Source organism: Polaribacter sp. Z014, assembly GCF_023555435.1.
Lineage (GTDB): Bacteria > Bacteroidota > Bacteroidia > Flavobacteriales > Flavobacteriaceae > Polaribacter.
Genome location: NZ_JALCZP010000004.1, coordinates 115,343 through 173,013, shown reverse-complemented (window position 1 = coordinate 173,013; position 57,671 = coordinate 115,343). Strand labels below are relative to the sequence as shown.

The following is a 57,671-nucleotide window of genomic DNA, read 5'->3' as shown; positions in this document are numbered from 1 at the left end:
GCACTTTTAGTAAACTTAGCAAGAGGTTTTGTTGTAGATATTCCTGCATTGGTGGCTGCTTTAAAAAGCGGAAAATTAGCCGGAGCTGCAGTAGATGTATATCCTTCTGAACCTAGAAAAAACGGAGAATTCTATTCTGAATTACAAGGTTTACCAAACGTAATTTTAACACCACATGTTGGTGGTAGTACAGAAGAAGCGCAAAGAGATATTGCAGATTTTGTGCCAAGTAAAATTATGGCGTATATCAATTCAGGGAATACAGTAGATGCTGTAAACTTCCCAAATATTCGTTTGCCAAGACAAACAAATATACACCGTTTTTTACATATTCATAAGAATGTGCCGGGTGTAATGGCTAAAATCAATAAAGTTTTAGCAGAATATGATTTGAACATTAATGGTCAATTTTTATCTACAGATTCAAAAGTAGGATATGTAATTACAGATTTAGACAAAGAATACAACAAAGAAGTTTTAGATGCCTTAAGAGAAATTGAAGGGACGATTAAATTTAGAGTGCTGTATTAGTAATATAGCCAATGAATAAATATCTATTTATTTTCATTTTATTAATTTCTTATAATTCATTCTCTCAACTTAATTTTAAAACCTATTTTAAAAAAGCAGAGAATGGATTTGAGTTTTTAGCAGACAACAATGAGTATTGTCCGGTTTCGGTTGAAGTAGATTTAGAGTTAGTGAATTTGTCTACATCTAACGGGAATTTTAAAACGTACCTAATTCCTGCAAGAACAAAAGACTTTGTAATTACTACATTAAAAGCAATAAAAGCAGGTAAGTACAAGTACAACTCCAAAACAAGGTATAATTACGGAGATTTTGCAACGAAGGTGAAAGATACGGTTGCAGTAAAAGATAAAGACACTATTTCTGTAAAAAAGAAAGATACTGTTTCAAATCAAGAATACATTTACAACCTCCCTTATAAAAAAGGAAAAAAGTTTAAAGTGTCTCAAGGCTATAATGGGGCAGAAACACATCAAAAGAAAAATGCGCTAGATTTTCTCATGCCAATTGGTACAGATATTTATGCAGCAAGAGAAGGCGTTGTAATTAAGGTGGTAGATTATAATACCAAAACCTGTATAACAAAAGGCTGCTTAGAGTATAATAATTTTATTTTAATCTACCATTCAGATGGTACATTTTCAGAATATTCTCATATTAACACTAATTCGGCTAAAGTAAAACCAGGATATAAGGTAACAAAAGGTCAGTTAATAGCAAAAAGCGGAAACATTGGTTGGTCTACAAATCCACATTTACACTTTGAGGTTTTTAAGCAAGAAATTATCAAGCGAGAAACCCTTAAAACCAAGTTTAAAATTAACGACGGAACAGAAGCTTCGGTTTACTTAGAAGAAAACGTAAAGTATCAAAGAAAGTATTAACTCACTTTATAAAGCTTAAAACACCCTTCAGATATTGTAATTTGAAGGGTGTTTTTTTTGAAGCTATTTCCTGCTTTCCACTATATCTTTTTGCAGAAAAAGCAAAAAGGATGAAAGCCTGTCTTGAGCGAAGTCGAAAGGTTTCAATCAGGGCTAGACTTGTTTGTTAACATGCTGTCATTCCGAGAAACGAAGTAATCTGTTTATTAAAAGAACAAATGCTGTTTTTATTAAATTTAGGTAAGAAATACAAAATAGAATATTAAATAATTTTGTACGCTATTGTCAACTGTAATTTATATAAAATAACTTTATCATTTATTCATTCTCATAATCATGTACAAATTTAATACGAGGGCTGCTAGCCATCAAATTTGGGTTTGTACCTTCAATGCCCTCAGGAATAGGTTGGTTTCGAGTTTTGTAATAAGCTTTCCAACTAGGCATTGGGTTTCCTGAGCTGTCGTTAAACGTCATTGAGTGTGTAAGAAAAGGAATAGATTCTGTTGGTAAATCTTGAGAAGAAAACATTTTATAAACTAATTCTGAGCAATAATAAGAGTTGTCATCCCATAAAAAAATCTCATCATAAGGCGTATTTATTCTTTCTACTCCATATGCTATTGCTTTAGATATATAAGGTTGGTAATAATTATCTAGTCTTGCAACCGTGGTTGCAGATTTGTTGAACTTATTTTTATTTCTGTTCAAAAACTTTATTAAAGGAGTTTGGCAAATTCCTTCTTTAGGAATCGCCTCTATTACAAACCATTTTCCGTCTTTTTTCATTGCCATTCCAACATGAGAATAGTTTTTAGCTAATGAAGTTGCTGTTACATCTTTAATGGCATTATCAATTTCGCCCGTTCCTGTATTCTGAAACAGTAAATCACCTTGTTTTAATTCAAAACTACTTTTGTTTTTATTGTTATGGCAACTTAAGAAAACAAAGGAGAACATAATGAGGATGCAAGTTCGTTTTGGTGTTTTATTCATGATTGTTTTGTAATTGATTTTTAAGGCATTTTTAAATTAGGACCAATATTGTTGTGTTATAAAAAGTTGCTTTTTGGGTAAAACATTATTCTATTTATTTTTTATAAATGGTGTTTGCTTTAGTATTTACTTGATTAGTTTTTGAATTTTGTATTCATTTTTCTTTTCATTGTAAAAATTTATGTCAATTAAATTATTATTCAATAACCAATTTATTTGTTCGATAAAAGTTTCTTCTGGAATATCAAAATCTACTCTAGAATATTTTTCAACTAAACTCTTTTTCGATTTTTTAATTAAAACGGAAGCAAATTCTTCAACCTCATCTCTTGATGGAGAATCTAAGTAAAAAATTAGATTTCCATGAGTTGTATTAATCGTTAAAGTATTATTCATAGGAGCTTTTAAAGCAATAATACCTAAAAAGAGCATGAAAATTCCACCCCAAATAATTACGTCTTTTTCTCCATTAGAATTTCCCTCAATAAATAATCCAACCCAAGATAAAATTGCAATTAAAATAAATACGATTCCAATAATATTAACTCCTTTTTTAGAATGTGTTTCAATAGTTTTGTAATGAGCAATATTCTCAATATCAACAGACCATTCTTTTGTACTTAAAAGACTTTTTTCTTTGACAAATAGTTCATTAGCTATTAATTCAAATTCTTTAGTTTTTTCTCCTCGTTTTTGTATTAATTTCATTTTTAAGTAAATTAAAGCTAACGTGATTTAAACACTAAAGTTAGTAAAATAATCAGATATGGAAAGCCTGAGAATATTTTATTAATATTCTTGCAATTAGGTAATTAATTGTTGTGATACGTTATTTTTTATTATTCAGCGGAAATGTAATTCCAACAGCAAAAGCTCCAGCGAATTGTTGGACTGATGGTTGAAAATAATAAGTAAATCCTAAATCAACATTATTATTCTTTCCTAACTCTAGTCCAATTGAAAAAGGGATGTGATATATAATTCCACTTTTATCAATATTATCGAAAGCTGTAAATGTTTCAAATTTTCCAATTGAAGTACCTATTCCAATTTCAACGTATGGTGCAACCCAAGGAATTGGTGCCCGAACTCTTGCTTTTCCTCCAAGTAAAAAAGCTTTTGATTCGGCTTTTTCATTTGTCGGATTGTCATTTAAATCTTTTCCGTTTGAATTTGTCAAAATAAAACCTGCGTATGGTCTTAATTCAAACCAAGAAGCCACTTTTAATACTAGTTCTCCTTGTATAAAAAAACCATTATCAGCAATCTCGTCAATGCTATTGTAAGGAGCGCTAATACCATATCCGATCTGAGCATTTATTGATTTTTCTTTTATAAACTGAGCTTCAACTAAATTTGAAGTCAGAACAATCATTAATAATATCAGCGTTTTATTCATAATGTTTTACAATACGTAACAACTAAAGCTTTATTTTTTCTTTCAAGTCTACAATCATTTCATCTTTGACACCTAAATAACGTTGACTTCCTAAATATCTATTCTTATTAAATTCATCATAGTTAGCTTCATCAGCGTTCATAGAACTCAAATGCACGTTTCCAGAAGAATGGATAAATTCCATTTTGTTATTACCTAACCAAATACCAACATGCGTAACACGTTGTTTTTTATTTGGGGTCGCTTTTGTACCAAAGAAAAGTAAATCACCTTTCTCTAAACCTTCAAGTTTTAAGTTTTTATCTACGGTTTTACCAGCATTTATTTGTTGCGAAGCATCTCTAGGAATGATAAAACCATTCATTAAATACACCATTTTAGTAAAACCACTACAATCAATTCCCTTACTAGAAGTTCCGCCCCATAAATAAGGAAAACCATTCATGGTTTTAGCTACAGTTTCAATATTTTCTTTTGATGCAACTATATTTTTTAGCCAAGAACTATAAATAACAGCTTCATTCTTTTTAATAAATCCAATTCTGTTGTCAGGATATTTTACTTTATAGAAATCATTGTCTTCAGAAATATATTGAAGCAATCCTCCTAAAGTAATGTCAGAAACAATTTCAGAATTTGCTGATTTATCAACGTAAGCATACCCGAAAATCTCAGTAAAAAGTACCTTTATAGAGTTATTCCAAGCATCAAACTCACTTTTAGTCATCAATTGAATTCCGCCTTTATCAACCCAAGAAATATAATTGTCTGGAGTTTGAATTCTATAGAAATCACCTTTTTTATCCAATACTTTTAAAGACATTCCAAGCAAACCCTGTGTGCCCAATTCTGCAGAATGTTTTGGTTGAGACCGAATATTGATGACCGAATTTCTAGCAATTGCATATTGTAGTTTTCCTACAGCAGAATCAGGTAAAATACGTACATGATTGGTAAATGCTAATTTTCTATTTTTTAAGCTGTCTAAAAGTATCGAAAAAGCTTTTTTAGAAGTAGTTTCTCCTTCTAAAATAAGATGATTGTCTACTGATTCAAATTTGATATCAAACAATTCCACACGCTTGTCTGGAGCAAATTCTGCTTTTAAACTCGATTGAATATTTTCTAATTCAGTTATTGTTTTTGTGTCGTTTTTACAAGACATAAAAACAATTAGCATTAAAAAAGAAACGTTTTTTATAATTTTCATTAAAAATGTTTTTGCTAAAATACAAAACTATATTCTTTATAATTTGTGAATTCGTGGTAAAAAAGTTTGAAATTCACATCTAAAAATTGAAATCTAATTAGGATTGTTTTATATTTGGAAACACTCATTTTTTAACGCTGATGAAATATCAAAATAATTTAGAATTTGCCAAACAGCAAGATAAAGAAGATCCACTTTCTTATTTGCGAAACCGATTCCATATTCCGAAAGACAAAAACGGAAAAGATTGGTTGTATTTTACAGGGAATTCTTTAGGCTTACAGCCAAAATCTACCAAAGGATATATCAATCAGGAATTAGAAGATTGGGCTAATTTAGGAGTAGAAGGTCATTTTGAAGCAAAAAATCCATGGCTAAATTATCATGAATTATTAACTGATAAAATGGCGAAAATTGTTGGCGCAAAACCGATAGAAGTTGTGATTATGAATACCTTAACAACTAATTTACATTTGTTAATGGTGTCGTTTTACAGGCCAACAAAAACAAAATATAAAATTGTTATAGAAAGTGATGCTTTTCCTTCGGATAGATATGCAGTGCAATCTCAATTAGAATTTCACGGATTTTCTAAAGACGATATTATTGAGTGGAAACCAAGAGTAGGAGAAGAGTTACTTAATATAGAAGATTTAGAAACGATTGTAGAAGAACAAGGAAACGAAATTGCATTGTTATTAATTGGAGGTGTAAATTATTACACTGGTCAGTTTTTAGATTTAGAGCGAATCGCTCAGATTGGTCATGCTAAAGATTGTGTTGTAGGAATTGATTTAGCACACGGAGCAGGAAACATTCAACCAAATTTGCATGAATCAGGAGTCGATTTTGCTGCGTGGTGTACGTACAAATACTTAAACTCAGGACCAGGGAGTTTAGCCGGATTATTTGTCCATGAAAAACACTCAAAAAATAAAGAGTTACCACGTTTTTCTGGATGGTGGAATCACAATAAAGCCACCCGTTTTAATATGAGAATGCCTTTTGATGTAATGGAAGGAGCAGAAGGTTGGCAATTATCCAATCCTCCAATATTATCTATGGCGGCCATAAAAGCTTCTTTAGATCTATTTGATGAAGTTGGTATGGATGCTTTGAGAGAAAAATCAGAAAAATTAACTGGCTATTTCGAGTTTTTAATCAATGAAATTGGTTCTGAAGATATTAAGATAATTACACCAACAAATTCGAAAGAACGTGGTTGTCAATTGTCCATTCAGGTTAAAAATGCGGACAAAAGTTTACATAAAAAACTAACCGAAAACAATATTATTACAGATTGGCGAGAGCCAGATGTTATCCGTTGTGCGCCAACTCCATTATATAATACTTTTGAAGATGTGTACAGCATGGTTTCAATATTAAAAGAGTTATTGTAGATACAAGAAACCTCAAAGGTTTTAAAAACCTGTGAGGTTTAATTTTTGAAAAAATGAACAGAAAAGATACTATACTAATAATAGGTGCTGGTTTATGTGGAAGCTTACTTGCTTTACGCTTAGCGCAAAGAGGTTATAAAATAGAATTGTATGAAAGCAGACCAGATTTAAGAAAAGTAGATATTTCTGCCGGAAGATCTATCAATCTAGCTTTATCGGACAGAGGTTTTAAAGCATTGCGTTTATGCGGAGTAGAAGAGAAGGCTAGAGAAATTTGTATTCCTATGTTCGGACGATTAATCCATGACAAAAAAGGAAATACCTTTGCTTCTAATTATTCTGGTCGAGAAAATGAATATATCAATTCTATTTCTCGTGGCGATTTAAATGCTCTCTTATTAAACGAGGCAGAAAAGCACGAAAATGTAAACATTCATTTTAATAAAAAATGTAAAAATGTTGATATAGAAAATAATACCGCACATTTTAAAGATTACGAAACCAAGCAAGAATTTTCTATAAAAGCAGATGTAATTTTTGGTACAGATGGCTCAGGTTCTTCTCTAAGAAAAAGCTATTATTTAGAACGTAAATTTTTGTTTAGCTATTCTCAGAATTATCTAAATCACGGATATAAAGAATTAGAAATTCCTGCGGATAAAAACGGGAAACATCAAATTAGCAATCAGCATTTACACATTTGGCCTCGTGGTGATTTCATGTTAATAGCCTTACCCAATTTAGATGGTAGTTTTACCGTTACGCTATTTTTAAGTTATACTGAAGGCGAATTTAATTTCGAAAATTTAACATCCGAAGAAAAAATAACACAGTTTTTTGAGCAAGAGTTCCCCGATGCTTTGGCAATCATTCCGAATATAAAAGACGAATTTATAAACAATCCAACAGGTGCTTTAGGAACCGTAAAATGTTCGCCTTGGTCTTATCAAAATAAAACCGTTTTATTGGGTGATTCTGCGCATGCAATTGTACCATTTTACGGACAAGGTATGAATGCCTCGTTTGAAGATGTTACTGTTTTTGATGAAATTTTAAATCAAAATTTAGATTCTTGGGAAACTGTTTTTAAAACCTATCAAAAAGCAAGAAAACAAGATACGGATGCCATTGCAGATTTAGCAATTGATAACTTTTATGAAATGCGAGATCATGTGGCAAATCCTATTTTTAAAGAGAAAAGAAAAATAGAAATGGATTTAGAAAAGACGTTTCCAACCCAGTATTTTTCCAAATATTCCTTAGTCACTTTTAATGCCAATATTGGGTACAATGAAGCCATGAAACGCGGTAGAGCACAAGACAAAGCGTTGTTGAGTTTAATTGCAGGAGATGAAGTCCACACGCATTTAAACATGACAAAAGACGAGTTAAAAGTTATTTTAGAGAAAGTGATAATAGAGACCAATATTATTTTAGAAGAGTATGATCTAACAAGATTATAATATGAGGTAAGTAATGAAAAATAAACTTCCAATAAATATATTTGATAAAAATATTAAAAATGATGCAGAGGCTAAAAAAAATGTAAACTCGTATTTAGGTAAAAAAAAGAGAGGAAGTGTTTCTAATAATAAGATTTTTAAAACTATTCTAAAATTTGTTATAAGTATTATTGGTGTTTTCTTAGTAGCTCTTGTATTAAATTTTATTATTTCTGAAGTTAAAAAAGCAAATGAAGACCCTATTGTAAGTGCTACGAATAAATCTATAAAAAGGTTGAATTTAGCAAACAAAACATTAAATATTGATTGGGAAAAAAAAGAAAATAGTATTTCTGATCTTTTAATTTACACAAATGATACTGCAGCAAACTTAACTGTTAAATTATACCCTAATTTTAAAAGAGATAATTATAGAGGGATGTTTACATATATTACTTACGATGCGGAAGCTAGAAGTATAGAACGGTTTTTAAATAAAAAAGATACTTTAGGGTATCGTGCTTATCTAGAAAAAGATTCTTTAAAAGTAAGATTAAGTATTTTTACTAATGTTGAAAATGAAATTAATTACAATGTCTGTAATACTTTTTTTCATACAGAAAAAGAGAAAAAGATGCTTTTAAAATTAATGGATAAAAAGAAAAAGCTTTCTAAGTTTCAAAAAAGAATGTTAAGAATTGATAGAATAAATGAAAGACAAGTCAGTTTTATTGATTTTAGCGAAGAGGAATTAAAAAAGGAAAAACTAGAGGGTAGTATTAAAAATCTTTTTTATCATAAAATTGATTTAAAAAACCCTAAACATTTGTTTTATTTTACAAGTAATAATTCAGAAATGAAGCAAGAAGAATTTAAGTTAAAAACAGCATCTTTTAAAAGGTTTTTACTTAAAAAAGAAGATACTGCAAATTGCTGTTTTATAAGAAAAGTAAAAATAACATTACAAAAACCAACCAATTAGTTCATATTATGAAGAGTTTTATTGTTTTATTAAGAGGAATAAATGTGTCGGGAAAAAATAAACTCCCAATGGCAGAACTACGTGATTTATTAAACGATTTAGGTTTTAAAAACGTACAAACATACATTCAGAGTGGAAACATTATTTTAGAATCAGATGATGGTAAATCTGTGATTTGTAAGAAAATTAATGAAGGAATTCAGAATAAATTTGGGTACGACGTTCCTGTAATTGCAAGAACAATTCCTCAATTTAAAAAAGCAATTGCTAGTTACCCTTTTCCAACAGACAACACCAAAATAGTTGCCTTTGTTTTTTTAAATAAAAAAGTATATGAAACAAAAGTTGAGGTAAAAGATATTGAGAACGATAAATATTTAATAGATAATGATATGGTATATATTTATTGCGAAACTGGTTTTGCTAAAACTAAACTTTCTAATAATTTATTTGAGAGAAGCTTGTATGTAAGCGCAACAACTAGAAATTATAATACCACATTAAAGTTATTAGAGTTGGCAGAAAGCAATTAAAATTGGTATGAAATATACAATCATTGGCGCAGGAATTGGTGGATTGACGACAGCATTGGCTTTTGAACAAAAAGGAATCGAATACCAAATTTTTGAAAAAGCACCTGTTTTAAATGAAGTCGGCGCCGGAATTTGGTTAGCGCCAAATGCATTGCAAGTTTTAGAAAGTTTAGGTGTTTTAGAAGACGTAATTGCTAACGGCAATTTTATTGATAGAATTACCATTGGCAAACAAGATTTATCACCAATTTCAGATAGTAATCAAGATTTTATAAAAGATATTTTTGGCTATACAACCGTTGCAATTCATAGAGCAGCGCTTCAAAAATTGTTATTTGATAAAATTCCGAAAGAGAAAATATTTTTAAACAAAGGTTTTGAATCTTTTAAAGAAATAGCAGCTAATAAAATAGAAGTTACATTTAATGATGCTTCTAAAACAACAACAGATTTTTTAATTGCTGCAGATGGTATCAACTCTAAAGTCAGACAACAGTTATTTCCAGAAAGTAGCAAAAGATATTCTGGGCAAACTTGTTGGCGAGGAATTACAAATAGGGTGTTAGAAGACGATTTATTACACAGAGGATTTGAACTTTGGGGAAATAAAATTAGATTCGGAATATCGAAAGTTTCAAAAGATAAAACCTATTGGTTTGCAGTTGTTTTGGCAAAAGAAAATGAGGAAGTAGAGGTTAATTTGGTAAAAGAGAAGTTGCTAAAAATGTTTTCTGATTTTGATCCTTTAATAACTGACTTAATTGCTGCAACAGAAATCTATCAAATTATAAAAAGTGATATTCACGATTTAAACCCACTTAAAAAATGGCATAAAAATAATATTTGTTTAATTGGAGATGCTGGTCATGCTACAACTCCAAATATGGGACAAGGAGGAGCACAAGCTATTGAAGATGCCTATTATTTAAGTAATTTAATAGCTGAAAATAAAGACAAAAATGTTTTTGAGTTGTTTCAACAGAAAAGACAAAAGAAAGTGAATTTGGTTGTTAATCAATCTTGGATGACCGGTAAAATGGCACATTGGAAATATGGTCAAAGTTTTCGGAATTTTATCTTAAAAAATGTTCCTAAAAGTATTATAAATAAGAAAATGATAGCATTATATCAATTAGAAAAATAAAATATGAATAAAGAAATAAAAGAAAAAATAATTGAAGTTTGTGATGAAAAAATAGCTAAAAAAGGAACTAGTGTTGGTTTGTCTTTTTACGCATTTTTCAAAAATAAAAATGACAATCCGGTTTTGTTAATGGAAGTCGCAAAATGGTGGATTGAAACTCATAAATTAGATCATTTTGAAAAAGCCGTGAAGATTAAACAAATGGTTTTAGATCATAAATAAGAATCAAGAACAAAGAATCAAGGAGAAAGAGACAAGAGACAAATTGCATAGATTGTAAAATGATATAATTTTCGACTGCGCTCGACTAGACATAAACATAAAATATGAATTTAGGATTACAAAACAAAAACGCTTTAGTTTGTGGAAGCACACAAGGAATAGGAAAAGCAACTGCGTTTTTATTAGCGGAGGAAGGAGTAAATGTGACGTTAATTGCTAGAAATGAAGAAAAGTTAAAAGTGGTTTTAGCAGAATTACCCAATAATAATCAGTGTCATAGTTATTTAGTGGCAGATTTTTCTAAGCCACAAGAGTTACAGAAAGTTATAGAAACTACAGATTTAAAATTTCATATTCTAGTAAATAATACTGGTGGACCAAAAAGTGGCGCTTTAATTTCTGCAACTTCATCAGATTTAATAAATGCGTTTCAAATGCATGTTATTTGTAATCAGATATTGGTACAAGCTTTGGTTCCGTTTATGAAAAAAGAAAAATTTGGTAGAATTATTAATGTCATTTCTACGTCTGTAAAAGAGCCAATTCCTGGTTTAGGAGTTTCTAATACGATTAGAAATGCGGTTGGTAATTGGGCAAAAACATTGTCTACAGAATTAGCAGCGTTTCAAATAACAGTAAATAACGTGTTGCCTGGTTTTACAGATACGGCTCGTTTAGATTTAATTATTAAGATCAAAGCAAAAATTGAGCATACTACAGAAACTGAAATGGAGCAAATTATGAAGAGTTACGTGCCAGTAAAACGCTTTGCAAAACCAGAAGAAACTGCTGCTGCAATTGCTTTTTTAGCTAGTGAACAAGCAAGTTATATTAATGGAATTAACCTTCCGGTTGATGGAGGAAGAACGAAAAGTTTATAAAGCCCACCTCAATCCTCCCAAAGGGAGGAAGTTTAGTGCGGGAAAAGAATTATATTAGTAGAGTAAAATATATTATTAACAGCAAATTTCAAATTTCACCCAGTTTGGAGTTCCTTCCCTTTGGGAAGGTTAGGATGGGCTTCTTCATATGAGAAATTTAGTACAGCCTTTAAATTTTAAAAAGTGGATTGATGAACATCGTCATTTACTAAAACCACCCGTTGGTAACAAGCAAGTTTGGGATAATGGTGAGTATATTGTTATGGTTGTTGGTGGGCCAAATAATAGAAAAGATTATCATTATAATGAAACTCCGGAGTTTTTCTATCAGGTTGAAGGTGATATGATTTTAAAAATCATTGATGACAAAGGCGAACAAATTGATGTAGAAATTAATGAAGGTGATATTTATTTGTTGCCCGCAAAAGTACCACATTCGCCGCAAAGAAAAGAAAATACGGTTGGTTTGGTAATTGAATATCCGCGAAGCAAAAAGATGATAGATGCTTTGCAATGGTATTGTGAAAACTGTGGAAACTTGTTGTATAGAAAGAAATTTAAGCTAAAAAATATAGAAGTTGACTTGCCAATAATTTTTGATAAATTTTATTCTGACATAAATAAATGTACGTGTGATAATTGTGGAACGGTAATGGAAGCTCCGAAAAAAGTTGGCAGTTAATCAGTTGTGGTAAGCAGTAAAAACAAATAGGTCGTCATTGCGAGGAACGAAGCAATCTCATTCTCAAAAATGAGATTGCCACAGAAAGTAAAAAAACTTTCTTCGCAATGACACCGTAACACTGAAATTAATTCAGAAAGATGGAAAAAAGAAAACTTCGCATAAACGGACATTCGCATTTATTACCTTATCCAGAAGAAATTCCTGATTTTATGAAGGAAAAAGAAATTTTTTGGGTAGATGATGAGCGTAAACACATGTTGCAGAAAGGATGGAAACGTCCTGTAACAGATTCTAGTTTTTTTTTAGATGAGAAATTATTATGGATGGAGAAAAACAAGTTAGATCATGCGGTTGTTCTAAATCTTTCTCAATTATACGGTAATGGTTTGCGCTTAGAGGAAATGAAGAAAGCATTGCGTTTTCAGAATGATTTTAATGCAAAAGTGCAGCGCGAACATCTATCTAAATTTACCTGTGGCTTTGTGGTGCATCCTGGTTTTATTTATGGTGCTTTAGATGAAATAAAACGCTGTGTAGAAGAATTAGGTTTAAAAGTTTTGTGTTTACCAACCCATTTTATGGATTCTATTGGGCAATGGCGTTGTGTGTTTGATGAAGAAAATGATCGAATTTTTGAATTGGCAGATAAATATAAGTTGGCCATAGAAATTCATCCGTATGACGGAGATAAAATGATAAAATTAGAGAATATCAATTGGCGTTTTCACTTAATTTGGATGTTGGCACAATGCGGAGATGCCTATCATTTTTATACCTTAAACGGAATGCAAGAACGTTTTAAAAATATTAGAACGTGTTTTGCACATGGTGGTCAATTAGCACAAATGAATTTAGGTAGAAGGATTCAGGGTTTTGATGGTAGACCCGATTTGTTTGAAGGTAAAACGCATCCTAGAAAGGCCGTAGGACATAAAAATATCTTTTTTGATACGTTGGTGCACGATACGGATTCTTTAAAACTAATGTTTAAAAGGCAAGGCACAAGTCAGGTTTTAATGGGTTTAGACGATCCGTATCCGTTAGGAGAAATGGAAAGTGATGCACAGTCTTCTTATCCGGGTAAAATTTTAGATTTAGCAATACGTGAGAATATTATTACAGAAACAGAAAAAGGACAAATTTGGGAAGATAATGTGTTGCAATGGTTGTTTGGTGATGATGAGGTTGCGAAGCAAGAATTAGTAAGAAAGATACTCTCTTAATAAGTTGGCAGTTAACAGTTGCAGTATTCAGTCCATGATTAACTGAAAACTGCGACTGAAAACTTAATACTATTTTTCACATTGTTTTAAAACATTTTCAGCTCTCTCTAACATAAACTTTGGGTAGAATTCAATATCAATTTCCTCTTTTTTGCCAAGCTCAATGGCACGTTTAATTTCTGCACAATATGGTTTTGTAGATTTTCCGAAGAAACGAGCAGACCCCATATTCCATTCTGCATTACCTAAAATAACTCTTGGGTTGTTGGGTGCAATTAGTAATGCTTTTGCATATAATTGATTCGTTTCTCCAGATAGCGTCATTCCGTATTTTTGTCCATCAAAAGCAATATAACCTAGGTTTAATAGTGCTTGGGTAATTATAATTTCTGGATTATTTTCTGAATTTGATTTGGCGACATCTAAAAATTCTTGAGCCTTTGTTAATTTCGCTTTTAAAACAGTTTCATCTTTTAAACCAAAGCTACTTAAAATCTCTACCGTTGCGGCATAATACGCGGGCATCCATTTTTTTGGTTCAGCCTTAGAGATTCTTTCAAATAAATGAGAAGCTTCCGTCATGTTTCCTTTTTGCCAGAATCCGAATGCTTTTTGCATTCCTTTTTGATATTTTGTTTGCGCAGAAATCCCTGTCGCAATGAAAATTGCGATGATTAAAATAGATTTTTTCATCTTAAAAAGTTTTAGGTAATTGGGTTATATTTTAATTTCAATTGTTTTGTTTGCTGTTAATTGAAATTTAGCATCATCGTATTTTGGAGGTCCCATAAAGCCTCTCGCGTTGTTTGAGCAACCATAGTCTTCTTTAGGAATTTTAAACATGTTCGTGTCCATTTTTTTGTTATCATTTTCATCATGAACAAAGGAAACGGCATATTCACCTTTTGGTAAATCTTTAAAAATGACTATAGATTTTTTATCTTTAATATTTGCAGTATCTGCTTTAAATTGTTTTTTTAAGAAATGGTCTTTCTTGTTGTATAGACCAACTAATAAAGTGCCTTTATCAGAATTTAAACCAGAAATATTGATTGTTAAATCAGCCGTTTTTTCTTGTGCGTTTGTAGTTGAAATGCCACTAAAAACGATGGCTAATATTAAAAGTAATTTTTTCATGATTGTTTTTCTTTTTTATTGATGATTCAAATATCTGATGTTTCTACTTGAAATACACAAGAATAATACCGAATTGTTGTTTTTTGTTTCTGAAATGTAAAAAATACTTGTTTTTTTATAAATAACAAAAAAAAAGGCTGTCTAAAAAGAAATAAATCTTGTCATGCTGAACTTGTTTCAGTATCTTAATTTACTGAATATCAAATTTCAAAAGAATCTGAAATAAATTCAAATTGACAAAAATTCACTTTTTAGACAACCTTTTTTAGAAGATGTATTTAAAGTTAATGACTCATTGCAAAAGAAGCAGCTTTCCCTATTTCTTTTAATTCTTTTAATATTAATTTACCTATTTTTTTTAGATCGATTTTTTTAGTAGTAGCAGTAGTAGTTTTCATTTTAGTTGTTTTTATAAAAGGTTATATTATCTATTGCAGTTTGTGCGTTGGTGTTTCTAATTACAAGTTTATAAGTGCCTTTTGCTAAGCTTATATTTTCATTATATAAACTCCAACCTTTTGGGTTTGTAGTAGGAGTAAAAGTCATAATTGGTTCTGATGTATAGTTTAAATCATTTTCAAAAATGAGAATTTCTAAATTATAATCTCCCCATTTAGAAAAATCTCCAGGTTTATAATATTGAAATTGAATTCCTAATTTACCATTAGAGAAATCTTCTGTAAAGGTTATTTCTTTTTGAATAGCAGAAGTAAAATAACCTAGACAAGTACCCATATTTGTTGCTACAAAGTTAGAGTTGTTGCCTTCATAAGAATAAGTAAGCCAATCTGTAAAATCTTCTTTTTTACCCATGTATACGGTACCACAGTGGTTTGTTTCTTCGGTAACGTTTCTTAATTCTTTTCCAGCAGTGTAATTTCCAAAAATACTTGTTGTAAAGCCTTCGTTAGAATTTTCAAAATCTAAATTGTAAAGTACTTTAGCATCACTTACACTAAAAGAGATAGATTCTTCGGATGATTGGTTGTTATTATTACTTACAGTTAAAGTGAAGCTATAGTTACCTACTTCTAAGTTTGTAATCGTAATGTCTTTTTTATCGCTTTCAAAATCTGCAGAACCACCAGCAGTTTTTTCCCATAGAATAGTTTGTGTCTGATTACCAGTATCTGAAATTGTAGCATTTATTTCTACGCTATTCTTTGGTAAGAAAACCGTTTCTACAACATCAATGGCAATAATAGGAGCGTTAAGAGATCCGTTTTCTTCTTCTGTATTTGTGCAGGAATAGGTTAAGAATACACAGAGTGCTAATAATGTTAGTTTTTTCATGATAATAAATAATTTTAGAATTGTTATTTGTAACTACTTTTGTTGACTTTAGTATTAAACGTTTTACTTTCAAAAAACCCTCCTTTTTATTTTTTGTAGGGTTTTATCAAGTTGAAACGTTTTATAAATAAGAATATATACTATGAAAGAATTGAAGTCTGTTTGTGATTCTAAAATTTTTGAAATACTCTATAACAAATATGCAGATGATGTTTATGGGTTTATGTTTTATAAATGTGGCAATAAAAATTTGGCAGAAGATTTTGTACAAGAATCTTTTGTAACTATGTGGTCTAACTGTAAAAAGGTACTTTTTGATAAAGCAAAAGCCTATTTATTTATGGTGGCTAATAATTTATTTATAAGTGATTATAGACATCAAAAAGTAGTTTTAGAACATCAGAAAATAGTACCGAATGCTGTTACTGCAGAAACGCCTGAGTATGTGTTAGAAGAGCAAGAGTTTTTAAAAAAATTACAAACGGTTATTGGTAATTTATCAGAAAAACAAAGAGAAGTATTTTTGATGAATAGAATCGATAAAAAGAAATACAAAGAAATTGCTGAGGAATTAGACATTTCTGTAAAAACAGTAGAAAAAAGAATGAGTGCAGCTTTAAAAGAAATAAGAACGTATATAAAAGGAATTTAATATGGAAGCTATAGAAAAGTCTGAAACATTATTAGCCAAATGGGTTTCTGGAGAAATGACAGAGGAAGAACTTAGTGCGTTTAAAAAATCTGAAGATTATCAATTATTCGTTAAAATTACAGAAGAAGCCGCATTGTTTAAAAAACCAAAATTTAATAAAGAAGAAGTTTTCTCAAAAATAGTCAGTGAAATTACAGAAAACAAAAAAGCGGTTTCTGTAGATAAACCTAAAAAAGTAAAAATCTTTACCTTAAAAAAAATAATGAGTGTTGCAGCTACTTTGTTATTGCTGATTAGTACTTTCTATTTTTTAAATTTTAATACAGATGTAAATACAGGTTTCGGAGAAAGAAGAACCATTATTTTACCAGATAATTCTACCGTTATTTTAAATGCAAAATCTAGTTTATCTTATAATAAGAAGAATTGGAAACAAGATAGAACGCTAGAGTTAGAAGGGGAAGCTTATTTTAAAGTAGCAAAAGGAAGCAAGTTTCAGGTAAAAACTACCGAAGGAATTATTAGTGTTTTAGGGACTCAATTTACCGTTTTTGAAGAAGAAGATTTCTTAAGTGTTACATGTTTTGAAGGAAAAGTAAAAGTAGAAAGAAAGGATGTTGTAATTATATTGACTAAGGGAAAAACGTTTTCACAATATAAAGATGCTGTTCCGTTAAAACTGGGTACTAAGAAAGTGAATCCAGATTGGTTAAAACAAGAAAGTTCTTTTGTGAGTGCGCCATTGTTGGTTGTTTTAAAATCGATAGAAAAACAGTATAATATTAAAATGATAAATTTAGAATTAAAAAAGGACCAACTTTATACAGGTAGCTTTGTGCATACTAATTTAGAACAAGCTTTAGAAGCTGTTTTATTACCGATGAATATAAGTTATACCGTTTCTGATGATAAAAAAATCGTTACTTTAAAATAGAAATTTTGCAAAAACGAACCTTACTTTTCTTTTTAATTTTATCCTTAAATATTTTTTCTCAAGAGGATAAACAAAAAGAGATTTCTTTAAAAAACATATTAACAACTATTGAAACAAAGTTTGATATAAAGTTTGCCTATGCAAATCATTTAATAAAAGGGAAGAGTATTGTATTTAATTTTGATCATAAGAAGTTAGCAGAAATAATAGTAGAATTAAAAAAAACGATTCATTTAGATATTAAGGAACTAAGTAAAAATAGATTTCTAATTGTGTTACCTCCAAAGAAGATTACTATTTGTGGAGAATTACAAAATGAGAACAACATTGCAGAGAAACTAAGAGGAGCTTCTATAAAAATAAAAGGAACTAATATTGGGGTACTTTCAAATAACGAAGGGGAATTTAGTTTTAAAAATATAGAAACTTCTTCTGTTTTAGAAGTCTCTTTTATTGGTTTTAAAACGAAATATATTAGTGCTCGTAATTTTCTTTTTGAAGACTGCATATTAATACCCATGCTTGAAGAGTCTACTTCTCTAGACGAGGTAATTATTACAAACTATTTAACAAATTCAATTTCTAAAACAATCGATGGAGCAATTGTATTTAGACCTAAAAACCAAAATGTACTTCCAGGGCTTACAGAACCAGATATTTTACAAAGTGTACAACAATTACCGGGTATTTTAAATGTTGATGAAACTGCTTCTGGTTTGCATGTTCGTGGCGGAACACCAGATCAAAATTTAATACTTTTCGATGGAATTAAATTGTTTAATACCGGTCATTTCTTCGGTGCTATTTCTGCATTAAATCCATATATAATCGATAAAGTTACAGTGTACAGAACAGCTTCTAATAGTAAATACGGTAATCATATTGCAGGAGTTGTAGATGTAGAAACATCGTCGGACATTGCAACTAAAATGTCTGGTTCTGCTGGTTTTAATTTTACGCATGTAGACGCAAATATTAAAGTGCCGATTAATGAAAAGGTAAGTGCAATTGTTTCTGTAAGAAGGTCTATTTCAGATATTGTGAGAACGCCTACAATAGATAAATTGTCTAACAAAGCTTTTCAACATTCTTCAGTAACAGAAGACGCTAAAGATGCCAAAGACTTTAATGTTATTAGCGATAATAATTTTAAGTTTATAGATTACAATTTAAAAATAAATTACAAACCAACAGCAAATGATTTTTTATCTATAAGTCAAATAGGTATTTTAAATAATTTCGATTATAATTTTTTAAACTTAGATTTAAAAGAAGATAGATCGGATGATTTAAGATTAAACAACCTTGGTTATAGTGCAACCTGGAAAAGAAAATGGACAGATAAACTTTCTCAAAATTTTAATGTAAATTACTCTCAATACAATTTAAACTATAATAATCAAAAAGTTTCTAATGATGAAGAATATGCTAAAATAGAAAAGAGAAATGATGTTGCTAATTTTGAAGTGAAACTAGATTTTTTACAAACAATAGGTAAGTTTCAACAAATGAAATATGGATATCAATACGGATATCAGGATATTTCTTACTTTTTGGAAAGAGAAAATAGCAACCAGTTTTATGGAACTAAATTAACATTAGATACCAATAGTAATAATATTCACACCCTGTTTAGTGAGTATTCGTATAGTTTTAAGAAAAAGTATGTATTAAAAGCAGGTGTTCGTGGTAACTATTTTAGTTCTATTGATAGATATACTATAGAGCCTAGAATTTTTATGCAAATAAAAGTTTTACCTAAATTTTGGATGAATAGTTCTTTTGAAGTTAAACAACAAAATACTAGTAAATTATTAGAATTTGATACCATAGATTTTGGTTTAGAAAACCAACTTTGGGCTTTGTCTAACAATAAAGAAATCCCTTTGTTAGAGAGTAATCAGTTTACTTTTGGTGCTTTGTATTCTGCAAATAATTTTACAGTTGATGTAGATTTATATAGACGAAAAATAAAAGGATTAACAACTTTAACAACGGGTTTTGATAGTTTTATTCAAGAAATTTATACAGGAGAAGCTATTACTCTTGGTTTAGATTTACTGATAAAAAAAACATGGCATAACTTTGATACTTGGGTAAGTTATAATACTGGTAGTTCTAACTTTACTTTTAGTGATCTTAATGGAGGAAAAGAGTTTAGTGGTAATTTTGATGTTTCTCAGTCTTTTTATTGGTCGAATAATTTTAAATATAAAAGCTTTACTTTCTCTACAGGCTTTAGTTACAGGGTTGGTATTCCTTTTTCTTCTGTAGAAGGACGAAATGATAATTTTGAAATTCTTAGAAAAGGAATTAATGATGATCGATTACCAAATTACCATCGATTAGATTTTTCTAGTACGTATGATTTTAAGTTGAATAAAAAGGTGAAAGCTAAAGTTGGTTTATCGCTATTAAATATTTACAATCAGGAGAATATTCTTAAAAGAGAATACGAAAATAAAATAACACCAGATAATAATGCTGTTTTAGTAAAAAATGATACAAAATCTCAAGGTTTTACTCCGAATTTCTTTTTTAGAGTTTCATTTTAAAAACCTTTTGTTTACAAATTATCTAACTGATTTGTCTTTTTATTATCGCTAATTGTCCAGAAGAAACCTACAAAAAAGAAGCTATCTGCATTTGGTATAACTGCTTGTCTCTCGAAATTTCCATTCGGTTCTGCGGTGTTTTTATAGTTGTAACCAAATACATTCTGAGTACCTAAAACATTGTTTACAGAGAAATATAAAATCTTTTGTTGATCTATTAAATATGCCCAATTTAAACTTAATGAATTGTAGTTTTTAGTCTGATTTTTTAAAAAACCAGTTTCATTTGGGTTGGTATAATTTCTGCCAGAAGCAAAATTATAGCTAAAACCAATTTGACTTTTCCAATCAGCTATCCAATGTTTTGCAACTAAAGATAAATTATGTTCAGAAGCAAAACTAGGTCTTGCAGCTGTTGGGTAATTTCTATAATCTCTTTCGGTGTCTAAATAAGAATAAGAAACCCAATAATCGGTATTTTTTATTTTACCATCTTGTCTCCAGAAAATATCAAATCCTTTTGCATAACCATTTCCGTTATTGTTAAAGTTACTTGTAAATATTGGTCGGTTGTCATCATATTTTACCAGATCTTTGTACTCTTTTAAATAGGCTTCAATTCTAAAAATTTGCCCTTGTTTTGTATGTTGATAATTGGCAATTAGATGAGAGGTGTTTTCGGCTTTAAAATCTTGACTAAATTTTAAATATTCGTTTTTGGGATTCTGATAAAACTGACCGTAAGCCAAGGAAAATTGCGCGTTTTTATTCACTTTATAGGCAATAGAGGTTCTTGGAGAAATGGTAGATTCATTTAATAACTCAGAATGTTCTGCACGGACTCCTATTTTTGTAGCCAAATTTTTAGAGAAGAAAATATCAGTTTCTACAAACGAAGCAAAGATGTTATTTTGAAATCCATATTCTATTTCATTGCTATTATTAGCGGTGTAAGCTTCTTTGAAATCGGTCATAAAATATTCTGATCCAAAACTTACTTTAAATCGGTTAGAAAACTGTTTTTTAAGCTTCACTTTAAAGTGCATGGAGTTTTCATTGTCTGTTACTAAATCGTCAATAATTTTAAGGTTAGAATGATCGTTGGTGAAACTAAACCCCGTTTCTATTCTCCAATTATCGCCAAATTTGTTCTTGTAGGAAGTATTAAAGTAGAGGTTTCTATTTTTCAGTCCGAAACGAAATCCATCCACAAAATTAATATCATCTTGTATAACATCAAAATCAGTATAACTAAATGCGCTGTACAGTTTTAATAAAGATTCATTCTTAAATTTATGTCGGTATACCATTTCTCCACTTAAAGATTGTACCGGTTTTTTCCATGCATTTCTATCCGGAAAAGCTTCTTGATAAGGTGCTAAATTAATGTAAGAAGTATTTACACTAAATGAATTATTTCCCCAAATTTGAGTATTTCCAACACCTAAACCTAACGTCATAAAAGACAAATCTGTTTTTTCTTCCACAGGTTCATCAATGGTATTTAATTGTAAAACACTTGATAAAGCTTGTCCGTATTCTGCCGAATAACCACCCGTAGAAAAAGAGATTCCTTTAAATAAGAAAGGAGAAAAGCGTCCACGAGTTGGAATGTTATTTGCACTTGGTGCATAAGGCGTAAAAACACGAATTCCATCAACAAAAATCTGAGTTTCTTCTGCTTCACCACCACGCACAAATAATCGTCCATCTTCATCTACGGTAGAAGTTCCAGGAAGTGTCTGGAAAGCGCCCATAACGTCACCCAAAGCACTTGCTGTGGTAACAATATCTAAGGGTTTAAGAACTGTAATTTTTGCTTTTTCTCCTGCTTCAAATGTACCTGCATTGATAACAACTGCGTCTAAAGAATTTACATCATCTCTTAATTTAATTTTTAAATTTTTGAGTGATGAAACATCCGCCGTTTTTATAAAAGGTTCAAAAGAAATAAAAGAGATGATTAGCGTTTGTGTTCCTTTTTCATCGGTTTTGAAAGAGAATTCTCCCTTTTCGTTGGTTGAAGTTCCGTCATACGTTCCATCTAAATAGACATTCGCTCCATTGATAGGATTGTTTTTAGAGTCCGTTACTTTTCCGGAGATGGTGGTTTGTGCAATGATTGAAAATTGACAGCTTAATAATATTAAAAGTAGAATATGTTTCATCTTGGTTGGTTTGGTGCTACAAAGATGTGGTGTTGTTCATGTTGAAAATAAAAACAAATACCGAGTTGTAATTTTTAAATGATGAATTGTAAAGTTTTTATAAAATAAGGCCAACTATTTTTAATTTTCGAAATAAATGCTTTTTAAATGTGATAAATACCTTTTTTCAGAAATTTTAGAAAGCCTTTTAATCTTGTCAGATCTATGTTGTTTTAGTTTGTTGAAAATGAACATTCCATCTTAGGATGGCTTTGTTCTGAAACGATGAACGTCTAGCTTTTCTTTATGTTTACTTAATGTGATAGCTTCAATTTCACCTATCCGTTAATATTTAATTAACGTTTTTAACACTAAAGTTACTCAAGATTAAGGGAACAGTAATGCTTAGTTAATATTTGTAAAGGCTTCTAAGGATACTTTTGTAACCGATTAATTAACCTTTATAAATTAAATGATGAACAAGTACTTTAAATTATTTTTATTTCTTTTTGTAGTAACTTCTGTAAGTGCAGTTTTTACGAGTTGTAATCCCGAAGATGGTGTGGATGGTATTGACGGTGTTGATGGCATTAATGGATCTGACGGTGCAGATGGTGAAGATTTTACACCTTCTCCAGAAATGTTTTCTAACAAATCTTCTTTAGCTCCTTTAGTAACAATAAAGTCAGACTTTAGTTCAGTGGAAGCTTTTTCTTTAATAAGTTCTACAGATGTACTTTCTAACGGTTTCCGTTTAGTTGGTGCACAAGACGGTGCAGGATTTTTAAAAGATGGAGATGAGTATATCTATGTTGTGAATGCAGAAGATGATCATGCTGTTTCTAGAATTCGTTTTGATAAAGACCTGAATCCTATTAAAGGAGATTGGTTATTAAATAATGGTGTGTCGGATTATGCTAGACAATGTTCTGGAACCATGTGGGAAGCGGCAATTCACGGTGGTGATAAAGACATCTTTTTATCGGCTTCAGAGAGTCTTTCTTACGATGTAAAAGGTATCGACCCTTGGGTTGAAACACCTACACCTACGGCAGATTTTGGTTTAGATGCTTTAGGAGAATTTTCTTGGGAAAATGCAGTGCCTTTGCCACAAGGAGCATATGCTGGTAAAACAGTAATTGTTGGTGGTGATGATGATTCTAGTGGTTCTGAAGGACAGGTTGTTATGTATGTTTCTGAAAACGGTGATGCCGATTTAGAAAACGGAAAAATATATGTTTTAAGATTTAAGCAAGTGTCTGATGGTGCTGGTGGAGCAATGGATGTTACAGCGAATACAGTTTACAACGAAGGAAGTTTAGATTTCTCTAAATCGTATGATATCGAGTTTGTTGAAATTGTTGATGGAGCTAGTTTAACTAAAAACGAAATGGAAACAGCTTGTACAAATGTATTTGCTTCTCAGTTTATGCGTGTAGAAGATGTAGATTACAGAAAAGGTAGCGATGCGGATGCAAGAGAGGTGTTTTTTGCTGTAACTGGTAGAGGACCTGGCAAAGGAACTTATAATGATTGGGGTACTGTTTATAAAATGGAATTAGATGCAACCAACCCATTAGAAGGTAAGTTAACTCAAATTATTAGTGGTAATACAGATACTAATAATAAAGATGGTAATGTATCAGAATTACAAAGTCCAGATAATATTTGTGTAACAGAGAACTTTATTTATACGCAAGAAGATCCAAACTCTTTTTCTAGAAATCATGCAGCTCAAATTTATCAAAGTGATTTAAGTGGAAACAATACTAAAGTTGTTTTAGCTTTAAAAATTGAAAATAACTTAGATCCAACAGGTTCAACTGGTTTTTCTGGTGAGTTTGGTGCATTAACAGATATTTCTGATAAAGTTGGAGTCCCAGATACTTTTATATTAAATCTACAACCACATTATTGGGAAAGCGATGATTTCGTTTCAAGCAGTTTACCACATAACCAAGGTGGACAAATTGTATTATTAAAAGGATTAGCTAGATAATACAAACCATATTTTTAATACTAAGAATCTTCATTTTTACAATGAAGATTCTTTCATTTTTAGAACTTTCAACATGTTTAAATATTTAAAATCGTTATTTTTTTTATTAACTGGTATTCTTTTAATGTCCTGTAATCAGGGTGAAAAAGAAATGATTCCAATAGTTAATTGGTCTTCTGCCCAAGAGTATTACGCTCAAAATTTAGATGTTGCTTTGCTGTATATAGATAGCTTAGAAGTTGCAGGGATGCATGGCGGAAAATCAAAAAAGTATTTTGAATTATCTAGAGCTGCATTTAAGAAAGCAGAACCTTATGCATCTTATTTAAATCCGGAAGTCGGACACAGAGCTAACGGACCAGCCTTACCAATTTATAAGGAAGATACTGGTAAAATAATAAAACCAGTAGGGTATCAAAAAATAGAAGAAAGTATTTTTGATGATGAAACGTCAGAAGCCGACTTCAAACAAGAATTGTATGTGCAAAAAGGTATGTTGTCTAACCTAAAAAAAGGAATTAAAAAACGTCCATTAAATCCGCAACGTTTTTTTATTGCAACACATCAGCAGCTTTTAAGAATTGTAAGTTTAGCTATTTCAGGATTCGATACACCCGTAAGTCATTTAGGAATTAAAGAAACGATTATTTCTTTAGAAAGTTTGCAAACCGTTTATGAGCAAACAATACAGGGTGTTGTAAAAGAGAAAAATAAGGAGTTAGACGCTGCTTTTAAAAGTAATATTGAAAGCGCTATTTCGTTTATTAAAAAAAATGAAGATTTTGATACGTTTGACCGTTTTACATTTACTAGAGATTACATGAACTCGATTACTAGAAATTGGGTTGAAATAAGAAAAGCGAGTTCACTTTGGAATCCCATAAATACCACGCCTTTTAATTTTGATGCGCCTACCTTTTTTGAAGATAATAGCTTTAATCTAAATTATTTTACGCCGGCAATCAACCAAAATCCAACTGATAAACAAATAGCTTTAGGGAGAAAATTATTTTCAGATCCTAAACTTTCCGAAAATGGAAAAATGGCGTGTGTTAGCTGTCATTTACAAGATAAAGGTTATGCAGATAATGTCGATTTTAATTCAGATAATAAAGGGAATCCTTTACAACGAAATACACCAACACTTATAAATACTGCTTTTCAACAAAGTTTCTTTTTAGATGGAAGGTCAAATACATTAATAGATCAAATTTCAGCGGTATTTACAAACGATAAAGAGTTTAATTCTAATGTGCATAAATTTTCTAATGCTATTTTAAAAGATTCGACGTACACGTTTCTTTTTAAAGATGCTTTTGGTAAAGTGTCTTCGAATAATACAGATGTTATAAAAGCAATTTCATCTTATGTTTCCACTTTAAATGGTTTCAATTCTAAATTTGATAAAAATATGAGAGGAGAAGAAAATAATTTTTCAGATGAAGAAAAACTTGGATACAATTTATTTGCTGGAAAAGCTTTGTGTGCTACTTGCCATTTTATGCCGTTAACAAATGGTACAGTACCGCCATTTTTTACGGAGACTGAAAAAGAAGTTATTGGGGTACCTGAAACTGCGGAAAATAAAAAATTAGATGACGATTTAGGATTTTATTGGAGTTATAAAGAAGAACTGCATAAAGGGATGTTTAAAACACCTTCTATTAGAAATGTAGCATTAACAGCTCCCTACATGCACAATGGTGTTTACAATACTTTAGAGGAAGTAGTAGCGTTTTATAACCTTGGTGGTGGTGGCGGATTAGGTTTTGATTTGGAGCACCAAACCTTGCCTTTTGATGAACTGAATTTAACTACTGATGAACAAGATGCTATCGTTGCTTTTATGAAAACGTTGACGGAAACACTTGATGAAAACTATGAAGAGTCTAAATAGTAATTAAGTGTGTTTTATTTGTTTATATCTTCTTTAGAATAATCTTTTGATTGATCAAAAGAACTTTCTAAAGAAGATTTTTTTTTCAATAGCACTTGGTATTAAATGCGAATGTTTTCTTTCGAAATTTTATCAGTATTTGTCTTTCTGAAGATAATAGAATATAAATCCGCTTGCAAAATAAAGAATAACATCTACAATATCTTTGGTATATCTTGCTAAATATTTAGGGAAAATAAACTCGAATAAAAGGCTATACATAAAACAAACGTATAAAATGATAGGTAAACTCAACGTGTAATTTTTATCGTTTTTAGACCATTTTAAAATCTGTAAACTACTGTATAAAACAATCGGAATGATTAAAAAATCATTCACATAAAAACGAATAACTCTAGGTAAAGGAATGGAGAAATATTGAAGAAAATAGATTGTAGTTCCTATTAATAGAGAAAATATGAAATAATAAAAGAGTGATTTTTTCATATTTAACCAGCTGCAACCATTGCAATAAACCAAGCTAAACCAGCACCAATTAAACTAACAATTGTAATTGCAGAATATAAAGCCCAACCCACAATACGGTAAAAAACATTAGGATGCTTTTTTAATCTTTCTGCAAGATTAGGATTCTCTCTTTCATGAATAGCTTTATCTACTTCTTTCTGTTTTACAGCACTTGCTTTGAGCTCTCTTTTCTTTTGATGAGAAATAAGTGTGTTACACTTGGAACAATACTCTTTATTTGTATTGAAGAGTCCACAATTAGGACATTTTATAATTCTTTTTTCGGCCATTTACTTTCTAAAACTGAAGCTGTTTTTATTTTTATAAGGACGAATTATCAATCTTGTTTCTCTATCAAAACGAATGTAACTATACACCCAATTTAGAAAAACGATGGCTTTGTTTCTAAAGCCAATTAAAGAAAATAAATGCACAAACATCCAAACAAACCAAGCAAAAACTCCTTGAAATTTCCATTTAGGTAAATCTACAACGGCTTTATTTCGTCCAATAGTTGCCATGGAGCCTTTGTCTTTATAAACAAATGCTTTTTGTTCTTTGTTATATAATTTTGCCAATATATTTTTTGCCACTAATCTACCTTGTTGAATGGCAGGTTGCGCCATCATAGGGTGTCCGTAGGGAGTTTTTTCTGATGTCATACAAGCAACATCTCCAATTGCATATACGTTTGGATGTTCTAGAACTTGGCTAAATTCATTCACTTTAATTCTAGCGGCTCTTTCTATAACACATTCTGCGTTTAAACCATCAATCATTTGTCCTTTTACACCCGCTGCCCAGATAACAGTTTCGGCTTTAAAATGATCTTCACCATTTGTGGTTACTGTTTTTCCATCATAATCTAAAACGCGTAAGTTTTTCCAAACATGAACGCCTAGTTTTATTAGAAAATCTTCTGCTTTTTCAGAAGCTTTTGCACTCATTCCTTTTAAAATACATTCAGAACTTTGTATTAAGTTAATCTGCATTTGACGAATGTCTAAATCTGGATAATCTTTAGGCAAAATTCCTTTTTTCATTTCTGCCAAAGCACCCGCTAATTCTACACCTGTTGGTCCTCCACCAACAATTACAAAATTCATTAAAGCATTTCTTTCTTCAATGTTGGATGTTAATAAAGCTTCTTCAAAATTCTCTAAAATTAGACTTCTAATATTTAAAGATTGTGGAATGGACTTCATTTCCATCGTGTGTTTTTGGATGTTTGTATTTCCAAAAAAGTTGGTTGTAGAGCCTGTCGCGATAATTAATTCATCATACTCTAAGCTTCCAATAGAAGTTTCGATGGTATTGTTTTCTGGATTGATTTTTTCAACTTCAGCCAATCTAAAATAGAAATTATCCACATCGTTAAAACGTTTTCTTAACGGAAAAGCAATAGAATCGGGTTCTAAACCACCCGTTGCTACTTGATACAATAAAGGTTGAAACGTATGGTAATTGTGTTTGTCTATTAAAACAACTTGTAGTTCTTGTTCTTCTAATCCTCTGGCTGCAGCTAAACCTGCAAATCCGCCACCAATAATTACAACTCTTGGAAAACTAGTTTGTGGTATGTTCATGTAAATTATTGACTTTTGATAAATTAGAATTTTTGATTTGCAAATTTACGGAAATATTAAGAAAGGGATTATTTATGTAACAACTTAATGTCTTGTAGGGTTTTTGTAGAATTGATGAACTCTGTAATTATTTTATAACGAATAGTTTCTATATCTTCATCAAAATAATTAGCCCATTTATCATCTTTAAATAATTGAGTTATTTGTTTTATTCTATTTTGTGCTTCAGAAAAAGTAAATAAATAATTTTTGCTACCTTCTTTCTTAGGTTGAATTATCGCTGTTTTTTCTTCAAAATTTGCATCAATATAAAATATTTTTTCTGTTGAATTGATAGGGTAAAAGTCAGTCCATTTTGCAAAACCAATGACTATTTGTTGGTTTTTATAGTTGTCATTAGAGATTAATTTCCATCTACAATTAGCCACACGGCCCCAATGATTCGATTTTCTGTAGACACCTTCATTCGTATAAAAATACATACTTTCAGATTTACTTTTATAATTAGTGTCTTCAGGGAATTTAAAATTTTCTATTTGTTTGAATTCACCAAAAGTATGTTTAAAGAAGTTGGTTTTGTTGTAGGTTTTCAAAAATTTTCTTTTTAATAATTTAGACCCTTCAGGTTTTTAAAACCTGAAGGGTCTTTTTGTTGTTGCAAATTTAATAAAGGAATTTGAATTATCGTATAGAGTTTGCTTCGTTCCTCGCAATGACGCATAAAAAAACGCAATCAAATGAATGATTGCGTTTTAGTTATTTTAAGAAAATATGTTTTTCTTTTTTGAAGCTCTCAAATTAAGTTTAGATAACTTTTTTGAGATCCCGCTGAAAAGCGGGATAAGCGATATGTAAGAATTTGTAAAAACAAATTCAACATTCTGCTTACTTTACTTCTTCGAAATCTACATCTTCAACATTGTCTCCCTGAGTATCTGCTTCTGGTTGACCTTGTTGAGCACCAGCATCAGCTCCTTCAGCACCACCTTGTGCAGCATACATCTCTTCAGATGCAACTTTCCAAGCTTCGTTAATAGTTGCCAAAGCAGTATCAATTTGAGCTAAATCTTTAGATTCATGAGCAGCTTTTAATTCAACTAAAGCAGCTTCGATTGGTGCTTTTTTATCCGCAGATAATTTATCACCAAATTCAGTTAATTGCTTTTCTGTTTGAAAAATCATAGAATCTGCTTCGTTAATTTTTTCTGCAGTTTCTTTAGCTTTTTTATCAGCATCTGCATTTGCTTCTGCATCTTCTCTCATTTTTTTGATATCATCTTCAGATAATCCAGAAGAAGCTTCAATTCTAATTTCATGAGATTTGTTTGTTCCTTTGTCTAAAGCAGAAACTTTAATAATACCATTGGCATCAATATCAAAAGTAACTTCTACTTGAGGTACACCTCTTTGTGCTGGTGGTAAACCATCTAAATGGAAACGACCAATTGTGTTATTATCTGCAGCCATTGCTCTTTCACCTTGTAAAACGTGAATTTCAACAGAAGGCTGATTGTCTACAGCTGTAGAAAATACTTGAGATTTCTTAGTAGGAATTGTTGTGTTTGCATCAATTAATTTAGTGAAAACATTCCCCATAGTTTCAATACCTAAAGATAAAGGAGTAACGTCTAATAACAATACATCTTTTACATCTCCAGATAAAACACCACCTTGAATTGCAGCTCCTAAAGCAACAACTTCATCAGGGTTTACACCTTTACTTGGCGCTTTACCAAAGAATTTTTCAACAGCTTCTTGTACAGCAGGTATTCTTGTAGAACCACCAACTAAAACTACTTCATCAATATCAGCAATTGTTAAATCAGCATTTTTTAATGCAGTTTGACAAGGCTCAATTGTTCTTTTGATTAAATCGTGAATTAATTGCTCAAATTTAGATCTTGTTAAAGTTCTTACTAAGTGTTTTGGTCCGCTAGCGGTAGCAGTAACATATGGTAAGTTAATTTCTGTAGAAGCAGAAGAAGATAATTCAATCTTCGCTTTTTCAGCAGCTTCTTTTAAACGTTGTAAAGACATTGGATCTTTACGTAAATCAATTCCTTCATCAGAGTTAAACTCTTCAGCTAACCAGTTAATGATTTTTTCATCAACATCATCACCACCTAAATGCGTATCTCCATCTGTAGCTAATACTTCAAAAACACCATCTCCTAATTCTAAGATAGAAACATCATGCGTTCCACCACCAAAATCAAAAACAACAATTTTCTTATCGTCATGAGATTTGTCTAATCCGTAAGCTAATGCAGCAGCAGTAGGCTCGTTTATAATTCTTTTTACAGCTAAACCTGCAATTTCACCAGCTTCTTTTGTAGCTTGTCTTTGTGCATCGTTAAAATATGCTGGTACTGTAATAACTGCTTCAGTAACCTCAGTTCCTAAATAGTCTTCAGCAGTTTTTTTCATTTTTTGTAACACCATTGCAGAAATTTCTTGTGGTGTATATAAACGCCCATCAATATCTACTCTAGGTGTATCATTATCTCCTCTTACTACTTTATAAGGTACTCTTCCTGCTTCTTTAGAAGATTCAGAAAATTTATTACCCATAAAACGTTTAATAGAATAAACTGTTTTTGTTGGGTTTGTTACAGCTTGTCTTTTAGCTGGGTCACCAATTTTACGTTCTCCTCCTTCTACAAAGGCAACAATAGATGGTGTAGTTCTTTTTCCTTCTGCGTTAGGAATTACAACTGGCTCATTTCCTTCCATTACAGAAACACAAGAGTTTGTTGTACCTAAATCAATTCCAATTATTTTACTCATAATAATTTATTTTATATTAATATTTTAAATTCAATTTTACGTTTTCTATTAGGCAAATGGTGTGCCAACCGCTTTTTGACTAGTAAATGTCAGTTATTTTAAAAAAATATTTTAAATTGATGTGACATTATGACATAAAATGTATCTAATATATTGAATAGGAAGATTATTTGAATATAGTTTTTAATTCCTTATATTTGGGTAGTTCTATTTGAATCAAAGTAAATCTATAAGTTATAAATCTAAAATTCTAAAAAAAATCATGAGTAAATTTGACGAAAAAGTAGCACAGTATTCTAAGTTTATGGACGATAAAGGTCTAAAGTATAATGCAGACTTATTAAAAGCGGTAACAAAAGGATTAGGCCCTTCTATTTATAAAAGAGATGCTGAAACTGTATCTGGTTCAGATGCAAAAGAATTGTTAACGGTTAAAAATAATTTTTTAATTAAAAAGTTAGGTTTAGCAGATGGTCCTAAATTGGATGAAGCAATTAATAAAGTTGTGGAAGCAATCGGTAAATCTGAAAGAAGTAAATATAGAGCAGTAGTTTATTATATGTTAGCTGTTGAATTTGGTAAAGAGTCTATATACAACTAATATAAATTATATTTTCAATAAAAAAATCCAACTCATTGAGTTGGATTTTTTATTTTTACAACTATTCTTAATTAAACCTTACGAATGTCGCAATTTATTAGTGTTTTTGATATGCTTAAAATAGGTGTTGGACCTTCTAGTTCTCACACGCTTGGACCTTGGCGTGCTGCCGAACAGTGGATTCGCCATTTAAAAGAAAATAATAAGTTTTCTTTAATGGATGCTATTCAGGTTGATTTATACGGATCTCTTTCTCTTACAGGAAAAGGGCATGCCACAGATTTAGCAATACTATTAGGTTTCAGTGAAGCAGATCCAGAATATATACCTATAGAAGATGTTTTTATTATTGTTGATAGAATAAATGAAGAAGAAGAAATTTTATTTAAAGGAGGTAAACGAATTCCTTTTTATAAAAAATCTATTGTATTTAATAAAGAATTTCTTCCTTTTCATGCAAACGGGATTACGTTTAGTGGCTTTTGTAATGGAGAAGAGATTTCTACAGAAACCTATTATTCTATAGGAGGTGGGTTTATTGTGCAAGAAAATGATCACCTAGAAGAAGAAATAGAAATCAATAAAAAGAATTTTCCTTATCCAATTAATAGAGCCATTCAGTTAGAGGAATATTGTGAGAAAGATCATCTATCAATTTCTGAAGTTGTTCATTTAAATGAATTAGAACTTAATTCCGCAGAACATATAGATAAAGAATTGCATAGAATTTGGGATACCATGTTAGAGAGCATGTACATTGGCTGCCATACAGAAGGAAGGCTTCCGGGAGGCTTAAATGTAAAAAGGCGTGCTTTTGATACACATCAAAAATTAATAAAAGATACCAGTTATACAAATCCAAAAGAGTGGATTACTGCCATTAGAAGTACAGAAGTAAAATTTAGAGAAATATTAAAATGGGTAAGTTGTTTTGCGCTGTCTGTAAATGAAGTAAATGCGGCTTTGGGTAGAGTGGTTACAGCACCCACAAACGGAAGTGCCGGTGTAATTCCAGCTGTTTTAATGTATTATATGGTGATAGAAAATCACGAAGCAGATTTTAGTCATGTTAAAAAATTCTTATTAACGGCTGGTGAGATTGGCAGTATTTTTAAGAAGAATGCTACAATATCTGCAGCAATGGGAGGTTGTCAGGCAGAAATAGGAGTGTCTTCTGCAATGGCGGCAGCAGCTTTAACAGAATTGTTGGGGGGTACAGCAGCACAATGTTTGTCGGCCGCAGAAATTGCTATGGAACATCATTTAGGTTTAACCTGCGATCCTATTGGTGGTTTGGTGCAAGTGCCATGTATAGAAAGGAATTCTATGGGCGCAATAAAAGCAATTCATGCCGCAGAAATTGCGTTAGAAACAGACCCAAAAGAAGCTTTGGTACATTTAGATAGTGTAATTGACACGATGTGGGAAACCGCTAAAGACATGAATAAAAACTACAAAGAAACCTCAGAAGGTGGTTTGGCAGTTACGGTGAGAATTGTAGATTGTTAGAAATCAGTCGGCAGTCTTCAGTAGGCAGTCTTCAGTTAGCAGTCAGTTTGTGACTGCTAACTGAAGACTGAAAAACTGTATACTTTTTTTTAACGTGTAAATACTAAATCATTTCCAGAAGATAATTCTTCAGAAAAACGATATTTATCAACATTAAATCCTTTTAAATCTTCTATAGTTTTAACGTTGTTATCAATAATATAACGCACCATTAAACCACGAGCCATTTTAGCGTAGGTCATTACAATTTTATATTCTCCGTTTTTAAAATCTTTAAAAACAGGTGTAATCATTGGTACTTTTAAAACTTTTTTAGGGATCACTTTAAAGTATTCTGTACTTGCTAGATTTACTAATAACTCACCATCTTTTAACTCTTCATTTAATGAGTTTGCAATAGTGTTATCCCAAAATTTATAAAGATTTTCTGTACTACCAACTTTTAAACGAGTTCCCATTTCTAAACGATAAGGCTGAATTAAATCTAAAGGTTTTAACAAACCATACAAACCAGATAAAATTCTTAAATTATTTTGAAGTAATGGTAATTTTTCTTCTTCAATAGAATTTACATCAATTCCTTTAAAAACTGCTCCGGTAAATGCATAAATAGCTTGTTTTGCATTTGTAGTTGTAAAAGGAGTTGACCAAGATTGATTTCTTTCATAATTTAAAGCAGATAAATCATCAGAAATTTTCATCAACTCAGAGATGTTCTTCTTAGAAAGTGTTTTTAGTTTTTTGTTCAATTTATTAGATTGCTCTAAAAAACGAGGTTGTGTGTGCAACGTTGTAGGTACTTTAGATTCAAAATCTAAAGATTTTGCTGGAGATATTATGATTTTCATAGGATGTAATTCAGAAATAATTATAGCATAAAAATACAAAGGATTATAGCTGTCTTAAAAGTATTTTAAGAGTAATACTTAATGCTGTTATAAGTAAATTTAATAGTATTAGTTCTTTTTGATAGGTAATTTCTATTTTAAATAAAAAAGAGGTCGTCTAAAAAGTAAGATTTTTATCAATCTGAATATATTTCAGATTCTTATGAAGGTTGAACTTTAGTAAGTTGAGGTATTGAAATAAGTTCAGTACCTCAAGATGTAATCCTTTTTAGACAGCCTCTTTTTTTAAAATTAGTTACTCTAATTCAATATTCTTTGAATTTTCAGAATATGTTCTCCATTTTTCTAAACACTCAGTAATATCGGATGGTACTTCAGAATTAAACTGCATAAACTCTCCTGTTTTTGGATGTGTAAATCCAAGTGTTTTTGCATGTAGCGCTTGTCTAGGTAATACTTTAAAACAATTGTGTACAAATTGTTTGTATTTGGTAAACGTTGTTCCTTTTAAAATATCATCTCCACCATAACGTTCATCATTAAAAAGAGTATGACCAATATGTTTAAAGTGTGCTCTAATTTGGTGTGTTCTACCCGTTTCTAATTTACATTGTACTAAGGTTACATACGTTAAACGCTCTAAAACTTTGTAATGTGTAACGGCATGTTTTCCGAAATCTCCATCAGGAAAAACAGACATCTGCAAACGGTTTTTTAAACTACGTCCTATATTTCCTTCAATTCTGCCTTCATCTTCTTCTACATTTCCCCAAACTAAGGCGTAATACAAACGCTCTGTAGTTCTGTCGAAAAATTGTTTTGATAAATGAGCTAAGGCAAATTCGGTTTTTGCAACCACCAATAAACCACTGGTGTCTTTATCAATTCTGTGCACCAAACCTGGTCTTTCATTAGAATTGGTCGGTAAGTTTTCTATATGGTGAATTAAGCCATTCACTAAAGTCCCAGAGTAGTTTCCATGTCCTGGATGTACTACCATTCCTGCGGGTTTGTTTACTACAATTACCGTGTCATCTTCATAAACAATATCTAACGGAATATCTTCTGCAACCAATAAATTTTCTGCTGGCGGATATGCCAAAACAACTCTAACAACATCATTTGGTTTTACTTTATGATTCGATTTTACAACAGCATCATTCACCAAAATATTTCCTGCTTTTGCAGCTTGTTGAATTTTATTTCTAGTGGCGTTTTCTACAAAATTCATTAAAAATTTATCCACTCTTAAAGGTTCTTGCCCTTCACTAGCCGTAAATCTGTGATGTTCGTATAAATCGTCGTTTTCTATTTCTTGAGGTTGATTTTCTTGCAAAATTTATTTTTATGTTTAAATTGATATTCATTTAAAATATCAAGATTTACCTGTTTGTTTTTTTTAATTTTGATAACTGATAACTGATAACTGATAACTGATAACTGATAACTGATAACTGATAACTGATAACTAGTTCCCGTTTCCGTCACCTAAAACCAAATCTACAACAGAGTTTAGTGGTAATTTATCTCCTTGATTTAATATTTTTCCTTTGTAGCGTAATCCACGAACAACATCTTTACCGATATCACTAACAGAAATTGGGTTGGTACCAATATTAAAACCAATAGAGCGTAGGTGAGAAGTTGCTTGTCTTTTTGTTCTACCATTTAAATCGGGTACCGTAACATCTCTATATTTAGAAGGGTTTAATGTTAAGTATATTTTACGTTTTTCTTTAACAAAATCGCCCGTTTCTGGAGATTGCTCAATTACAGATTTTTTTGGATAATCTGGGTTGTAGCTAGCACTATCAATTACAATAAAATCTAAATTAAGTTCTTTTAGCTTTAGGTCTACATCCTCCAAAGACATTTTATGTAAATTAGGAACTTGAATTTTTTGATCGTGATTGGTAGAATATCCTAACCAATATTTTAAGGCAAAAATAAATACCAATAAACCTACAATTGCAATGGCAACTTGTTTAAAGAAGGATTTACTTTTTAGAAATTGAAAAACACTCATTTTTTGATTTTTAGAACGCACAAAGATATAAAAACTAAACGTTGCTATTTCTATAATTATTTTGATAAATTTGTTTTATTATTTTAGAAACCATGAAAAAGAATATTGCTATTGTTATGGGTGGGTATTCATCCGAAGTTAATATTTCCCTTACCAGCGGAAATGTAGTGTACAATCACTTAAATAAAGAGAAATACAATCCTTTTAGAGTCCATATTTTAAAAGATAAATGGGTTGCTTTAGATGCTGCTGATAAAGAGTATCCTATCAATAAAAACGATTTTTCTTTCATTTTAGATGATAAAAAAATCACTTTTACTTGTGTTTTTAACGCAATTCATGGTAATCCTGGAGAAAATGGAGAATTATTAGCTTATTTTAATCTCATTAATTTAAAACACACTTCTGCTCCTTATTATCAAATGGCATTAACGTTTAATAAAAGAGATACGTTAAGTGTTGTTAAAGAATACGGAATAAAAACAGCTGTTTCTATTTATTTAAATAAAGGAGACGTTGTAGATTTAGATAAAATTGTAGCTAAAGTTGGTTTGCCTTGTTTTATAAAACCAAACAATGCGGGTTCTAGTTACGGAATTTCTAAAGCACACACCAAAGAAGCTATTTTACCAGCCATAGAAAAAGCGTATAAAGAAGATTCAGAAATTTTAATAGAGTCCTTTTTAGACGGACCAGAAGTTTCTGTTGGCGTAATTGAATATAAAGGAGCAATAAAAGTATTGCCAATTACAGAAATTGTTACAGAAAATGATTTCTTTGATTATGAAGCCAAATACGAAGGAAAATCGCAAGAGATTACTCCTGCAAGAATAACCATAAGAGAAAAGACGAAAGTAGAAGAGATTGCTAAAAAAGTATATGGAATTTTAAACATGTCTGGTTTTTCACGATCAGAATATATTTTAGTAGAAGGAGTGCCACATTTCTTAGAAATGAATACGGTGCCAGGTTTAACAGAAAATAGTATTTTACCACAACAAGCAAAAGCAGCAGGAATATCATTAGAAGAGTTATTTGACAATGCCATACAATCTGCTCTTAAATAGAGAGTGTTTTTAGAGACAAGATGATGTTGAACCATGAGGCAAGATGATCACTGTTGTGAGATTGAGACAGGATTATCACTGTTGTGTCATTGAATCAGGATATTTTTGAGACAAGATTTTTTTTGAAAAAAGAAGTAAAAACTAATTTATGTATATTGTAGAAACCAGAATAATTCTTGGTTCTTGGTTCAAAAGCATCAAAAAAATCAAAAACATAACAAAGCTATGAAAAGACATAATTTTAAAAAGTTACAAATTTGGCAAGAAGCAATAGAATTAGTTACCTTAAACTATAAATTCACGTCAACTTTACCTGATTTTGAAAAATTTGGTTTGGTGAGTCAATTAAACAGATGTGCTGTTTCTATTCCTTCTAATATATCCGAAGGAACAAGTAAAAGGACTAATAAACATTTTGTTACTTTTTTAGAACATAGTTTAGGTTCTGCTTTTGAATGGGAGACACAAATTATAATTTGTAATAATTTAAATTTTATGTCTCATGAAACTTTTCTCGATTTTGAAAAAAGAATTCAAAAATTACAACAAAAAATATCAAATTTCATAGACTCTTTAGATAAGTGATTTTATTATAAAGTAAGAATATTGAAAGATTCATTATCTGTCGTGTTTCATGTGTCAAAATTATCAAAATTATCAAATTTAAAAAAAAATGAAAAGAGCAATTTTCCCCGGATCCTTTGATCCAATAACATTAGGTCATTTTGATATCATTGAAAGAGGTGTAAAATTGTTCGATGAACTTATTATCGCTATTGGTGTAAATGCTGATAAAAATTACATGTTTACTTTAGAGGAACGTAAAAAATTTATTGAAGATTGTTTTGCGCACGAACCTAAAATAAAGGTGGTCACTTATAAAGGTTTAACAGTTCATTTTTGTCAAGAAAATAATGTCGATTTTATTTTAAGAGGTTTAAGAAATCCCGCAGATTTTGAGTTCGAAAAAGCCATTGCACATACCAATAGAGATTTAGGTCCCATTGAAACCGTATTTTTATTAACGGCTGCAAGTACCTCTTACATATCATCATCAATTGTAAGAGATGTAATTAGAAATGATGGAGATTATACCAAATTAGTACCTAAAACGGTAAGAGTTAAATAAATATGTATAAAATATTTAAAACAATACTTTTTTTTACTGTTTTATGGTTGCTGTTTTCTTGTGATAATTCTTCCAATAAAAATAAAGATTTTACAACACTTTTCGAAAAATCAGAAGGAACCGAAACCCCAGAATACAAAGATGTAATTTCTTATTATAAAGAGTTAGCAGACGAGTATGCTTCTGTTTCTTTATTTTCTTTCGGACAAACAGATTCCGGAGAGCCTTTGCATCTTGTTGTTTACAATAGGGAAGGTGTTTTTAATGTTGATGAAATTAAAGAATCACCAAAAAATAGAATTTTAATTAATAACGGAATTCACCCAGGAGAATCCGACGGAATTGATGCGTCCATGTTATTGCTTAGAGACATTGTACAAAACGATTCCTTAATAGAGAAATATAAAAACACTATTATTTGTGTCATTCCGGTTTATAATGTAGGCGGTGCTTTCAATAGAAATTCTCATACAAGGGCAAATCAAAACGGACCAAAAGAATACGGTTTTAGAGGAAATGCCAGAAACTACGATTTAAATAGAGATTTTATAAAACAAGACACTAAAAACGCAGCCGCTTTTGCAGAAATTTTTCATGCAGTTAATCCAGATGTTTTTATAGACAATCATGTAAGTAATGGTGCCGATTATCAATATGCAATTACACATTTATTTACACAACATAATAAGTTAGGTGGCAATTTAGGAACTTTTATAGAAACTAAAATGCGTCCGAGTTTAGAAAATTTGTTACTTAAAAAAGGAATTTCAATTACTCCGTATGTTAATGTTTGGGGTACCACACCAGAAGATGGTTGGTCTCAGTTTTTCGATTCGCCAAGATATTCTACAGGTTACACAACCTTATTTAATACCTTAGGATTGATGGTAGAAACGCACATGCTAAAACCATATAAGTTAAGAGTAGCTCAAACCTATCAATTGCTGTTTTCTGCGTTAGATTTTACTGAAGAAAATTCTGCAGAAATTAAAGAATTAAGAGCAAATGCTATGGCTGAGGTTTTGGCAAATAAAACCTATCCTATTGCTTTTAAGGTGGATACAAAAAAACCGACAGAATTACAGTTTAAAGGATACCAAGGAGAATATATAGATAGTAAAGCAACCACAGGAAAAAGGTTCTTTTATGATAGAACAAAACCATATACAAAATCGGTAAAATATTACAATAATTTTGAGACAACAAAGTCTGTAGCAATCCCGAAAGCCTATATTTTACAAAAAGGTTGGTATAAAATTATAGATCGATTAAAGAACAATCAAATAAAGTTTACACGTTTTAAAAACGATACCACAATTGAGGTTGAAGTGAATCATATTGCTGAATTTGAAACTCGAAAAACAGCCTATGAAGGTCATTATTTACATTATAATACTACTGTAAATAGGTCTACTGAAAATTTTCAATTTAGAAAAGGAGACATTTATATTCCTACACATCAAAACGGAGTGCGTTATTTGTTAGAAACGTTAGAAGCAGCAGCAACAGATTCGTTTTTTAATTGGAATTTTTTCGATACTGTTTTACAACAAAAAGAAGGCTATTCTGCCTATGTTTTTGAAGATATAGCAGCACAATTTTTGATTGATAATCCATCTGTAAAAAAGGAGTTTGAAGAAAAATTAAAATCGGATACTGAGTTTGCTAAGAACCCAAGAGAACAATTAAACTATATCTACAAAAAATCACCTTATTACGAACCAGTTCATTTGAGATTGCCAATTTTTAAAACATTTTAATTTATGAAATTACTACCAATATTTCTATTATCAATATTTTTCTTCGGATGTAAAACCGTAACTAAAAAAACAGCAACTGTTAAAAAAGACACCATGACTACTTCTTTTTATGTTGGTACATATACCCAAAAAGATTCTAAAGGAATTTATGAATATGAACTTTCAGAAAAAGGAGCGTTAAAAAAAATAGGATTGGTTGCAGAAACCGTAAATCCTACTTTTTTAGCAAAATCTAAAGATCAAAAAACACTTTTTTCGGTTGGAGAAACCAACGTAAACGGAACAGGATTTATAAAGTCTTTTAAAATTGAAGGGGATTCTTTGGTATTAATTAGCAAAGAAGAATCTGGTGGAGCAGGACCTTGTTTTGTTGCCATAAATGAAGATAATTATATTGTAACCGCAAATTATGGTGGCGGAAGTGTAGGTTTATTAAAAGCAGATACGTCAGGGAAATTATCTAAATTATTAAACGTACAACAACATGTTGGTAAGGGAACAACCAAAAGACAAAAAGGACCTCATGCACATTCAGCTTGGTTTCATCCAACAAAAAAAGAAGTTATTTCTGTAGATTTAGGAACCAATGAATTATTGTTTTCTACCATAGATTCTCAAAAAAATGAATTAGTTCCTACCAAACAAGCATCTTTAAAAATGGCAGACGGAGCAGGACCAAGACATGTAACGTTTCATCCAAATAATAAATGGATCTATGTTTTAAATGAATTGAACAACACGGTTTCTTTAGTAAAAGAAAAAGAAGGGAATTATTATGTAGATTCTTCAATAGCTACATTACCAAAGGATTTTATAGCGTTTAGTAAAGCAGCAGATATTCATATAACTAAAGATGGAAAATTTTTGTATGCTTCAAATCGCGGACATGAATCGATTGTTATTTATGCCGTGAATTCAGAAAACGGAACATTAACAACAATTGGTTACGAACCTGTTTTAGGAAAAAACCCACGTAATTTTTCATTGTCTCCTGATGAAAAGTTTCTATTAGTTGCCAATCAAGACACCAATAATATTGTTTCTTTTAAAAGAGATGTTGTTACAGGGAAATTAACTTTTGTAAATGAAGTTGCTGCGCCAATGCCAGTTTGTATTTTATTTTAGTTCTTTTTATAGTTACAATTCCGATAGTGCATTGTCAGTCTGAGCTTGTCGAAGACTTTTTAGAGAGTTAAAGGTCCTTCGACAAGCTCAGGAGGACATTGTTAATTTAAATTGGTTTCATTCTTTACACACAAAACGGATGTTTACTATGTGTCTATGTGGTTAACTTTTTTAAGAGTTGACTGTTCGAGCGTAGTCGAGAACAATTCGATATTTAACGAAGTAAAAAATTATTTTATTCGTAACTTGTAATCTCTAAAATCAATTTTAAAAAACACATGCTTTTAATTTTAATTAATTGGATTTATATTTTTATTTCCTCCTTAAGCTTTGGTTTTTTACTAAAAAAACTTTTTAAAATTGATTCCCATAATTTTACCATTCACCATATTTTAGGCCTAATTTCAATTACATTATTTAGTTGGTGCTATGCTTTTTTCTTTGCTTTAGATATTGTTTTTTATGGTATCATGTCTAGCATAACAATTGCAGGTTTATGGCTTTTTAAAAGTGATATTAAAACACATTTTACCCAATTTAAAAATAGTTGGATCTCATTTAGCAAAACGTATAAACTAGGACTCCTTTTTATTTTTATAATTGCGTTGGCAATGTCTTCGGTTACACCTTCCATTTTTGATAATGAAAGTTATTATATACAAACCATTAAGTGGTTAAATGAATATGGTTTTGTAAAAGGGTTAGGGAATTTGCATATCTTTTTTGCCCAAACGTCTAGTTGGCATATTTTGCAAGCAACGTTTACTTTTCCGTTTTTAGAATCGAATTTCAATGATTTGAATGGCTATTTCTTAGTCATTTTTTCTTTTTTCTGCGTTCAACAATTGCATCAGTATAAAACAAGTAAAAAGATAAATCAATTGTATGTAGGTAGTGTGTTGGTTGGCTTGCCTTTTATCATCTTTTTTATCAATGCACCATCACCAGATTTACCAGTTTTTTTAATCAGTCAGTTGTTGTTTTATCTTTTTATAAAACATTTTAAGGAGATTGATTACTCTCGTTTTATGCTTATTTTATTACTAACAATTTTCTTATGTGTCATAAAAATAACCACTTGTGTGTTGGTTTTATTACCCATTATTTTATTGGTAAAACACTATAGTCTCTTAAAAGGTAAGTTGGTAAAACCAATACTCTTCTCTTTTTTTGTGTTGGTGTTGTTTTTAATGAAAAATGTATTTCTTACGGGATACTTGTTATATCCATTACAAATTTTAGATGTTTTAAATGTAGATTGGAAAGTGCCAACAGCACTCATTCAATTGTTTAAAGTAGGGACGTATAATGCTGCTTTCGATTATCAAGAATTAGCAAACCTTTCTACCTCTCAATTGTTTATTGCTTGGATAACCTCGTTTAAATTCAATGGAATTATCAATATCATATTTACGACGCTTCTAATTTCTTTTCCTTTTTTATGGTATTTTAAAAGTAAAGAAAAAGCAGTGTTTATATTGTATGTAATTGGTGTTTTACATTTTGTATTGGCTTGGATTTTTTCTCCTCAATACCGTTTTTTCTTTTTTTATATGTTATTCTTTGCCATGCAAATTTGTGTTTGGTTTTTTAGAAAAGAAAAAACAATTGTATTTTTTATGGCTGTGAGTTTGTTATTAAGTTTGGTTCCTTTTTTAACAGAATTAAAACTCAGTAATTATACCACCATTAAAAAAACGAATACAAAAACAAGTCTTTTAAAATTTGAAAATATTTTACAACCAAATGTAAATTCTAGTATGAGTCCCGATTTTGAAGAACAGATAGAAAATGGGTTTCACTATAATTCGCCAACAAAAGAAAGTTATTTCTGGACTGCAGGGAATACTCCTTTGCCAGCTGTAAATACTAAACAAATTGACTTTATCAAAAAATATTATAAAATTGTTCCGAGTTTAAGAACTGAGGATGTTGGAGATGGTTTTAAGAGTGTGGATTGTGAGTAAAGTTAACCGTTGGGTCAATTATAATTTTTGTGCATTTTTAGTATTGTTTTTGTGAGGTTTCAGCAAAATAAGGAGCGGTAGAACAACACAATTTCATTGATTATAAAATGACTAGAATGAAAGATGCTCCGAAAATTCATATAGACATTCTAAATAAAATGTACGAACCTTCAACAGGTGTTGGCGAACCAGGTGTGCCTTTAATGGCGCCTGCAATTTGCAATGCTATTTTTAATGCAACTGGGAAGCGAATTAGAAGTTTGCCTTTGGCGGATGAAGGGGTGGTTTAGAATAATTCTTCAATTCCGATTCCTTTTAAATAACTATAAGTCCCATCATAAAAAACACTTGGTCTAGTATGGTCTAAGTCTGAACCTGATGGGATAAAAATTATCACACCTTGTCTTGCCCTAGTTAGTAAAACACGATAAGTGTTTTTGAGATAGTTTTTACTTACCTCTTGATTTATGTTCATCCATTTAGTTCCTTTAAAACTTTGATGCTTCCAATCATTATTATCAATGTGAAAATTAGCTCCCCAAATTAAGCAAGTTCTATCTATTTCTAAGCCTTGAATATCAAATTCAGTAGCAATATCTTCTAGAAAATAGGATGACCTTATATCATCACTTGAGTTTAAAAACCAATTGGGTGCAGATATTTCATTCTTTACATCAAGTCCTAAAGCTTTTAATCTTCTAGCTCCTGATGAAGCTATTAAGCCTGTTCTTTCAGAGCCTTTACTTTCATTTCTTAACCATTTTTTTGCTATATCTATATCTCTTGTTAAGAAAATTGGAAACGATTTTTTAATATTTGCATATATTTTTTTCGTTTTGTCTAAATTTAATTCTAATAATTCGTAAACAAACTCAGATACTTGTTCTGACCTAAAAGAGCGAACTGAAACGGCTAAATGTAAATCTACTTCAGAAATACCTTTTTCCATTAACCATTTTCTTTGTGTTTCTGTTTTTATATAATTAGGGCTATTAACAATTGAATTTGAAAAATGAATATCCCAATCTTTATAATTATTTTGAAAAGCGTTAATCCATTCTTCTAGACCTGCTTCTCCTGTATTTATTTCTTGACCTCCGCCAATTAAGCATACTATTGTGCACCAATCTTTATGTCGATTCATTACATCAATTAAAAACTCTGGTTCAGACATGGCGAAATCTTCAATACCTTTTTTTCTTTTCATGAATGAACTAACTTGTTTTTTAGTCCATGCTCTTTGAGCTTCATCGAAAACAACAACTTTTTCAGTTGGTTCGACATTATGTTTTAAATATTCATCTCTAAAATGATGAATATTTTGAATAAAAGTACTTGTTCTTCTTTTTGCATTTTCTTTTGTTACAGGTTCTCCATTTTCTTTTGAAGTAATCACAAAATCCCGTGCTAAGGCTTCTCTTAAAACATCCACTAAAGGACCATTTCCTGAAAGAAAAACAGCATGCTCATCTTCATCAGCAAGCATCCTTTCATTTGCAATGCTTAATCCTGCCAAAGTTTTTCCTGCTCCAGGAACACCAGTAACAAAACAAATCGATTTTTTGTTATTTAACTTAGAGTTCTCTATAACTTCATTTATATAATTAGAAGTTTTATCTAGATTTATTTTTTCTGAATCATGCCTGGAAATTTCTTCAACTTTATGTCCTTTATATAAGGCTTTAGCTGCTTCAACAATTGTTGGAGTTGGTTTATAAATTGAATTTTCCCAAGTAGTAATATCGATTTTACCTTTTGAATTTTGAATGAAAAGTTCAATAATATTTTTTATTCCGGATTTGTTGCATTTTGCAACTTGACGATGCTCTATTACTTTATCTAAATCTGTAGAATAAGTTTCAGCATTTGTTGCTATTAATACAGGAATTAATTTAACAAAATGACTTCCTTCATGGAAGTTTTTTAAATCTAAACAGTAATCTATTACTTGTACTTCTGCATGTTTACCATATGTTTCATCACCTACTTTAAATTCAACAACAAAGACACAATCATCAATAATTATTATGTTGTCAACACGTTTTCCCATTCTCGGAATTTGAAATTCAAAATAAATGGAACCAATAATCCCTTTTAATTCATTCTTTAGAATTTCAATCTGTTTAACCCAAGCATTTTTTTGTAAATCCTCTAACGAACGATTTGTATGATTTAAACTTAACTGACCTAATACAGAGTTTGAATCTTCAGTTAAAAACTCCGAAATTGTATTTTTATAATAAGCTCTATTCATCGCTATCCGTTTTTAATTTATAATCGTGATAGCTAAGTTTTGAGTTCTGATTTTTAAAGTTTAGCAACTCAGAAATATCCATTTCAAAAGCTTTCGAAAATACAGCAATATTGGTTAAAGATATATTTCGTTCACCTCTTTCTATCATTCCTATATATGTACGATGAAAACCTGTTCTGAATGAAAGCTGTTCTTGACTCAAATTTTCTTGAGTTCTTAAATCTCGAATTCTAAGTCCAAATTCTTTTAAAAGAAATTTATTTACCATAATTCGAAACTATACTTATTGTATGCATTTGTCAACATACAATAAGTATCAATTTGTATATTTACATAAATTATTTAAGTATGAAAAAATATGCTAGAGTTAACGATTTCAATGGAAAAGGAATGAATGAGGGGTATTGTTTTAGTAATGGAGATTATTATTGCGAAACAGATGAACAAGCTAAATTCTATGTTGAGAGTTTTAAATTAAATTGGGATGAAGAATTATTAACAATTAACACCAAGGATGAATGGTTTTATTGGACTGATTGGTATGATACAGAAACTGATATGTATTATGATATTAATGGATTTGAAATAGAAAATAAAAACGAAGCATTATTTGCTATTTATAAGAAGGGGATTCATTTAGGAAATGAAAGAGGTGAAAATATTAATGCTGCAATTAGAAAATATCTTATTGCAGCATTATATGAAAAGCTTTTAAATGATGTTGAATTCGTGTCGCTATATTCAGCTAAAAAAGCAATTAAAGGAATACATTATTCCTAAAACTTATATTCCCCTAATGGTTTAGGGAAATCCTCTGGATTTGCAGCTAAATGATAACGAGGATCATCGATATCTTCTAAGATGACATCTTTAAAAACAGGGCTAGATTTAAATAACAACAATTTACAATCTTCACTTAAGTGTTTTAGTGTAATTTTTTTGCCTGCAGCTTGGTATTTTTCAACCAAATTAAAAATAGCTTCTATAGCAGAATGGTCAGAAACACGTGCTTCTACAAAATCTATTTCTACTACATCAGGATCATTTTTTATATCAAACTTACCGTTAAACTCAGTGATACTTCCAAAGAAAAGAGGTCCCCAAATTTCATAAATTTTTGTTCCGTCTTCTTTAAAACGTTTTCTAGCTCTAATTTTCTTGGCACTTGTCCAAGCAAAAGATAAAGCAGAAATAATAACCCCAACAAAAACAGCAATTGCTAAATCAAAGAAAACCGTTACGGCAGAAACTATGATTAATACAGCAGCATCAGACATTGGTATTTTCTTTAAGATTCTAAAACTAGACCAAGCAAAGGTTTCAATCACCATCATAAACATTACCCCAACAAGTGCAGCGATTGGTACTTGTTCAATATATTTATCAGCAAATAAAATAAAGGTAAGTAGTGTTAATGCCATCATAATACCAGACAAACGTCCGCGTCCGCCAGCATTAATATTTATAACTGTTTGTCCAATCATTCCACAACCACCCGTTCCGCCAAAGGCACCACTAACAATGTTTCCTGCTCCTTGGGCAATACATTCTCTATTTCCGTTTCCTCTAGTTTCTGTTAATTCATCAACCAAATTCATGGTCATTAAGGTTTCTATTAAACCAACTGATGCCGCTAAAAAAGCATACGGAGCAATAAATTTTAAAGTATCTAAGTTAAAAGGAAGGTTGCTCCACAGTTCTACAACATTTAAGTTTTTAGAAAGTTCTGCAATTCCGTTTAAACCAGCACCACCACCATTTCTAATAAAATCTCCAACATTAATAGAGCCTAAACCACTAAAAATAGAAATTAAAGTAACAATTAAAATAGCTGTTAAGGCTGCCGGAATTTTTGTAGTTAATTTAGGTAAACCCCAAACAATAAACATGGTTAATAATACCAAACCAATCATTATATATAAAGTATTTCCTTGCATGGTTGTTTTTACAACACCACTATCTTTTACAGAATAAAAGCCTTCATCCGAAGCATTAAAAACTACCTTTTTAGTTTTTGCATCAAAAACCTGACCGTCTGAGACTACAAATACTTCTTGGTTTGTATTGCTGTTTTTAACAGAAGTACCATCAATAGTAAATAATACCGTATCAGACATTAAATCTTTTACTTGGTTGTTAGAAACCTTATAAACCAATTCTTTAGAGGCTGTTTTACGCATGTTTTGTCCGAAGAAATCTTTCTTATTCTCTTTAAACATACCCAATTGCGCCATAAAAATAACGATGGCCAAACCGTTTACAAATCCCATCATTACAGGATGCGGAATTAAACGTACAAATTTTCCTAATTTAAAAATACCAGCAAATATTTGTATTACACCCATTAATACTACGGCGGCTAAGAGATAAAAGTAGCCCATGTTTTCTACTGGGTTGTCAAATAGCAATCCTTTTGCATGTCCTTCTTGTATCATGTGTACAAAAATTACTGCTACGGCACCTGCAGCCCCAGAGATTAAACCTGGTCTTCCACCAAAAGAGGCTGAAATAATTCCTACTACAAAAGCACCAAATAATGCCACAATCGGACTTATTTGTGCTACAAAGGCAAAAGCGACAACTTCTGGTATCATTGCTAGGGAAACGGTTATTCCTGCAAGGACATCATCTTTTGCATTTGGTAATATTTTTCTAATAAAATCAGTCATAATTTGGGTAATTTTTCAAGTCGGCAAAGATAGAAGGTTTTTTTAGAAAACTATCCTTGATTTTAAAGTATCGTTAATTCCTATAAATTTACTGATCAGATAAGTAAGTGCTCAATATCTTAATTTGCAATACCTAATTATAAAATACTTTATGAGATAAAGAGAAAAGGTAGGTTTTAAAATTTTAAAAGGACTAAAATAGGACCAACTATTTTTATGAACTTCTAAGCATATAGCAGTTGTTGTCTGCACTTAAATACAAGTATCTATATATGCTTGATATACCAAATGTATATTGGCATAGGTATTTTTTAAAGCAGTCTTAATTTCTGATTTATTTTTAAAACCAACTTCTGTAATTCCTTCTTCTAGTTGAGGGGTTAACGTATCTGAATAATCAGAAGACATTAAAAACCAATAGGTTTGTTTTAGTTTTATTCCTTTATGAAAATAAATATGATAGGTAGTAATTAAAGGTTGGCGAAGTGTAAGATTTGTAATGCCACACTCTTCTTCTACCTCTCTAATTGCTGCGGTTTCTATTGTTTCTCCTTTCTCAACCCAACCTTTTGGTAAATCCCAAATACCATTTCTATAAATAAATAGTACGTTGTTTTCTGGGTTTAAAACCAATCCGCCAGCGGCGGGAATGAGTTTCATATTACTTAAAAAAGATTTCCAATCTTGCTCTAAGTCTGTAGAGTATAAATTAATCCCTTTAAGCTCATTATTCCTTAATTTATCTATGATTTCTAAAATAACTACATTCTTAAAATTGTAAACAGGAAAAATATTTTCTTTTTTTGTAGAAGAAGTGATAATTATTGGCGAATCATTTACAAAAACTTTATACATTTGCGATATGAGTTTAAACAAAGATACGGCAAAAAAAACGGCTGAACTTTTGTTGCAAATAAAAGCAATAAAGTTAAGTCCAAATGACCCTTTTAATTGGGCATCAGGTTGGAAATCTCCAATATACTGTGATAACAGAATTACGTTATCTTATCCTCCAGTTCGTATTTTTTTAAAGGAAGCAATTGCTAAAATTGTAGAATTAGAATATGGTAAGCCAGACGTAATTGCAGGTGTAGCTACAGGTGCAATTGCTATTGGTGTTTTAGTTGCGCAAGAATTAGGTGTTCCTTTTATTTATGTGAGGCCAGAGCCAAAAAAGCATGGAAGAAAGAACCAAATTGAAGGGCATTTAGAAAGAGGGCAGAATGTTGTGGTTATTGAAGATTTAATAAGTACAGGAAATAGTAGCTTAAATGCAGTAGAGGCTTTAAAAGAAGCAGGTGCTGTTGTAAAAGGTATGGTGGCTATTTTTTCTTATGGATTTGATGTTGCAACTAAAAATTTCGAGGAAAAAAACGTAAGATTAACCACTTTAAGTAGTTACGATAACTTACTAGAACAAGCTTTAGATAGTAATTATATTACAGATAAAGAGCTAATTACGTTAAACGATTGGAGAAAGAATCCAAGTGAGTGGAAACAATAAAACGGAAGCATGAATATAAACGGAAATACAGTTACCATTAAAAAATCTGCAGAAGAGGTGTTTACTTTTTTTTCAGATTTGAAAAATTTTGAGCAATTAATGCCAGAAAATATTCAAAAATTTGAAGTAGATGGAGAATCTTTTATTTTTGGTTTACCTGGTATGCCAGAAATTAGATTGGTATTAAAAGAAAAAACACCATTTTCTAATATTACTTTAGGTGCTGCAAGTAGTAAGTTACCTTTTACTTTAGCTGCGGATATTAATGAGGTTTCTGAAAAAAATACAGAAATAACTTTAAAATTTGACGGCGAGTTTAATGCAATGATGGCAATGATGATTAAAAAACCATTGACAAAATTTGTAGATACTCTAACAGAAAATATAGGGAAACTTTAAAGGAACGATATTTCTTTCAATCCAAATTCAGTTATAGAATCATCTTCTAATTGAATTTGTAATTTTCCGAAATCGGAAATACCCGAAATCATACCCATAAAAATTTCATCCTTACTATTTTTAAACATAGTAGGGATATTTTTTTTATACAATACATCTAAATACTGTTCTTCTAAAAGATTGAACTTTTGAGAAGTTAGCAATTTTATTTTTTGTTGAAATTCTTCTATAATAGTAGTTAATAAATTATCTAAATTATAAGTAGCGCCTGTTTCTAGTTTTAAAGAAGTGGCATTGGTTAAGTATGCTGGAAATGATTCTTGATTCACATTTAGTCCAATTCCTACAAAAGAATTCTTAATTCTATCTCCGTAAAAAGTATTTTCTATTAAAATACCGCAAACTTTTTTGTTTGCTGACAGAATGTCGTTAGGCCATTTTATAGAAGTTTTAGGAAGTTTTTTAGCGAATAAAACATCATAAATAGCCAAAGAAATAGCAAAGTTTAAATATTTTTTGTGCACTATTTTTAAATTTTCAAAAGATATAAATGTGCTGAATGTGAGGTTTTTATAAGGTGCAGACTCCCATATTGTATGCTGTTGGCCTCTACCTTTTGTTTGGTTTTGAGCCACAATAGTAGTAAAATTCTCTAGGGTAGAATTTTGCGATAAATCCTTTAAAAAAGAATTTGTAGAATCGGTGGCACTAAGTTTGATTATTTTCAAGTGTTAAATAAAGTGTAAACAACTGTAATAATACATAAAATACTCGCAAAAAAATAATAACTTTGCGTTAAATATAGAAAAAAGTTAATGACGAAAAAACAAGTAAGTACAGATGATTTAATTGCTTTAATTATTAAAGGGATTGATGAAGTAAAAGGAGAAGATATTCAATTATTAGACTTACGAGATATAGAGAATACTGTTTGTGATTATTTTATAATCTGCTCGGGAAACTCAAATACACAAGTAAATGCAATTTCTGGTTCTATTCAAAAAATAGTTAGCAAAGAACTTAAAGACAAACCTTGGCATATAGAAGGCCAAACAAACTCTGAATGGGTTTTAATGGATTATGTAAATGTAGTAGTACACATTTTTCAAAAACAGGTTCGTGAGTATTATGATATTGAAAGTCTTTGGGGTGATGCAAAAATTACAGAGATAAAATCAGTTTAAATTTTTTTATTTTAAATAAATGAGTGATTCAAAAAAAGATAATAAAGCAAATTTGCCTAAATTTAAGTTTAACGCGTATTGGATCTATGGTGCAATATTTGTTGTCATAATGGCATTTCAGTTTTTTAGTAGTGGAGATTTAGCTACTAAAAGTATTTCGAAAAATGAGTTTAATGATATTTTAAAAGAGAATGATATCTCTAGAATTGTTGTTTTAAATAACAATATAGCTCAAATTTATATTAAGGAAGAGGCGCAGAAGAAAGAGCGTTACAGAAAAGTGATCAATTCTGCTTTTTATACAAAAGGGTCTTCTTTTTATGACTATAATTTTGGTGATTTACAAAATTTTGAGAATAATATAGAAAAAGCAAGAGTTGCTAATACTTTAGATTTTGATATAAAAAACGAAAATAAAACAAGTGTACTTGATACTATTTTAGGCTTTTTACCTTTCATAATATTAATTGCCGTTTGGTTGTTTTTTATGAAGAGAATGTCTGGCGGTGGAGCAGGCGCTGGTGGTGGTGGTCAAATTTTTAGCATTGGTAAATCTAAAGCGAAATTATTTGATAAAGACACAAAGGTAAAAACTACATTTGAAAATGTAGCCGGACTAGAAGGTGCTAAAGAAGAGGTGCAAGAAATTGTAGATTTCTTAAAAAACCCAGAAAAATATACTTCTTTAGGAGGTAAAATTCCAAAAGGAGCTTTGTTAGTAGGACCTCCTGGAACAGGTAAAACTTTATTAGCTAAAGCCGTTGCAGGTGAAGCTGATGTTCCTTTTTTCTCTTTATCTGGTTCAGATTTTGTTGAGATGTTTGTGGGTGTTGGTGCTTCTCGTGTAAGAGATTTATTTAAAAAAGCGGCAGAAAAATCTCCTTCTATTATTTTTATTGATGAGATTGATGCGATTGGTAGAGCTCGTGGTAAAAATAGTATGACTGGTGGTAATGATGAACGTGAAAATACGTTAAATCAATTACTAACAGAAATGGATGGTTTTGGTACAGATGTAAATGTAATTGTATTGGCTGCAACCAATAGAGCAGATGTTTTAGACAGTGCGTTAATGCGTGCAGGTCGTTTTGATAGACAGATTTATGTAGATTTACCAAACATCAACGAAAGAAAAGAAATTTTTGAAGTACATATTAAACCTTTAAAATTAGCAGGAGATGTTAAGATAGATTTCTTAGCACAACAAACTCCTGGTTTTTCTGGAGCAGACATTGCTAATATGTGTAATGAATCTGCATTAATTGCTGCCAGAAATGGTAAAAAAGCAATTCATCATCAAGATTTCTTAGATGCTGTAGATAGAATTGTTGGAGGTTTAGAAAAGAAAAATAAAGTAATTACGCCAAAAGAGAAAAAAGTGATTGCTTTTCATGAAGCAGGTCATGCAACAATTAGTTGGATGTTAGAACACGCTGCTCCATTGGTAAAAGTGACAATTGTACCAAGAGGACAATCTTTAGGTGCTGCTTGGTATTTACCTGCAGAGAGAATGATTGTGCAGACAGAACAGATGTTAGATGAAATGTGTGCTACTATGGGTGGTAGAGCTGCGGAAAAAGTAATGTTCAATAAAATTTCTACAGGAGCTTTAAGTGATTTAGAAAAAGTAACTAAGCAAGCAAAAGCAATGGTTACTGTTTATGGATTAAATGAAGCCGTTGGTAATGTTACATATTATGATTCTTCTGGGAATGATGGTTTTGTAAAACCTTATAGTGAAGAAACAGGTAAAACAATAGATCAAGAGATTTCTAAAATAATTGAAGCGCAATATGTAAGAGCAATTCAAATATTAGAAGAAAATAAAGATAAACTAACAATTTTAGCTGAATTGTTATTAGAAAAGGAAGTAATCTTTAAAGACGATTTAGAAAAGATATTCGGAAAAAGACCTTTTGAAGAAGCTCTTGAAGTTGAGATTGTAGATGAAAAAGAAGCTATTTCACCAGTTAAATTAAATACTGAAGAATAATATAAATGAATTTTTTTAAAAAGTTATTCAACATAGCATCCGTTAAAGAAGAAAAGGAAATCCAAAGGCAAGAAGTAGATTTGTCTTTGGATGACTTGTTTGTGCATAATTTTTTGGAAAAAGGAGGTAAGTTTTTGTATTGTTTAAAAGAAAATGAAGTTGTAGAAAATTTAAAAAATATTCTAAAAGAGAATAACTGGAATCAAATAACAGTTTTAGATAATCAGTTATCTTCTTTTTTTAACAAAAATGATGTAGCAATGAATAGTAATTTTCATTCTAACATTCCTGTTTTCTTGAATTGTGAGCATTTAGTTGCAGATAATGGAGATATTTTATTTTCTTCAAAACAATTAAAAAGTATTAAGTTATCGGAGATGCCACAGAACTTTATAGTGTACGCAACTACGAGCCAATTGGTTAAAGATATGGGGCAGGGTTTAACAGGTATTAAAATACACCATAAGGGTGATTTACCTACCAATATTTCTGCCATAAAAAATTACAGCATTAATAAAAATGATGATAATTTCTTAAACTACGGAAACAGTAACTCAAAAAACTTATATTTGCTGCTATTAGAAGATTTATAATATGAGTAACCTTTTAAGAAGGAGCCTATCGGGCATTATCTACGTTTTAATTTTTATATCAGCGATTCTTTTTTCAAAAGAATCGTATGTGATTTTAACAACTATTTTTGGTTTTTTATGTGTTTGGGAGTTTTCTAAACTAATTAATTTTAAAGGATATATAGGGTATATTTTCTTTGCTTTAGCATTGTTTTTAATGTTAAAAAGACCAGAAAGCTATGCTGTTGTAGGTGTTTTAGGGATTACAATTGTTTCATCTTTATTTCTTATCTATTCTTTATTTACTAAAAAAGAAATTACTTTTTCTAACGATAGATCTAAATCTGGTTTACTAATTAGGTATCCTATTTTTTCTATGATTTTTTTAATCCTTTTACCTATTTATAAAGGAATCTATAATCCTCACTTAATAATTTCTATTCTTATTCTTATTTGGGTGAATGATAGTTTTGCTTTTTTAGTGGGTAAAAATTTCGGAAAAAGAAAATTGTTTGTTTCCGTTTCTCCTAAAAAAACGCAAGAAGGTTTTTTAGGTGGTTTGGTTTTTGCATTAATAGCCGCTTTTATAATTAGCAAGTTAAATGTAGATTTTACAGCTGTAAATTGGTTGGTAATAGCTGTTATAATAAGTGTAATTGGTACTATAGGAGATTTAGTAGAGTCTAAATTTAAAAGACAAGCTAATATGAAAGATAGTGGTAGTATTATGCCAGGTCATGGTGGTATTTTAGATAGATTGGATAGTTTGCTATTTGCTGCGCCATTTGTATATTTGTATATTAATTTTATAATTTAAGTATGATTCGTTTTCACAAAGAAGGGTATAAAATAATTGTTATTACTTTTATTATAACAATAGCAGGTGTTATTTTAGCTGAAAAATTCATTGATATTCCTTGGCTAGTAAAAGCAATTCAGGTTATATTTCTTGCTTTTCTAGTGATTGTTTTACAATTTTTTAGAAACCCTAAAAGAATTGCGCCTTTAAATGATAATGTATTAGTTGCCCCTGTAGACGGTAAAGTGGTTGTTATTGAAGAGGTAGAAGAGCCAGAATACTATAAAGGTAAAAGATTACAAGTTTCAATTTTTATGTCTCCAATTAACGTGCATGTAACTAGGTATGCAATGAGTGGAGTTGTAAAATATAGCAAATATCATCCAGGAAAATATTTGGTAGCATGGCATCCAAAATCATCCACAGAAAACGAAAGAACTACTGTAGTTGTTAATAACAAGGTTTTTGGTGATGTGTTATACAGACAAATTGCAGGTGCTTTAGCGAAGAGAATTGTAAACTATGCCAAAGTAGGAGATACGACGGTACAAGGTGCAGATGCAGGTTTTATTAAATTTGGTTCTAGAGTAGATCTTTTTCTTCCATTAGGTACAAAGTTAAATGTATCTTTAGGAGATAAAGTGAAAGGTGGAGTTCAAGTAATTGCAGAAAAATAAAGAATATGGAGTTTAATTTAGACGAAGAGTTTAATGAAGCTTTCTGTAAAATTTCTAAATTGGGAAAAGCGATTGCCCCTGACATAATGCTAATGTTTTATGCTTATAATAAACAAGCTAACTTTGGCAATAAATTTTCTTTTAATGATGAACATAACGTTAGAAGTGCATTTAAATTGAATGCATGGATGCAATTAAACGGAATGAAATCTGACGAAGCAAAACTAGAGTATATAAAATTAGCAAATCAAGTTTTAAATATTAAAAAATAATATCATGAAAAAAGTAGTAATTTTATCATTATTAATGGTTGTAGCGTTTAATTTTTCTTCTTGTAAATCAGAAAAGAAATCTGATAAGGAGACTGAAAGTAAAATGGAAGTAAAGAAAAGTACAGCTGCTTTTTCTTTAAAGCAATCGAAAAACGAAATTAAATTTGTGGCTTATAAAACTACAGATAAAGTTCCTGTAGGAGGTCAGTTTAATACCGTAAATATTATCTCTGGTGGCGAAGGAAATTCTATTAAAGAGGCTATTAATAATACGGAATTTTCAATTCCTGTAAGTAGTATTTTCACAAAAGATACGAGTAGAGATTTTAAAATCAAAAAATTCTTTTTTGGTATTATGGATAACACTAAATTACTTTCTGGTAAGTTACTTTTAACAGATGATACTAACGGTGTTGCGGAAATAAAAATGAATGGAGTTACAGAAAAAGTAGCTTTTACCTATACAATTGTAGGAAATGTTTTTAATATGACAGGTACCATGGATATTACAAAATGGAATGCTGGTGCTGCTTTGGCTTCTTTAAATACTGCTTGTTTAGATTTACATAAAGGGGCAGACGGAGTTTCTAAAACATGGAGTGATGTAGCTTTAAATATTACAACAACTTTCTAAGAATTTTTATAAATTATATAACGCTTTTTTTAGTGTTTTAAATCGAAAAGAATAACCGTTCTTTTCGATTTTTTTTGCCGAAATTTTACTTCCTTCTAAAAGAATAATTGCCATTTCTCCAAATATAAGTTTTAAAAGAAAACCAGGAACTCCTATGGGTAAAAAGGGTCTTTTTATACTTTTTGCCAAAGCTTTAGAGAAGGTTTTACTTGTATGATGTTCTGGGGCAACGGCATTAAAAATTCCTGATAAGTTATCTTCAATGGCTTTTATGTATATTCCACATAAATCATCTAAATGGATCCAAGGTAAAAATTGTTTGCCAGATCCTAAAGGAGAAACGATGGGTGTTTTCATTTTTTCTAAAGCACCACCTTTATCCGCTAAAACAATACCAGTTCTTAAAATGGTTACCGGTATTTTTTTTGTTGAAAACTGATGTGCTGCATTTTCCCATTTTTGGCAAACATCACCTAAAAAATCAGCCCCTACTTTGTCTGTTTCTGTAAATATTAAATTAGAAGTTATTGCTCCATAATAGCCAACGCCAGAAGCAGAAATAAATCCTTTTAAAGGAATGTTTAATGCAGCTGTTTTATCAAAAAGTAAATTAGCAGTTTTAACTCTGCTATCAATTATAACTTGTTTCCTTTCTTTAGTCCAGCGTTTATCTGCTATTCCTGCTCCTGCTAAATGAATAATGTAATCTGTATTGAGTAACGATTTTTCATCAATATAATTGGAAGAAACATCCCACTTAAACTCATTTTTATGTTTAGGAGTACGGCTTAAAATTACAACCTCATGCTTTTTATCAATCAGTAATTTTGATAATCTTTTGCCGACTAAACCTGTACCACCAGTTATAATTATTTTTGCCATATTGTAAAGATAATTATTTTTGTTTAATGTTTTTTAATTCTTATAAAACAAATTTATGCTTACATATAATAAAGCAATGTTAATCTTTATTTTTCATCCTTATAAAATTGTACTTTTATAGAGATGAAAAACAACAAAAAAAGAAAAGGTTTTGTTTTTAAAACCTATGAAGCAGAAAACCAATCTCCTTTCGAAAAATTATTCGAAATTTTTAAGGAATTGATTACGCATACTTCTGGAGATTTTGATGAAGCCATAGATTGGTTGCGTTCTTTAGACAAAGAATATAAATTAACGGATGAGAATTATACTATTGATGATTTTATAGAAGATCTTAAAAAGAAAGGGTATATAAAGGAAGAGATTAAAGGTGATGGAACGGGAGGTATTAAGATAACTCCAAAAACGGAACGTGCCATTCGTCAGCAAGCGTTGAACCAAATTTTTGGTAACATAAAAAGAAGTGGCGCAGGAAATCATAAAAGTAAATCTCCAGGAATTGGAGATGAACATACGGGAGATTTAAGAGGATATCAGTTTGGTGATGCCTTAGACAAAGTTTCTATGACAGAAAGTATTCGGAATGCTCAAATTAACAACGGAATTGATAGTTTCAATTTAACTGAAAATGATTTGGTCGTAGAAGAAACTATGCATAAAAGCCAAATGAGTACCGTGTTAATGATTGATATTAGCCACTCTATGATTTTATATGGTGAAGATAGAATTACACCTGCCAAAAAAGTGGCGATGGCGTTGGCAGAATTAATTACC

Annotated in this window: 58 protein-coding genes (2 of these 58 running past the window's edge); 36 read left to right on the top strand and 22 right to left on the bottom strand. The window is 30.6% G+C overall.

Annotation, left to right across the window (positions count from 1 at the left end; translation table 11 throughout):
• Together serA and MPF19_RS07695 are read left to right on the top strand one after the other, a co-directional pair.
• Positions 1–531, top strand: the final stretch of a protein-coding gene (serA, locus tag MPF19_RS07700) for a phosphoglycerate dehydrogenase (RefSeq protein WP_249987588.1). Its footprint begins 1,362 nt before the window's first position; the window shows 531 of its 1,893 coding nt (coding positions 1,363–1,893); its start codon lies beyond the left edge, outside the window; it ends in the stop codon at positions 529–531.
• An 11-nt stretch (positions 532–542) separates the two neighbouring features.
• Positions 543–1,415 carry a M23 family metallopeptidase gene (locus tag MPF19_RS07695; RefSeq protein ID WP_249987586.1) on the top strand — a complete coding sequence of 291 codons (873 nt, stop codon included), beginning with the start codon at positions 543–545 and terminating at the stop codon, positions 1,413–1,415.
• 318 nt (positions 1,416–1,733) lie between these two features.
• Here MPF19_RS07695 and MPF19_RS07690 read toward each other — a convergent pair whose 3' ends face one another.
• The 4 genes from MPF19_RS07690 to MPF19_RS07675 form a co-directional block, all read right to left on the bottom strand.
• Positions 1,734–2,411: a YiiX/YebB-like N1pC/P60 family cysteine hydrolase gene (locus MPF19_RS07690; RefSeq protein ID WP_249987585.1), complete on the bottom strand. Its 678-nt coding sequence runs from the start codon at positions 2,409–2,411 to the stop codon at positions 1,734–1,736.
• Positions 2,412–2,537: 126 nt separating this feature from the next.
• Positions 2,538–3,119 (bottom strand): hypothetical protein, encoded by a 582-nt coding sequence (locus MPF19_RS07685; protein ID WP_249987582.1) that lies wholly within the window; start codon positions 3,117–3,119, stop codon positions 2,538–2,540.
• Positions 3,120–3,240: 121 nt separating this feature from the next.
• Complete coding sequence (locus MPF19_RS07680; protein WP_249987579.1) at positions 3,241–3,810, bottom strand: outer membrane beta-barrel protein; 570 nt, start codon at positions 3,808–3,810, stop codon at positions 3,241–3,243.
• Between the two features lie 22 nt (positions 3,811–3,832).
• On the bottom strand, positions 3,833–5,020 hold the full coding sequence (locus MPF19_RS07675) for a C40 family peptidase (RefSeq protein ID WP_249987577.1): 1,188 nt from the start codon (positions 5,018–5,020) through the stop codon (positions 3,833–3,835).
• 140 nt (positions 5,021–5,160) lie between these two features.
• On the opposite strand from MPF19_RS07675, the gene kynU reads away from it, so the two are divergent.
• From kynU to MPF19_RS07630, 9 genes are all read left to right on the top strand, one after another.
• Positions 5,161–6,420, top strand: coding sequence for a kynureninase (gene kynU / locus MPF19_RS07670; protein WP_249987575.1), 1,260 nt, complete (start codon positions 5,161–5,163; stop codon positions 6,418–6,420).
• Positions 6,421–6,473: 53 nt separating this feature from the next.
• Positions 6,474–7,883: an FAD-dependent oxidoreductase gene (locus tag MPF19_RS07665; RefSeq protein WP_249987573.1), complete on the top strand. Its 1,410-nt coding sequence runs from the start codon at positions 6,474–6,476 to the stop codon at positions 7,881–7,883.
• Between the two features lie 13 nt (positions 7,884–7,896).
• Positions 7,897–8,844, top strand: a complete 948-nt coding sequence (locus tag MPF19_RS07660; protein WP_249987571.1) for a hypothetical protein — start codon at positions 7,897–7,899, stop codon at positions 8,842–8,844.
• Between the two features lie 8 nt (positions 8,845–8,852).
• Positions 8,853–9,377, top strand: a complete 525-nt coding sequence (locus tag MPF19_RS07655; protein WP_284041423.1) for a DUF1697 domain-containing protein — start codon at positions 8,853–8,855, stop codon at positions 9,375–9,377.
• A gap of 7 nt (positions 9,378–9,384) precedes the next feature.
• The gene (locus MPF19_RS07650; RefSeq protein ID WP_203393920.1) at positions 9,385–10,521 is read left to right on the top strand and encodes an FAD-dependent monooxygenase; all 1,137 of its coding nucleotides are present in this window, start codon (positions 9,385–9,387) and stop codon (positions 10,519–10,521) included.
• Positions 10,522–10,524: 3 nt separating this feature from the next.
• The gene (locus tag MPF19_RS07645; RefSeq protein ID WP_249987567.1) at positions 10,525–10,743 is read left to right on the top strand and encodes a DUF6500 family protein; all 219 of its coding nucleotides are present in this window, start codon (positions 10,525–10,527) and stop codon (positions 10,741–10,743) included.
• A 104-nt stretch (positions 10,744–10,847) separates the two neighbouring features.
• Positions 10,848–11,624, top strand: coding sequence for an SDR family oxidoreductase (locus MPF19_RS07640; protein WP_249987565.1), 777 nt, complete (start codon positions 10,848–10,850; stop codon positions 11,622–11,624).
• A 148-nt stretch (positions 11,625–11,772) separates the two neighbouring features.
• Positions 11,773–12,306: a 3-hydroxyanthranilate 3,4-dioxygenase gene (locus MPF19_RS07635; protein WP_249987563.1), complete on the top strand. Its 534-nt coding sequence runs from the start codon at positions 11,773–11,775 to the stop codon at positions 12,304–12,306.
• Between the two features lie 140 nt (positions 12,307–12,446).
• On the top strand, positions 12,447–13,532 hold the full coding sequence (locus MPF19_RS07630) for an amidohydrolase family protein (RefSeq protein WP_249987561.1): 1,086 nt from the start codon (positions 12,447–12,449) through the stop codon (positions 13,530–13,532).
• Positions 13,533–13,601: 69 nt separating this feature from the next.
• Here the strand turns inward: MPF19_RS07630 and MPF19_RS07625 are convergent, their stop codons facing one another.
• The 3 genes from MPF19_RS07625 to MPF19_RS07615 all read right to left on the bottom strand — a co-directional run bounded on the left by MPF19_RS07625 (position 13,602) and on the right by MPF19_RS07615 (position 15,962).
• Entirely contained in the window at positions 13,602–14,225 is a 624-nt protein-coding gene (locus tag MPF19_RS07625) for a hypothetical protein (protein WP_249987559.1), read from the bottom strand.
• 24 nt (positions 14,226–14,249) lie between these two features.
• Positions 14,250–14,669: a DUF2141 domain-containing protein gene (locus MPF19_RS07620; RefSeq protein WP_249987557.1), complete on the bottom strand. Its 420-nt coding sequence runs from the start codon at positions 14,667–14,669 to the stop codon at positions 14,250–14,252.
• A gap of 399 nt (positions 14,670–15,068) precedes the next feature.
• The gene (locus MPF19_RS07615) at positions 15,069–15,962 is read right to left on the bottom strand and encodes a PKD domain-containing protein (protein ID WP_249987555.1); all 894 of its coding nucleotides are present in this window, start codon (positions 15,960–15,962) and stop codon (positions 15,069–15,071) included.
• 142 nt (positions 15,963–16,104) lie between these two features.
• Between MPF19_RS07615 and MPF19_RS07610 the strand changes: the two genes are divergently transcribed.
• Genes MPF19_RS07610 through MPF19_RS07600 form a run of 3 tightly spaced genes read left to right on the top strand, consistent with a single transcriptional unit; the run spans position 16,105 to position 20,103 of the window.
• Positions 16,105–16,614, top strand: a complete 510-nt coding sequence (locus MPF19_RS07610; protein WP_249987553.1) for an RNA polymerase sigma factor — start codon at positions 16,105–16,107, stop codon at positions 16,612–16,614.
• A 1-nt stretch (position 16,615) separates the two neighbouring features.
• Positions 16,616–17,548: a FecR family protein gene (locus tag MPF19_RS07605; protein ID WP_249987551.1), complete on the top strand. Its 933-nt coding sequence runs from the start codon at positions 16,616–16,618 to the stop codon at positions 17,546–17,548.
• 5 nt (positions 17,549–17,553) lie between these two features.
• A complete protein-coding gene (locus MPF19_RS07600; protein WP_249987550.1) occupies positions 17,554–20,103 on the top strand; it encodes a TonB-dependent receptor in 2,550 nt (849 codons plus the stop codon).
• Positions 20,104–20,114: 11 nt separating this feature from the next.
• Here MPF19_RS07600 and MPF19_RS07595 read toward each other — a convergent pair whose 3' ends face one another.
• Positions 20,115–22,271 carry a TonB-dependent receptor gene (locus MPF19_RS07595; RefSeq protein ID WP_249987548.1) on the bottom strand — a complete coding sequence of 719 codons (2,157 nt, stop codon included), beginning with the start codon at positions 22,269–22,271 and terminating at the stop codon, positions 20,115–20,117.
• Positions 22,272–22,722: 451 nt separating this feature from the next.
• Here MPF19_RS07595 and MPF19_RS07590 point away from each other — a divergent pair, with 451 nt between their 5' ends.
• A complete protein-coding gene (locus MPF19_RS07590; protein WP_249987546.1) occupies positions 22,723–24,249 on the top strand; it encodes a PhoX family protein in 1,527 nt (508 codons plus the stop codon).
• Positions 24,250–24,400: 151 nt separating this feature from the next.
• Positions 24,401–26,146, top strand: coding sequence for a cytochrome-c peroxidase (locus MPF19_RS07585; protein ID WP_249987544.1), 1,746 nt, complete (start codon positions 24,401–24,403; stop codon positions 26,144–26,146).
• A 132-nt stretch (positions 26,147–26,278) separates the two neighbouring features.
• Here MPF19_RS07585 and MPF19_RS07580 read toward each other — a convergent pair whose 3' ends face one another.
• The 5 genes from MPF19_RS07580 to dnaK all read right to left on the bottom strand — a co-directional run bounded on the left by MPF19_RS07580 (position 26,279) and on the right by dnaK (position 31,026).
• Positions 26,279–26,632 carry a hypothetical protein gene (locus MPF19_RS07580; RefSeq protein WP_249987542.1) on the bottom strand — a complete coding sequence of 118 codons (354 nt, stop codon included), beginning with the start codon at positions 26,630–26,632 and terminating at the stop codon, positions 26,279–26,281.
• A gap of 2 nt (positions 26,633–26,634) precedes the next feature.
• Positions 26,635–26,943, bottom strand: coding sequence for a hypothetical protein (locus MPF19_RS07575; protein ID WP_249987540.1), 309 nt, complete (start codon positions 26,941–26,943; stop codon positions 26,635–26,637).
• Positions 26,944–28,239, bottom strand: a complete 1,296-nt coding sequence (locus MPF19_RS07570; RefSeq protein WP_249987538.1) for an NAD(P)/FAD-dependent oxidoreductase — start codon at positions 28,237–28,239, stop codon at positions 26,944–26,946.
• 68 nt (positions 28,240–28,307) lie between these two features.
• Complete coding sequence (locus MPF19_RS07565; RefSeq protein ID WP_249987535.1) at positions 28,308–28,832, bottom strand: hypothetical protein; 525 nt, start codon at positions 28,830–28,832, stop codon at positions 28,308–28,310.
• A 292-nt stretch (positions 28,833–29,124) separates the two neighbouring features.
• Positions 29,125–31,026 (bottom strand): molecular chaperone DnaK, encoded by a 1,902-nt coding sequence (gene dnaK, locus MPF19_RS07560; RefSeq protein WP_249987533.1) that lies wholly within the window; start codon positions 31,024–31,026, stop codon positions 29,125–29,127.
• A gap of 262 nt (positions 31,027–31,288) precedes the next feature.
• On the opposite strand from dnaK, the gene MPF19_RS07555 reads away from it, so the two are divergent.
• Positions 31,289–31,627, top strand: coding sequence for a DUF2853 family protein (locus MPF19_RS07555; RefSeq protein WP_203393946.1), 339 nt, complete (start codon positions 31,289–31,291; stop codon positions 31,625–31,627).
• Positions 31,628–31,711: 84 nt separating this feature from the next.
• Positions 31,712–33,136 (top strand): L-serine ammonia-lyase, encoded by a 1,425-nt coding sequence (locus MPF19_RS07550; protein WP_249987532.1) that lies wholly within the window; start codon positions 31,712–31,714, stop codon positions 33,134–33,136.
• Positions 33,137–33,225: 89 nt separating this feature from the next.
• Here the strand turns inward: MPF19_RS07550 and yaaA are convergent, their stop codons facing one another.
• The 3 genes from yaaA to MPF19_RS07535 form a co-directional block, all read right to left on the bottom strand.
• On the bottom strand, positions 33,226–33,984 hold the full coding sequence (gene yaaA / locus MPF19_RS07545; protein ID WP_249987530.1) for a peroxide stress protein YaaA: 759 nt from the start codon (positions 33,982–33,984) through the stop codon (positions 33,226–33,228).
• A 295-nt stretch (positions 33,985–34,279) separates the two neighbouring features.
• Entirely contained in the window at positions 34,280–35,320 is a 1,041-nt protein-coding gene (locus tag MPF19_RS07540) for an RluA family pseudouridine synthase (RefSeq protein ID WP_203393949.1), read from the bottom strand.
• 132 nt (positions 35,321–35,452) lie between these two features.
• Positions 35,453–36,010 (bottom strand): PASTA domain-containing protein, encoded by a 558-nt coding sequence (locus MPF19_RS07535; RefSeq protein WP_203393950.1) that lies wholly within the window; start codon positions 36,008–36,010, stop codon positions 35,453–35,455.
• Between the two features lie 92 nt (positions 36,011–36,102).
• Here MPF19_RS07535 and MPF19_RS07530 point away from each other — a divergent pair, with 92 nt between their 5' ends.
• The 7 genes from MPF19_RS07530 to MPF19_RS07500 all read left to right on the top strand — a co-directional run bounded on the left by MPF19_RS07530 (position 36,103) and on the right by MPF19_RS07500 (position 43,348).
• A complete protein-coding gene (locus MPF19_RS07530; protein WP_203393951.1) occupies positions 36,103–37,077 on the top strand; it encodes a D-alanine--D-alanine ligase in 975 nt (324 codons plus the stop codon).
• A gap of 225 nt (positions 37,078–37,302) precedes the next feature.
• Positions 37,303–37,662: a four helix bundle protein gene (locus tag MPF19_RS07525; protein WP_249987528.1), complete on the top strand. Its 360-nt coding sequence runs from the start codon at positions 37,303–37,305 to the stop codon at positions 37,660–37,662.
• 88 nt (positions 37,663–37,750) lie between these two features.
• Positions 37,751–38,206, top strand: a complete 456-nt coding sequence (gene coaD, locus MPF19_RS07520; protein WP_203393953.1) for a pantetheine-phosphate adenylyltransferase — start codon at positions 37,751–37,753, stop codon at positions 38,204–38,206.
• Positions 38,207–38,208: 2 nt separating this feature from the next.
• Complete coding sequence (locus tag MPF19_RS07515; protein WP_249987526.1) at positions 38,209–39,966, top strand: M14 family metallopeptidase; 1,758 nt, start codon at positions 38,209–38,211, stop codon at positions 39,964–39,966.
• A 3-nt stretch (positions 39,967–39,969) separates the two neighbouring features.
• Positions 39,970–41,091, top strand: a complete 1,122-nt coding sequence (locus MPF19_RS07510) for a lactonase family protein (protein WP_249987524.1) — start codon at positions 39,970–39,972, stop codon at positions 41,089–41,091.
• Between the two features lie 278 nt (positions 41,092–41,369).
• A complete protein-coding gene (locus tag MPF19_RS07505; protein WP_249987522.1) occupies positions 41,370–43,058 on the top strand; it encodes a DUF8201 family protein in 1,689 nt (562 codons plus the stop codon).
• 107 nt (positions 43,059–43,165) lie between these two features.
• Positions 43,166–43,348, top strand: a complete 183-nt coding sequence (locus MPF19_RS07500; RefSeq protein WP_249987520.1) for a hypothetical protein — start codon at positions 43,166–43,168, stop codon at positions 43,346–43,348.
• Here the strand turns inward: MPF19_RS07500 and MPF19_RS07495 are convergent.
• Together MPF19_RS07495 and MPF19_RS07490 are read right to left on the bottom strand one after the other, a co-directional pair.
• Positions 43,345–45,312, bottom strand: coding sequence for a DUF2075 domain-containing protein (locus tag MPF19_RS07495; RefSeq protein WP_249987518.1), 1,968 nt, complete (start codon positions 45,310–45,312; stop codon positions 43,345–43,347). The two genes, MPF19_RS07500 and MPF19_RS07495, sit on opposite strands and share 4 nt — an antisense overlap.
• Positions 45,305–45,580 carry a helix-turn-helix domain-containing protein gene (locus tag MPF19_RS07490; protein WP_249987517.1) on the bottom strand — a complete coding sequence of 92 codons (276 nt, stop codon included), beginning with the start codon at positions 45,578–45,580 and terminating at the stop codon, positions 45,305–45,307. Before MPF19_RS07490 ends, MPF19_RS07495 begins: the two co-directional genes overlap by 8 nt.
• 80 nt (positions 45,581–45,660) lie before the next feature.
• Here MPF19_RS07490 and MPF19_RS07485 point away from each other — a divergent pair, with 80 nt between their 5' ends.
• Positions 45,661–46,092 carry a hypothetical protein gene (locus tag MPF19_RS07485; protein WP_249987515.1) on the top strand — a complete coding sequence of 144 codons (432 nt, stop codon included), beginning with the start codon at positions 45,661–45,663 and terminating at the stop codon, positions 46,090–46,092.
• On the opposite strand, the gene MPF19_RS07480 is transcribed toward MPF19_RS07485, so the two are convergent.
• Positions 46,089–47,981, bottom strand: coding sequence for a SulP family inorganic anion transporter (locus tag MPF19_RS07480; RefSeq protein WP_203393959.1), 1,893 nt, complete (start codon positions 47,979–47,981; stop codon positions 46,089–46,091). The two genes, MPF19_RS07485 and MPF19_RS07480, sit on opposite strands and share 4 nt — an antisense overlap.
• Before the next feature lie 252 nt (positions 47,982–48,233).
• Positions 48,234–48,836, bottom strand: a complete 603-nt coding sequence (locus tag MPF19_RS07475) for an NUDIX hydrolase (RefSeq protein ID WP_203393960.1) — start codon at positions 48,834–48,836, stop codon at positions 48,234–48,236.
• 7 nt (positions 48,837–48,843) lie between these two features.
• Here MPF19_RS07475 and pyrE point away from each other — a divergent pair, with 7 nt between their 5' ends.
• Entirely contained in the window at positions 48,844–49,485 is a 642-nt protein-coding gene (pyrE, locus tag MPF19_RS07470; protein WP_203393961.1) for an orotate phosphoribosyltransferase, read from the top strand.
• Between the two features lie 9 nt (positions 49,486–49,494).
• On the top strand, positions 49,495–49,884 hold the full coding sequence (locus MPF19_RS07465) for an SRPBCC family protein (RefSeq protein ID WP_203393962.1): 390 nt from the start codon (positions 49,495–49,497) through the stop codon (positions 49,882–49,884).
• Here MPF19_RS07465 and MPF19_RS07460 read toward each other — a convergent pair.
• On the bottom strand, positions 49,881–50,612 hold the full coding sequence (locus MPF19_RS07460; protein WP_203393963.1) for a biotin--[acetyl-CoA-carboxylase] ligase: 732 nt from the start codon (positions 50,610–50,612) through the stop codon (positions 49,881–49,883). The genes MPF19_RS07465 and MPF19_RS07460 overlap by 4 nt on opposite strands.
• Before the next feature lie 87 nt (positions 50,613–50,699).
• On the opposite strand from MPF19_RS07460, the gene rsfS reads away from it, so the two are divergent.
• The 7 genes from rsfS to MPF19_RS07425 are packed head-to-tail and all read left to right on the top strand — an operon-like array spanning position 50,700 to position 56,015.
• Entirely contained in the window at positions 50,700–51,068 is a 369-nt protein-coding gene (gene rsfS / locus MPF19_RS07455) for a ribosome silencing factor (RefSeq protein ID WP_203393964.1), read from the top strand.
• Between the two features lie 19 nt (positions 51,069–51,087).
• Positions 51,088–53,061, top strand: a complete 1,974-nt coding sequence (ftsH, locus tag MPF19_RS07450) for an ATP-dependent zinc metalloprotease FtsH (protein WP_249987513.1) — start codon at positions 51,088–51,090, stop codon at positions 53,059–53,061.
• Between the two features lie 5 nt (positions 53,062–53,066).
• Positions 53,067–53,654 (top strand): hypothetical protein, encoded by a 588-nt coding sequence (locus MPF19_RS07445; protein ID WP_203393966.1) that lies wholly within the window; start codon positions 53,067–53,069, stop codon positions 53,652–53,654.
• Between the two features lies 1 nt (position 53,655).
• Complete coding sequence (locus tag MPF19_RS07440) at positions 53,656–54,450, top strand: phosphatidate cytidylyltransferase (protein WP_203393967.1); 795 nt, start codon at positions 53,656–53,658, stop codon at positions 54,448–54,450.
• Between the two features lie 2 nt (positions 54,451–54,452).
• On the top strand, positions 54,453–55,109 hold the full coding sequence (locus MPF19_RS07435; protein ID WP_249987511.1) for a phosphatidylserine decarboxylase family protein: 657 nt from the start codon (positions 54,453–54,455) through the stop codon (positions 55,107–55,109).
• 5 nt (positions 55,110–55,114) lie between these two features.
• A complete protein-coding gene (locus MPF19_RS07430; protein WP_203393969.1) occupies positions 55,115–55,381 on the top strand; it encodes an acyl-CoA-binding protein in 267 nt (88 codons plus the stop codon).
• A gap of 4 nt (positions 55,382–55,385) precedes the next feature.
• A complete protein-coding gene (locus MPF19_RS07425; RefSeq protein ID WP_249987509.1) occupies positions 55,386–56,015 on the top strand; it encodes a YceI family protein in 630 nt (209 codons plus the stop codon).
• 6 nt (positions 56,016–56,021) lie between these two features.
• On the opposite strand, the gene MPF19_RS07420 is transcribed toward MPF19_RS07425, so the two are convergent.
• A complete protein-coding gene (locus MPF19_RS07420; protein WP_249987507.1) occupies positions 56,022–56,897 on the bottom strand; it encodes a TIGR01777 family oxidoreductase in 876 nt (291 codons plus the stop codon).
• Positions 56,898–57,020: 123 nt separating this feature from the next.
• Here MPF19_RS07420 and MPF19_RS07415 point away from each other — a divergent pair, with 123 nt between their 5' ends.
• Positions 57,021–57,671: the 5' portion of a vWA domain-containing protein gene (locus MPF19_RS07415; protein WP_203393972.1), read on the top strand. 474 nt of this gene lie beyond the right edge of the window; the window shows 651 of its 1,125 coding nt (coding positions 1–651); the start codon lies at positions 57,021–57,023; its stop codon lies off the right edge, out of view.

Excerpts from the sequence above, each read along its gene's own strand:
- MPF19_RS07695 (WP_249987586.1), top strand. The coding sequence starts at position 543 with ATGAATAAATATCTATTTATTTTCATTTTATTAATTTCTTATAATTCA.
- MPF19_RS07690 (WP_249987585.1), bottom strand. The coding sequence starts at position 2,411 with ATGAATAAAACACCAAAACGAACTTGCATCCTCATTATGTTCTCCTTT.
- MPF19_RS07685 (WP_249987582.1), bottom strand. The coding sequence starts at position 3,119 with ATGAAATTAATACAAAAACGAGGAGAAAAAACTAAAGAATTTGAATTA.
- MPF19_RS07680 (WP_249987579.1), bottom strand. The coding sequence starts at position 3,810 with ATGAATAAAACGCTGATATTATTAATGATTGTTCTGACTTCAAATTTA.
- MPF19_RS07675 (WP_249987577.1), bottom strand. The coding sequence starts at position 5,020 with ATGAAAATTATAAAAAACGTTTCTTTTTTAATGCTAATTGTTTTTATG.
- kynU (WP_249987575.1), top strand. The coding sequence starts at position 5,161 with ATGAAATATCAAAATAATTTAGAATTTGCCAAACAGCAAGATAAAGAA.
- MPF19_RS07665 (WP_249987573.1), top strand. The coding sequence starts at position 6,474 with ATGAACAGAAAAGATACTATACTAATAATAGGTGCTGGTTTATGTGGA.
- MPF19_RS07660 (WP_249987571.1), top strand. The coding sequence starts at position 7,897 with ATGAAAAATAAACTTCCAATAAATATATTTGATAAAAATATTAAAAAT.
- MPF19_RS07655 (WP_284041423.1), top strand. The coding sequence starts at position 8,853 with ATGAAGAGTTTTATTGTTTTATTAAGAGGAATAAATGTGTCGGGAAAA.
- MPF19_RS07650 (WP_203393920.1), top strand. The coding sequence starts at position 9,385 with ATGAAATATACAATCATTGGCGCAGGAATTGGTGGATTGACGACAGCA.
- MPF19_RS07645 (WP_249987567.1), top strand. The coding sequence starts at position 10,525 with ATGAATAAAGAAATAAAAGAAAAAATAATTGAAGTTTGTGATGAAAAA.
- MPF19_RS07640 (WP_249987565.1), top strand. The coding sequence starts at position 10,848 with ATGAATTTAGGATTACAAAACAAAAACGCTTTAGTTTGTGGAAGCACA.
- MPF19_RS07635 (WP_249987563.1), top strand. The coding sequence starts at position 11,773 with ATGAGAAATTTAGTACAGCCTTTAAATTTTAAAAAGTGGATTGATGAA.
- MPF19_RS07630 (WP_249987561.1), top strand. The coding sequence starts at position 12,447 with ATGGAAAAAAGAAAACTTCGCATAAACGGACATTCGCATTTATTACCT.
- MPF19_RS07625 (WP_249987559.1), bottom strand. The coding sequence starts at position 14,225 with ATGAAAAAATCTATTTTAATCATCGCAATTTTCATTGCGACAGGGATT.
- MPF19_RS07620 (WP_249987557.1), bottom strand. The coding sequence starts at position 14,669 with ATGAAAAAATTACTTTTAATATTAGCCATCGTTTTTAGTGGCATTTCA.
- MPF19_RS07615 (WP_249987555.1), bottom strand. The coding sequence starts at position 15,962 with ATGAAAAAACTAACATTATTAGCACTCTGTGTATTCTTAACCTATTCC.
- MPF19_RS07610 (WP_249987553.1), top strand. The coding sequence starts at position 16,105 with ATGAAAGAATTGAAGTCTGTTTGTGATTCTAAAATTTTTGAAATACTC.
- MPF19_RS07605 (WP_249987551.1), top strand. The coding sequence starts at position 16,616 with ATGGAAGCTATAGAAAAGTCTGAAACATTATTAGCCAAATGGGTTTCT.
- MPF19_RS07595 (WP_249987548.1), bottom strand. The coding sequence starts at position 22,271 with ATGAAACATATTCTACTTTTAATATTATTAAGCTGTCAATTTTCAATC.
- MPF19_RS07590 (WP_249987546.1), top strand. The coding sequence starts at position 22,723 with ATGATGAACAAGTACTTTAAATTATTTTTATTTCTTTTTGTAGTAACT.
- MPF19_RS07585 (WP_249987544.1), top strand. The coding sequence starts at position 24,401 with ATGATTCCAATAGTTAATTGGTCTTCTGCCCAAGAGTATTACGCTCAA.
- MPF19_RS07580 (WP_249987542.1), bottom strand. The coding sequence starts at position 26,632 with ATGAAAAAATCACTCTTTTATTATTTCATATTTTCTCTATTAATAGGA.
- MPF19_RS07575 (WP_249987540.1), bottom strand. The coding sequence starts at position 26,943 with ATGGCCGAAAAAAGAATTATAAAATGTCCTAATTGTGGACTCTTCAAT.
- MPF19_RS07570 (WP_249987538.1), bottom strand. The coding sequence starts at position 28,239 with ATGAACATACCACAAACTAGTTTTCCAAGAGTTGTAATTATTGGTGGC.
- dnaK (WP_249987533.1), bottom strand. The coding sequence starts at position 31,026 with ATGAGTAAAATAATTGGAATTGATTTAGGTACAACAAACTCTTGTGTT.
- MPF19_RS07555 (WP_203393946.1), top strand. The coding sequence starts at position 31,289 with ATGAGTAAATTTGACGAAAAAGTAGCACAGTATTCTAAGTTTATGGAC.
- MPF19_RS07550 (WP_249987532.1), top strand. The coding sequence starts at position 31,712 with ATGTCGCAATTTATTAGTGTTTTTGATATGCTTAAAATAGGTGTTGGA.
- yaaA (WP_249987530.1), bottom strand. The coding sequence starts at position 33,984 with ATGAAAATCATAATATCTCCAGCAAAATCTTTAGATTTTGAATCTAAA.
- MPF19_RS07535 (WP_203393950.1), bottom strand. The coding sequence starts at position 36,010 with ATGAGTGTTTTTCAATTTCTAAAAAGTAAATCCTTCTTTAAACAAGTT.
- MPF19_RS07530 (WP_203393951.1), top strand. The coding sequence starts at position 36,103 with ATGAAAAAGAATATTGCTATTGTTATGGGTGGGTATTCATCCGAAGTT.
- MPF19_RS07525 (WP_249987528.1), top strand. The coding sequence starts at position 37,303 with ATGAAAAGACATAATTTTAAAAAGTTACAAATTTGGCAAGAAGCAATA.
- coaD (WP_203393953.1), top strand. The coding sequence starts at position 37,751 with ATGAAAAGAGCAATTTTCCCCGGATCCTTTGATCCAATAACATTAGGT.
- MPF19_RS07515 (WP_249987526.1), top strand. The coding sequence starts at position 38,209 with ATGTATAAAATATTTAAAACAATACTTTTTTTTACTGTTTTATGGTTG.
- MPF19_RS07510 (WP_249987524.1), top strand. The coding sequence starts at position 39,970 with ATGAAATTACTACCAATATTTCTATTATCAATATTTTTCTTCGGATGT.
- MPF19_RS07505 (WP_249987522.1), top strand. The coding sequence starts at position 41,370 with ATGCTTTTAATTTTAATTAATTGGATTTATATTTTTATTTCCTCCTTA.
- MPF19_RS07500 (WP_249987520.1), top strand. The coding sequence starts at position 43,166 with ATGACTAGAATGAAAGATGCTCCGAAAATTCATATAGACATTCTAAAT.
- MPF19_RS07495 (WP_249987518.1), bottom strand. The coding sequence starts at position 45,312 with ATGAATAGAGCTTATTATAAAAATACAATTTCGGAGTTTTTAACTGAA.
- MPF19_RS07490 (WP_249987517.1), bottom strand. The coding sequence starts at position 45,580 with ATGGTAAATAAATTTCTTTTAAAAGAATTTGGACTTAGAATTCGAGAT.
- MPF19_RS07485 (WP_249987515.1), top strand. The coding sequence starts at position 45,661 with ATGAAAAAATATGCTAGAGTTAACGATTTCAATGGAAAAGGAATGAAT.
- MPF19_RS07480 (WP_203393959.1), bottom strand. The coding sequence starts at position 47,981 with ATGACTGATTTTATTAGAAAAATATTACCAAATGCAAAAGATGATGTC.
- MPF19_RS07475 (WP_203393960.1), bottom strand. The coding sequence starts at position 48,836 with ATGTATAAAGTTTTTGTAAATGATTCGCCAATAATTATCACTTCTTCT.
- pyrE (WP_203393961.1), top strand. The coding sequence starts at position 48,844 with ATGAGTTTAAACAAAGATACGGCAAAAAAAACGGCTGAACTTTTGTTG.
- MPF19_RS07465 (WP_203393962.1), top strand. The coding sequence starts at position 49,495 with ATGAATATAAACGGAAATACAGTTACCATTAAAAAATCTGCAGAAGAG.
- rsfS (WP_203393964.1), top strand. The coding sequence starts at position 50,700 with ATGACGAAAAAACAAGTAAGTACAGATGATTTAATTGCTTTAATTATT.
- ftsH (WP_249987513.1), top strand. The coding sequence starts at position 51,088 with ATGAGTGATTCAAAAAAAGATAATAAAGCAAATTTGCCTAAATTTAAG.
- MPF19_RS07445 (WP_203393966.1), top strand. The coding sequence starts at position 53,067 with ATGAATTTTTTTAAAAAGTTATTCAACATAGCATCCGTTAAAGAAGAA.
- MPF19_RS07440 (WP_203393967.1), top strand. The coding sequence starts at position 53,656 with ATGAGTAACCTTTTAAGAAGGAGCCTATCGGGCATTATCTACGTTTTA.
- MPF19_RS07435 (WP_249987511.1), top strand. The coding sequence starts at position 54,453 with ATGATTCGTTTTCACAAAGAAGGGTATAAAATAATTGTTATTACTTTT.
- MPF19_RS07430 (WP_203393969.1), top strand. The coding sequence starts at position 55,115 with ATGGAGTTTAATTTAGACGAAGAGTTTAATGAAGCTTTCTGTAAAATT.
- MPF19_RS07425 (WP_249987509.1), top strand. The coding sequence starts at position 55,386 with ATGAAAAAAGTAGTAATTTTATCATTATTAATGGTTGTAGCGTTTAAT.
- MPF19_RS07420 (WP_249987507.1), bottom strand. The coding sequence starts at position 56,897 with ATGGCAAAAATAATTATAACTGGTGGTACAGGTTTAGTCGGCAAAAGA.